At 70.5% G+C, this 56719-nt stretch carries 53 protein-coding genes, 1 pseudogene and 1 riboswitch (1 of these 55 cut by a window edge); of the genes and pseudogenes, 16 read left to right on the forward strand and 38 right to left on the reverse strand.

What is annotated here, in order from left to right:
* Nucleotides 1-193: 193 nt before the first annotated feature.
* The gene (locus HJC40_RS41440; protein WP_250009173.1) at nucleotides 194-1576 is read right to left on the reverse strand and encodes a DNA polymerase IV; all 1383 of its coding nucleotides are present in this window, start codon (nucleotides 1574-1576) and stop codon (nucleotides 194-196) included.
* Nucleotides 1577-1907: 331 nt separating this feature from the next.
* Between HJC40_RS41440 and HJC40_RS41445 the strand changes: the two genes are divergently transcribed.
* On the forward strand, nucleotides 1908-3185 hold the full coding sequence (locus HJC40_RS41445) for an MFS transporter (RefSeq protein WP_250009174.1): 1278 nt from the start codon (nucleotides 1908-1910) through the stop codon (nucleotides 3183-3185).
* Between the two features lie 72 nt (nucleotides 3186-3257).
* The gene (locus tag HJC40_RS41450; RefSeq protein ID WP_250009175.1) at nucleotides 3258-3932 is read left to right on the forward strand and encodes a hypothetical protein; all 675 of its coding nucleotides are present in this window, start codon (nucleotides 3258-3260) and stop codon (nucleotides 3930-3932) included.
* A gap of 88 nt (nucleotides 3933-4020) precedes the next feature.
* On the opposite strand, the gene HJC40_RS41455 is transcribed toward HJC40_RS41450, so the two are convergent.
* From HJC40_RS41455 to HJC40_RS41510, 13 genes and pseudogenes are all read right to left on the reverse strand, one after another.
* Entirely contained in the window at nucleotides 4021-5067 is a 1047-nt protein-coding gene (locus tag HJC40_RS41455) for an MSMEG_0565 family glycosyltransferase (protein ID WP_250009176.1), read from the reverse strand.
* A complete protein-coding gene (locus HJC40_RS41460) occupies nucleotides 5064-5888 on the reverse strand; it encodes a carbon-nitrogen hydrolase family protein (protein ID WP_250009178.1) in 825 nt (274 codons plus the stop codon). The genes HJC40_RS41455 and HJC40_RS41460 overlap by 4 nt, the downstream gene beginning before the upstream one ends.
* A 2-nt stretch (nucleotides 5889-5890) precedes the next feature.
* Nucleotides 5891-6712, reverse strand: a complete 822-nt coding sequence (locus HJC40_RS41465) for a carbon-nitrogen hydrolase family protein (RefSeq protein ID WP_250009179.1) — start codon at nucleotides 6710-6712, stop codon at nucleotides 5891-5893.
* Nucleotides 6709-8070 carry an MSMEG_0567/sll0787 family protein gene (locus HJC40_RS41470; protein ID WP_250009180.1) on the reverse strand — a complete coding sequence of 454 codons (1362 nt, stop codon included), beginning with the start codon at nucleotides 8068-8070 and terminating at the stop codon, nucleotides 6709-6711. The genes HJC40_RS41465 and HJC40_RS41470 overlap by 4 nt, the downstream gene beginning before the upstream one ends.
* Complete coding sequence (locus HJC40_RS41475; RefSeq protein WP_250009181.1) at nucleotides 8067-9119, reverse strand: MSMEG_0568 family radical SAM protein; 1053 nt, start codon at nucleotides 9117-9119, stop codon at nucleotides 8067-8069. The genes HJC40_RS41470 and HJC40_RS41475 overlap by 4 nt, the downstream gene beginning before the upstream one ends.
* A 4-nt stretch (nucleotides 9120-9123) precedes the next feature.
* Entirely contained in the window at nucleotides 9124-9636 is a 513-nt protein-coding gene (locus HJC40_RS41480; RefSeq protein ID WP_250009182.1) for an MSMEG_0572/Sll0783 family nitrogen starvation response protein, read from the reverse strand.
* A gap of 12 nt (nucleotides 9637-9648) precedes the next feature.
* The gene (locus tag HJC40_RS41485) at nucleotides 9649-10452 is read right to left on the reverse strand and encodes an amidohydrolase family protein (protein ID WP_250009183.1); all 804 of its coding nucleotides are present in this window, start codon (nucleotides 10450-10452) and stop codon (nucleotides 9649-9651) included.
* A gap of 13 nt (nucleotides 10453-10465) precedes the next feature.
* Nucleotides 10466-11764, reverse strand: a complete 1299-nt coding sequence (locus HJC40_RS41490; RefSeq protein WP_250009184.1) for an MSMEG_0569 family flavin-dependent oxidoreductase — start codon at nucleotides 11762-11764, stop codon at nucleotides 10466-10468.
* Nucleotides 11761-12039, reverse strand: coding sequence for an MSMEG_0570 family nitrogen starvation response protein (locus tag HJC40_RS41495; protein ID WP_250009185.1), 279 nt, complete (start codon nucleotides 12037-12039; stop codon nucleotides 11761-11763). Before HJC40_RS41495 ends, HJC40_RS41490 begins: the two co-directional genes overlap by 4 nt.
* 464 nt (nucleotides 12040-12503) lie before the next feature.
* Nucleotides 12504-13064, reverse strand: coding sequence for a hypothetical protein (locus tag HJC40_RS41500; RefSeq protein WP_250009186.1), 561 nt, complete (start codon nucleotides 13062-13064; stop codon nucleotides 12504-12506).
* Nucleotides 13065-13256: 192 nt separating this feature from the next.
* Nucleotides 13257-13931 carry a response regulator transcription factor gene (locus HJC40_RS41505; RefSeq protein WP_250009252.1) on the reverse strand — a complete coding sequence of 225 codons (675 nt, stop codon included), beginning with the start codon at nucleotides 13929-13931 and terminating at the stop codon, nucleotides 13257-13259.
* On the reverse strand, nucleotides 13928-14221 hold the full coding sequence (locus HJC40_RS46800; RefSeq protein ID WP_374273666.1) for a sensor histidine kinase: 294 nt from the start codon (nucleotides 14219-14221) through the stop codon (nucleotides 13928-13930). The genes HJC40_RS41505 and HJC40_RS46800 overlap by 4 nt, the downstream gene beginning before the upstream one ends.
* A gap of 160 nt (nucleotides 14222-14381) precedes the next feature.
* Nucleotides 14382-15032: pseudogene (locus HJC40_RS41510) on the reverse strand (histidine kinase); the annotation flags it as partial.
* A gap of 154 nt (nucleotides 15033-15186) precedes the next feature.
* Between HJC40_RS41510 and HJC40_RS41515 the strand changes: the two are divergent.
* On the forward strand, nucleotides 15187-15657 hold the full coding sequence (locus HJC40_RS41515; protein WP_250009187.1) for a DUF6223 family protein: 471 nt from the start codon (nucleotides 15187-15189) through the stop codon (nucleotides 15655-15657).
* Nucleotides 15658-15788: 131 nt separating this feature from the next.
* Here HJC40_RS41515 and HJC40_RS41520 read toward each other — a convergent pair whose 3' ends face one another.
* Nucleotides 15789-16496 (reverse strand): anti-sigma factor, encoded by a 708-nt coding sequence (locus HJC40_RS41520; RefSeq protein WP_250009188.1) that lies wholly within the window; start codon nucleotides 16494-16496, stop codon nucleotides 15789-15791.
* Nucleotides 16493-17458 (reverse strand): DUF1996 domain-containing protein, encoded by a 966-nt coding sequence (locus tag HJC40_RS41525; protein WP_250009189.1) that lies wholly within the window; start codon nucleotides 17456-17458, stop codon nucleotides 16493-16495. Before HJC40_RS41525 ends, HJC40_RS41520 begins: the two co-directional genes overlap by 4 nt.
* Before the next feature lie 1264 nt (nucleotides 17459-18722).
* On the opposite strand from HJC40_RS41525, the gene HJC40_RS41530 reads away from it, so the two are divergent.
* Nucleotides 18723-19574, forward strand: coding sequence for a tetratricopeptide repeat protein (locus tag HJC40_RS41530; RefSeq protein WP_250009190.1), 852 nt, complete (start codon nucleotides 18723-18725; stop codon nucleotides 19572-19574).
* A 414-nt stretch (nucleotides 19575-19988) separates the two neighbouring features.
* On the opposite strand, the gene HJC40_RS41535 is transcribed toward HJC40_RS41530, so the two are convergent.
* Complete coding sequence (locus HJC40_RS41535; RefSeq protein ID WP_250009191.1) at nucleotides 19989-20390, reverse strand: hypothetical protein; 402 nt, start codon at nucleotides 20388-20390, stop codon at nucleotides 19989-19991.
* Between the two features lie 942 nt (nucleotides 20391-21332).
* On the opposite strand from HJC40_RS41535, the gene HJC40_RS46480 reads away from it, so the two are divergent.
* Both HJC40_RS46480 and HJC40_RS41545 read left to right on the forward strand, forming a co-directional pair.
* A complete protein-coding gene (locus tag HJC40_RS46480; protein WP_374273665.1) occupies nucleotides 21333-21647 on the forward strand; it encodes a chemotaxis protein CheW in 315 nt (104 codons plus the stop codon).
* Nucleotides 21648-21883: 236 nt separating this feature from the next.
* Nucleotides 21884-22231: a hypothetical protein gene (locus HJC40_RS41545; RefSeq protein ID WP_250009192.1), complete on the forward strand. Its 348-nt coding sequence runs from the start codon at nucleotides 21884-21886 to the stop codon at nucleotides 22229-22231.
* Nucleotides 22232-22324: 93 nt separating this feature from the next.
* Here HJC40_RS41545 and HJC40_RS41550 read toward each other — a convergent pair whose 3' ends face one another.
* Together HJC40_RS41550 and HJC40_RS41555 are read right to left on the reverse strand one after the other, a co-directional pair.
* Entirely contained in the window at nucleotides 22325-22549 is a 225-nt protein-coding gene (locus HJC40_RS41550) for a hypothetical protein (protein ID WP_250009194.1), read from the reverse strand.
* Between the two features lie 26 nt (nucleotides 22550-22575).
* On the reverse strand, nucleotides 22576-22935 hold the full coding sequence (locus tag HJC40_RS41555; RefSeq protein WP_250009195.1) for a hypothetical protein: 360 nt from the start codon (nucleotides 22933-22935) through the stop codon (nucleotides 22576-22578).
* Here HJC40_RS41555 and HJC40_RS41560 point away from each other — a divergent pair.
* On the forward strand, nucleotides 22906-23871 hold the full coding sequence (locus tag HJC40_RS41560) for a tetratricopeptide repeat protein (RefSeq protein WP_250009196.1): 966 nt from the start codon (nucleotides 22906-22908) through the stop codon (nucleotides 23869-23871). The two genes, HJC40_RS41555 and HJC40_RS41560, sit on opposite strands and share 30 nt — an antisense overlap.
* Nucleotides 23872-24347: 476 nt before the next feature.
* Here the strand turns inward: HJC40_RS41560 and HJC40_RS41565 are convergent, their stop codons facing one another.
* From HJC40_RS41565 to HJC40_RS41600, 8 genes are all read right to left on the reverse strand, one after another.
* The gene (locus tag HJC40_RS41565; RefSeq protein ID WP_250009197.1) at nucleotides 24348-25424 is read right to left on the reverse strand and encodes a lysylphosphatidylglycerol synthase transmembrane domain-containing protein; all 1077 of its coding nucleotides are present in this window, start codon (nucleotides 25422-25424) and stop codon (nucleotides 24348-24350) included.
* Nucleotides 25425-25506: 82 nt separating this feature from the next.
* Entirely contained in the window at nucleotides 25507-26835 is a 1329-nt protein-coding gene (locus HJC40_RS41570) for an L-serine ammonia-lyase (protein ID WP_250009198.1), read from the reverse strand.
* 124 nt (nucleotides 26836-26959) lie between these two features.
* Nucleotides 26960-27053, reverse strand: a riboswitch (glycine riboswitch).
* Between the two features lie 98 nt (nucleotides 27054-27151).
* On the reverse strand, nucleotides 27152-28351 hold the full coding sequence (locus tag HJC40_RS41575; RefSeq protein WP_250009199.1) for a glycosyl hydrolase: 1200 nt from the start codon (nucleotides 28349-28351) through the stop codon (nucleotides 27152-27154).
* 40 nt (nucleotides 28352-28391) lie between these two features.
* The gene (locus HJC40_RS41580) at nucleotides 28392-29264 is read right to left on the reverse strand and encodes a carbohydrate ABC transporter permease (protein WP_250009201.1); all 873 of its coding nucleotides are present in this window, start codon (nucleotides 29262-29264) and stop codon (nucleotides 28392-28394) included.
* The gene (locus HJC40_RS41585; RefSeq protein WP_250009202.1) at nucleotides 29261-30151 is read right to left on the reverse strand and encodes a carbohydrate ABC transporter permease; all 891 of its coding nucleotides are present in this window, start codon (nucleotides 30149-30151) and stop codon (nucleotides 29261-29263) included. Before HJC40_RS41585 ends, HJC40_RS41580 begins: the two co-directional genes overlap by 4 nt.
* Nucleotides 30151-31521 (reverse strand): N-acetylglucosamine/diacetylchitobiose ABC transporter substrate-binding protein, encoded by a 1371-nt coding sequence (gene ngcE, locus HJC40_RS41590; RefSeq protein WP_250009203.1) that lies wholly within the window; start codon nucleotides 31519-31521, stop codon nucleotides 30151-30153. Before ngcE ends, HJC40_RS41585 begins: the two co-directional genes overlap by 1 nt.
* Nucleotides 31522-31580: 59 nt before the next feature.
* Nucleotides 31581-32333, reverse strand: a complete 753-nt coding sequence (locus tag HJC40_RS41595) for an SIS domain-containing protein (protein WP_250009204.1) — start codon at nucleotides 32331-32333, stop codon at nucleotides 31581-31583.
* Nucleotides 32330-33256, reverse strand: a complete 927-nt coding sequence (locus HJC40_RS41600; RefSeq protein WP_250009205.1) for a MurR/RpiR family transcriptional regulator — start codon at nucleotides 33254-33256, stop codon at nucleotides 32330-32332. The genes HJC40_RS41595 and HJC40_RS41600 overlap by 4 nt, the downstream gene beginning before the upstream one ends.
* Nucleotides 33257-33342: 86 nt before the next feature.
* Between HJC40_RS41600 and HJC40_RS41605 the strand changes: the two genes are divergently transcribed.
* Nucleotides 33343-34215, forward strand: coding sequence for an N-acetylglucosamine kinase (locus HJC40_RS41605; protein WP_250009206.1), 873 nt, complete (start codon nucleotides 33343-33345; stop codon nucleotides 34213-34215).
* Here the strand turns inward: HJC40_RS41605 and HJC40_RS41610 are convergent.
* Nucleotides 34126-36945 carry a tetratricopeptide repeat protein gene (locus HJC40_RS41610; RefSeq protein WP_250009208.1) on the reverse strand — a complete coding sequence of 940 codons (2820 nt, stop codon included), beginning with the start codon at nucleotides 36943-36945 and terminating at the stop codon, nucleotides 34126-34128. The genes HJC40_RS41605 and HJC40_RS41610 overlap by 90 nt on opposite strands.
* Nucleotides 36946-37125: 180 nt before the next feature.
* Nucleotides 37126-38160: a LacI family DNA-binding transcriptional regulator gene (locus HJC40_RS41615; RefSeq protein WP_250009209.1), complete on the reverse strand. Its 1035-nt coding sequence runs from the start codon at nucleotides 38158-38160 to the stop codon at nucleotides 37126-37128.
* Nucleotides 38161-38213: 53 nt separating this feature from the next.
* On the opposite strand from HJC40_RS41615, the gene HJC40_RS41620 reads away from it, so the two are divergent.
* Together HJC40_RS41620 and HJC40_RS41625 are read left to right on the forward strand one after the other, a co-directional pair.
* Nucleotides 38214-39044: a phytanoyl-CoA dioxygenase family protein gene (locus HJC40_RS41620; RefSeq protein ID WP_250009210.1), complete on the forward strand. Its 831-nt coding sequence runs from the start codon at nucleotides 38214-38216 to the stop codon at nucleotides 39042-39044.
* Nucleotides 39045-39062: 18 nt separating this feature from the next.
* Nucleotides 39063-39638, forward strand: a complete 576-nt coding sequence (locus HJC40_RS41625; protein ID WP_250009211.1) for a GNAT family N-acetyltransferase — start codon at nucleotides 39063-39065, stop codon at nucleotides 39636-39638.
* On the opposite strand, the gene HJC40_RS41630 is transcribed toward HJC40_RS41625, so the two are convergent.
* Both HJC40_RS41630 and HJC40_RS41635 read right to left on the reverse strand, forming a co-directional pair.
* Nucleotides 39587-42049 carry a M36 family metallopeptidase gene (locus HJC40_RS41630; protein ID WP_250009212.1) on the reverse strand — a complete coding sequence of 821 codons (2463 nt, stop codon included), beginning with the start codon at nucleotides 42047-42049 and terminating at the stop codon, nucleotides 39587-39589. The genes HJC40_RS41625 and HJC40_RS41630 overlap by 52 nt on opposite strands.
* Nucleotides 42050-42112: 63 nt before the next feature.
* Nucleotides 42113-42811: a hypothetical protein gene (locus tag HJC40_RS41635; RefSeq protein ID WP_250009213.1), complete on the reverse strand. Its 699-nt coding sequence runs from the start codon at nucleotides 42809-42811 to the stop codon at nucleotides 42113-42115.
* A 201-nt stretch (nucleotides 42812-43012) separates the two neighbouring features.
* On the opposite strand from HJC40_RS41635, the gene HJC40_RS41640 reads away from it, so the two are divergent.
* Nucleotides 43013-43249 carry a hypothetical protein gene (locus tag HJC40_RS41640; RefSeq protein WP_250009214.1) on the forward strand — a complete coding sequence of 79 codons (237 nt, stop codon included), beginning with the start codon at nucleotides 43013-43015 and terminating at the stop codon, nucleotides 43247-43249.
* Between the two features lie 7 nt (nucleotides 43250-43256).
* Here the strand turns inward: HJC40_RS41640 and HJC40_RS41645 are convergent, their stop codons facing one another.
* The gene (locus HJC40_RS41645) at nucleotides 43257-43817 is read right to left on the reverse strand and encodes a bacterial transcriptional activator domain-containing protein (protein ID WP_250009216.1); all 561 of its coding nucleotides are present in this window, start codon (nucleotides 43815-43817) and stop codon (nucleotides 43257-43259) included.
* Nucleotides 43818-44441: 624 nt separating this feature from the next.
* On the opposite strand from HJC40_RS41645, the gene HJC40_RS41650 reads away from it, so the two are divergent.
* A complete protein-coding gene (locus tag HJC40_RS41650; RefSeq protein WP_250009217.1) occupies nucleotides 44442-46220 on the forward strand; it encodes a carbohydrate-binding module family 20 domain-containing protein in 1779 nt (592 codons plus the stop codon).
* Nucleotides 46221-47056: 836 nt separating this feature from the next.
* Here HJC40_RS41650 and HJC40_RS41655 read toward each other — a convergent pair.
* Nucleotides 47057-47617, reverse strand: coding sequence for a hypothetical protein (locus HJC40_RS41655; protein ID WP_250009218.1), 561 nt, complete (start codon nucleotides 47615-47617; stop codon nucleotides 47057-47059).
* A gap of 317 nt (nucleotides 47618-47934) precedes the next feature.
* The gene (locus tag HJC40_RS41660) at nucleotides 47935-48882 is read right to left on the reverse strand and encodes a recombinase family protein (protein WP_250009219.1); all 948 of its coding nucleotides are present in this window, start codon (nucleotides 48880-48882) and stop codon (nucleotides 47935-47937) included.
* Between the two features lie 444 nt (nucleotides 48883-49326).
* On the opposite strand from HJC40_RS41660, the gene HJC40_RS41665 reads away from it, so the two are divergent.
* Entirely contained in the window at nucleotides 49327-49803 is a 477-nt protein-coding gene (locus HJC40_RS41665) for a hypothetical protein (protein ID WP_250009220.1), read from the forward strand.
* Nucleotides 49804-50315: 512 nt separating this feature from the next.
* Here HJC40_RS41665 and HJC40_RS41670 read toward each other — a convergent pair.
* Complete coding sequence (locus HJC40_RS41670; RefSeq protein ID WP_250009221.1) at nucleotides 50316-50480, reverse strand: hypothetical protein; 165 nt, start codon at nucleotides 50478-50480, stop codon at nucleotides 50316-50318.
* Nucleotides 50481-50727: 247 nt separating this feature from the next.
* The gene (locus tag HJC40_RS41675; RefSeq protein ID WP_250009222.1) at nucleotides 50728-51711 is read right to left on the reverse strand and encodes a GlxA family transcriptional regulator; all 984 of its coding nucleotides are present in this window, start codon (nucleotides 51709-51711) and stop codon (nucleotides 50728-50730) included.
* A gap of 318 nt (nucleotides 51712-52029) precedes the next feature.
* Here HJC40_RS41675 and HJC40_RS41680 point away from each other — a divergent pair, with 318 nt between their 5' ends.
* Complete coding sequence (locus HJC40_RS41680) at nucleotides 52030-52578, forward strand: hypothetical protein (RefSeq protein ID WP_250009224.1); 549 nt, start codon at nucleotides 52030-52032, stop codon at nucleotides 52576-52578.
* Between the two features lie 1093 nt (nucleotides 52579-53671).
* Here the strand turns inward: HJC40_RS41680 and HJC40_RS41685 are convergent.
* Complete coding sequence (locus HJC40_RS41685) at nucleotides 53672-54523, reverse strand: helix-turn-helix transcriptional regulator (RefSeq protein ID WP_250009225.1); 852 nt, start codon at nucleotides 54521-54523, stop codon at nucleotides 53672-53674.
* Between the two features lie 101 nt (nucleotides 54524-54624).
* On the opposite strand from HJC40_RS41685, the gene HJC40_RS41690 reads away from it, so the two are divergent.
* Nucleotides 54625-55398, forward strand: a complete 774-nt coding sequence (locus HJC40_RS41690) for an SDR family NAD(P)-dependent oxidoreductase (protein ID WP_250009226.1) — start codon at nucleotides 54625-54627, stop codon at nucleotides 55396-55398.
* An 84-nt stretch (nucleotides 55399-55482) separates the two neighbouring features.
* Here HJC40_RS41690 and HJC40_RS41695 read toward each other — a convergent pair whose 3' ends face one another.
* Nucleotides 55483-55920: a MarR family winged helix-turn-helix transcriptional regulator gene (locus HJC40_RS41695; protein WP_250009227.1), complete on the reverse strand. Its 438-nt coding sequence runs from the start codon at nucleotides 55918-55920 to the stop codon at nucleotides 55483-55485.
* 84 nt (nucleotides 55921-56004) lie between these two features.
* Here HJC40_RS41695 and HJC40_RS41700 point away from each other — a divergent pair, with 84 nt between their 5' ends.
* Nucleotides 56005-56719 carry the 5' portion of an SDR family oxidoreductase gene (locus HJC40_RS41700; protein WP_250009228.1) on the forward strand. It continues 89 nt past the right edge of the window, so the window shows 715 of its 804 coding nt (coding positions 1-715); it begins with the start codon at nucleotides 56005-56007; its stop codon lies off the right edge, out of view.

Genomic DNA, 56719 nt, shown 5'->3' on the forward strand with positions numbered 1-56719 from the left:
GTCAAACGCGCCATCAGCAAATACAACGCCCGCGGCCCGAACATCGACCGCGCCACCTACCAAGCCACGATAGAGATCAACATCCTGGCCTTGACACCAACCACCCAGCCCTAACTGAACGGCGTTGCTTCTAGAACAACGCCGATGGCGGGGACCCGGCCGGGCTCCCCGCCATCGCCGTCCGCCCCGCCGATCAGGCCGGGCCGGCGGATTCGGGCGCAATCGGGACCGCTGTCCAGTCGGGTGGGTCGGCCGGGTGGAGCCGGGCGTCGTCGACGGCGAAGGTGTGCACCCGCCCGGGCCCGGTGGTGGGCCCTTCGAATCGGACCGTGACCCGGCTCAGACCGCTGCCCCACACCCAGCCGGCCCCGTGCTCGTCATGGTGGACGTCCTGCCCGGGACGCCACAGGGCCGTGACCGGATCGGCCGCCGCGACCGGCGCCGGTTCCGGGCCCGCATCCTCCGGCACACCGCCTTCAGGCTCCGGCGGCGCGGCCGCGCTGAACAGGTCGTCCTGCGCGAAGTCGGTCAGCGTGGTGACGCCGACGCCCAGCAGGCGGATGCCGGAGGAGGTGTCGACGTCGGTGAGCAACCGGCGGGCCAGCTGAGCGATCGGCCGGGGATTGTCGGTGGGCTGGTCGCGGGTGGCCGAACGGGTGATCGTGGTGAAGTCGTGGTGGCGGATCTTGACCGTGACGGTGCGCCCGGAGAGGCCGGCGGTTCGCAGCCGGCCACCCACGCGGGCGGCAAGCAGGTCGATCTCCTGGTTCAGGCGGGTGCGGTCGGTCAGGTCGACGCTGAAGGTCTCCTCGGCCGACACCGATTTGGCTTCGCGTTCGGTCACGATGCCGCGGTCGTCGTCGGCGCGGGCCAACCGGTAGAGGCCGGCGCCGTGGGCCTGGCCGAACCACTCGAGCAGGTCGGGCAGCGGCACCTCGGCGAGCCGGCCGATGGTGTGGACCCCGGCCCGGCGCAGCCGTTCCTGGGTGGTCGGCCCCACCCCGGGGAGCCGGCCGACCGGCAGGGGGCCGAGGACCTCCCGTTCCGCACCGGCCGGCACGACGGTCAGCCCGTCGGGTTTGCGCAGGTCGGAGCCGATCTTGGCGACGAGTTTCGAGGTGGCCGCGCCGACCGAGCCGGTCACCCCGCCGGTGGCGGCCGCGATGTCGGCCTTGAGGCGGCGGGCGATCGCGGTGACGCCGGACGGGGACAGGTCGTGGTGACCGGGGGCGGCCAGGTCGACGTACGCCTCGTCGATGGAGACCTGCTCCACCGCCGGCGACAAGGTGGCCAGCACGGCCAGGAACACGCTGCTGGTCTTCTGATAGGCGGCGAAGCGGGGCGACAGGAACGCCGTCCCGGGCGGACACCGACGGCGGGCCTCAGCCGTCGGCATCGCGGAACGGGCACCGTACGCCCGGGCCTCGTACGACGCGGTCGCGACGACACCGCGGCCGGCCACCCCGCCGACGATGACCGGCCGTCCGCGCAGCGAGGGCTTGTCCCGCTGCTCCACCGCCGCGAACATCGCGTCCAGGTCCACATGCAGGATGCTCGGCTCGTGCCTCACCGCCACCGCACAACCCGCCGCTCCCCCACGGCTCCAGTATCGCCGACCGGCCGAGCTCAGCCGGGCACCCGGCCGCCGCGTCGGGCAGCGCTTCGTCTCCGGGCGTGATAAGAGTGAGGCTGTCGCGGAATCCCGTCCGCCGAGGGAGATGAGGGGCACTGATGTCGACAACGATGACCGGAGCTTCCGTCCGCCCCTTGGTGACCGCGGTCGCGAGCCGGTAACGCCGCGCCGGTAGCAGCGAAGTCAGCACACCTCCCGGTCGCCGGGGCGAGATGACAGACGTCGTCGGCCCGTGGCGCTGTCTGGCGCCTCCGTTCGTCCCGGGAGTTCCGCTGTGCCCGCTCGTCCCCTGCTTCATGTCCGTGCCCTGTTCGACCGAAAACCGCGCCGGTCAGGGCGGCCGCCGAACGCCGCTGATCAGACCGTCGACCGGAACGTCCGCCAGCTGAGCTGGTTCAACTTCTTCGGCGACTTCCGCCTGTACGGGCCGATCATGGTCATCTACTTCGCTCAGGTCACCGGCTCGTACACCGCCGCCGCCAGCCTCCTGGCGGTGAAGAAGCTGTCCTCGGCCGCCTTCGAGGTCCCCACCGGGGTGCTCTCCGACCGCCTGGGCCGGCGCGGCACGATGATCGCCGGCGCCGTCGTCATGGTGACCGCCCACGTCGGATACGCCGGCGCCCCGGGATACGGCCTCCTCCTGGCCGCCGTCGTCCTGGAGGGGCTGGCGACCGCCCTGTGGAGCGGCAACAACGAGTCCCTGCTGTACGACACGTTGCTCCAAGCCGGCCGGGAGGAGGAGTTCCCCCGGCACTCGGGCCGGGTCAACTCGATGTTCCAGATCGCGCTGGCCCTGGCCGCGGCCCTCGGCGGCGTGATCGCCGGCGTGTGGTCGCTGCGGACGGTGGTCGTGCTGTCGGTCGTGCCGCAGGTGCTGTGCGTGCTCGTCGCGTGGCGGGTCCGGGAGCCCCGGGTGCGCGGTCCGCTGGAGTCGAACGTGCTGGCCCATCTCGGGTCGGCCGTGCGCGCCATCCGCCGTAATCCGGTGCTCCGCCGGATGACTCTGGTGTCGGCCCTCCGGTACAGCAGCGAAAGCGCGGCCCAGCTGTCACCGGCGTTCGTGGCCGGGCTGTGGCCGCTCTGGGCGCTGGGACTGTGGCGCACCTTCGGCCACGGCGTAGCCTTCGTCGGCTTCCGCATCAGTGGCCGGGTCATCGGCCGGGTGGGCGCGGCCCGCACGCTGCTGTTCGGTGAGCTGTTCGACAACGTGGCCAATTTCGTGGCCCTGATCAGACCGACCGTCGTGTCGCCCGTGCTGCTCGGGTCACCGGCCTACGGCATGTCGACGATCGCCCAGCAGACTTTGCTGCAACGCGAGTTCACCGACCGGGAGCGCGCGACCATGGGTTCGCTCGCGGCCCTGCTCGGCAGCGTGCTCTACGGGCTCGTCGCCCTCGGAGCCGGCCTGGTGACCGATCGCTGGGGCATCGTCGCGGCGTTGTTCGCGATCCAGGGGGTGCTGCTGGTCGCCCTCCCGCTCGCCTGGTGGGTGCACACGCACGCTTCCCGGCCCACCGGCACCGCGACGGGCGGTGACCCCAAGGACACCTAGCCCACGTGGCTGGGAGCCGCCGCCCTCGGTGTGGGCGGCGGCCCGCCCGGCCGGCCCGCAGTGGAGCCGGCCATGACTGAAGGTGGAGACCCTGCGAATGGGCCCGACGACAGCGGCGGTCAAGACCCGCGAACGTTACTGATTCTGTCTGTCTCGACCGCGCTCGGCATGCTCGGCGTCATCGCCGACTTTCGCGGCGCCCTTCCGGAGAAATTGCTCACACCCTTCGCCTTCATCTGGGTCATATTCGGCGTCAGCGTCGGGTTGTTTCTGGTTTTCCGGGCCGACCGTGGTCAGCAGTGGGTGACGGCTGTCGCGGTGGTCGCGCTCGGCGCATCGCTGCTGCCGCCGGCGTACGAGTTCGGCACCCGGTTTCGCGCCCCCGCCGAAGCGACCGGCACCGACCGCTATGTCGCCATCGACTCCGATCTGGATGGGGCGCGCGTCGCCGGGTCGGTGAATCTGCGGGGCCGCTCCGGTGAGTTGCGGCCCGGCGAACGGGTATGGGTTCTCATCCAGCCGTCCGACAGCGATTTTCTCTACCCGCAAGGCTGGTGTGATCTGTCGAAGACACGATGGGTGTGCGATGGCACGAAGATCGGCGATGAAACCGACAGTTCTGAGCTCGAGTTCTCCGCGGTTGCCGTCATTGTCGATGCCGCCGGTTCACACACGTACGGCAGCTATGAGGAATGGATCGTCGAATGCCGTGTGCATCTTTCCCGGGCCCGATGTGCAGGCGCGTGATCAGGGTGGTCGGGGGCGGCGGATGCTCAGCCGGGGCGGCCTTCCGCCCGGACGAGGGCGACCCCATGCCGCGCCGCGACGGCATCGGTCACAGCGACTCGTAGAACTCAACGTGGCTGCGGGCCGCGGCCTCCCAGGTGTGGGCGGCGGCCAGGGCCCGGCCGGCCGCCCGGCGCGCCGGATCCGGCTCCTTGACCGCCTCGATCAGGGCGTCGGCCAGCGTGGCCGGGTCGGTGCCGTAGCCGACGGCCGCGCCGAAGACCTCGCGCAGGACCGGCAGATCGCGCACGACGACCGGGACACCGGCGGCCAGGGCCTCCATCGCGGCCAGGCCGAAGCCTTCCTTCGTGGACGGGAAGGCGAAGGCCGCCGCGCCCGCCATCAGCGACGGCAGGAAGGCGTGATCGACCGGTCCGAGGACCGTGGGGGCGACGTCCAGCGAGGCGGCCCGGGCGTCCCACTCGGCGCGATAGTCGCGGTAGTCGAACAGCGTCTCGCCGCCCGCGATCAGCAGGCGCAACGCGGGCAGCGACGAGCGTGTCGCGGCGTACGCGGCCAGCAGGTCCAGGGAACCCTTGCGCGGTTCGATGCCGCCGACCGAGAGCACGTACGGGTATCCGGCCAGGTGCGGCGCCGCCGAGGCGAAGCGGGCGTGGTCGACACCGTTGGGGATGACCGTCGCCGACAGGCCCCACCCCGCGCGGAGTTCGCCGGCGACCGCCGAGGAGACGCAGACATGGGCGTACGGGCGGATGATCGCCCGCTCGTGGCAGGCGATGAGTTCGGGGGTGGTGAACTGGTCGAGGTGGTGGACGGTCCGCACGCAACGGTCCACGGCGTTGGCGCTGATGCAGTCCTGGGCGTGCACCACGTCGTACGCGGAAGGGGTGAACGCCTCGCGCAGGAGCGTGATCGAGCGCCGGATGCGCTCGCCGACCGACTCGCCGTCGACGGCCGGGAACGGCACCACGGCCAGGCGCACCCGCGGGTCGACCGGGCGGAAGAAGCCACCGCCGCGGCCCAGCGTCCACACCGTCACGTCGTGCCCGAGGGCGGCCAGCGCCTCGGCCAGCGCGAGCGTGTGCACGACACCGCCGCGGGGACGGGTCGAATAGGTCAGCAACGCGATCTTCACCGGTAGGCCTCCGGGCGCAGTTCGGCGAGGTGGCTCAGCACGCGCCGGGCGTTGGCGATCTCGAGCGCGACGTCCAGTTCGGCCACCGCCAGACCGGCCTTGGCCCAGGTGCGCGCGAGGACGTTGCCGGCCGGGCCGACCACCTTGGCCTGGCCGAGGAACCGCATCCCGCCGGCCGCGCCGGTCTGGTTGGACGAGACGACGACGATCTGGTTCTCGGCGGCGCGGGCGCAGTCGTACAGGTCGAACAGGCGCGACTGCCGGTCCTGGGCCAGCTTGGGGGCGGCGTTGGTGATGCTGGCCGGCCACGCGGACAGGCAGGCCACGATCTCGGCCCCGTCGACGGCCAAGGTGCGCGCCGACTCGGGGAACGTCTTGTCGTAGTCGATGAGCATGCCGATCCGGCCGGCCGGGGTGTCGAAGGCCGCGAAGGAGTCCCCGGCGCAGTAGGCGACGCTCTCGGCCGCGGGCAGGTGGACCTTGCGGTGGCGGCCGAGCACGCCCGCGCCGGTCAGGCAGACCGCGGCGTTGTAGCGGTCGGGCCCGTCGGCCTCGCAGTAGCCGACGCAGACGACGAGGTCGCCGGCGGCCGCGGCGATCCGCTCGAACAGCGGGTCGTCCGGGGTGAGCGCGGGCGGGAAGGCCGACGGGTCGGGGTGGCGCAGGTCGGCCAGGTAGCCGCCGAGCGCGGCGTCGGGCAGCACGAGCAGGCCGGCGCCGGACGCGTGGGCGTCGGCGATCAGCTTCCCGATCCGGCCGAGGTCGTGCTCGAGGTTCCGGCCGAAGTGCGCCGCGGCCGCGGCGATCCTGGTCACCGTCATGGTCAAGCGAGGGCGTAGGTGCTCGGCCGGCGGTCCCGCAGGTGTCCCATGTGCCGGCGGGCGGCCGTCAGCGAGCCGGCGACGTCGACGGCCGCGACCGCCATCCCCGGGGCGCAGCCGGTGGTGGCCAGGACGTCCCCGCCCGGGTCGACGATCTTCGCGCTGCACACGAATCGCAACGAGCCGAAGTGCCCGGCCTGGTTGGCCGAGATCCACACGACCTGGTTCTCGAGCGCGCGGGCCCGGTCGAACAGGTCGAACCGCCGCGTCCACCGGTCGTCGGCCAGATCGGCCGGGGCGTTCGTCCGGCTGCCGGGCCAGGCCGAGACGCACACGATGATCTCGGCGCCGTCGAGCGCGAGCGACCGGGCCGACTCCGGGAAGGCCTTGTCGTAGCAGATCATCAGGCCGATCCGGCCCACCGGCGTGTCGAAGGCGGCGAACGAGTCGCCCGAGGAATAGCTGGCGTCCTCGCGCAACGGCTGGTGCACCTTGCGGTGGTTGCCGAGCACGCGCCCCTCGCCGACGCAGACCACGCTGTTGTAGCGGGTGCCGTCCCCGGCGTCCTCGCAGTAGCCGGCGCACACGACCATCTCGCCGGCCAGGTCGACCAGCCGCGCGATCTCGGGGCCGTCCAGGCGCAGCGCCGGGGGCAGGTCGGCCTGCCCGTCCAGGTCGGCCAGATATCCGCCCAGGCACGCCTCGGGCAGGGCCAGCAGGCGTACGCCGTCGGCCCGGGCCGCCTCGATCAGCTTGCCGGCCCGGCCGAAGTCGTCCTCGAGATCGCGGTCGAAGGCCTCCGCCACCGCGGCCACCTTGATCATGTCGCTGCTCCCATTCCCGTGACACCGCTGGTCACAGCGGTGGTGAGCTCCCCGTCGGGCCAGCGCAGGCGCACGCCCGCACCGGCCACCAACACGCCGCAGTCGGCCTGCGCCGCGGGCCCGGCCGAGGCCCGGCCGGGGTCGCCGGTCGTGAGCATCGCGAAGCCGGGGAAGCAGGTCAGCCAGTCCCCCATGCTCGCGCCGGACGGGCGCGGCACCGCCGCCACGTCCAGCACGGCGCCGCAGCCGCCGGCCTCGGCGAGCATGCCGAGCGTCCCGGCGATCCCGGCCATCGACACGTCCTTGGCCGCGGCCGGCCGCGCCGCCGCGACGTACCCCTGCATCTGCCGCAACTCGGCCGACGTCCGCCGGCTGGTCGAGTCCCATTGCCGCCCGTGATAGCCGGGCCGCCAGCCACCGCCGAGGTCGGCCGTGAGCCGTACGCGCTGACCGGGCCGGCCACCGCCGCCGGGCACCGGGTGTCCCGTCCGGCCCAGCGCCGTCGCCGACAGCGCCGCCGGCACGCCCAGCTGGGTGTGACCGCCGAGGATCGGGATCCCGTACGCCTCGGAGGCGCGCCGCAGGCCGGCCAGCACCCGGGCAACGAAGGCCGCGTCCCGCCCGCCGACCGCGTTGAGCAGGCCGACCGGGCTCGCGCCCATGGCCGCCAGGTCGTTGACGTTGACCAGCACCGCGCACCAGCCGGCCCAGTCCGGGTCGCGCTCCACCATGGACGGCAGGATGGCGTCGCAGGCCGCGATCAGATCCGACCCGGGCACCGGGGCTCCGTCGTCCCCGACGAAACCGGCGCCCCCGGGGTGCAGCCCGTCGAGCAGGGCGCCCAGCGGGTTCTTGGTCGCCGCGGCCAGGGCGGCGACCCGGCCGATGGGCCAGCGCATCAGGTGGTGCGGCCGGCCGGCCACGGTCACCGCCCGCACCGGCTGCCAGCCGAGCCGTTCGAACATGCGCCGGAACCGGGCCTGCACGGTGGCGTCGAAGCGCAACGCCCCGGCCTGCTCGGCGGCGGCGCACGCGGCCCGCACCAGGGCCGGCCCGATCCGCTGCGCCCCGCGCGCGGCCGGGTCGACGACCAGCCGCCCGCCCTGCCACCAGCCGAGGTCCGGGCCGTCCGTCGCGGGACCCAGGCGTACGCCGCCGAGCAACGCGCCACCGGCGTCTCGGGCCTCGAGCACGATCGTGCGCGAGTCGTCGTCCCGGTCGTCGCGGTCGCTGCCGTCGAACAGCCCCTGCTCGTCGACGAAGACCCGGGCGCGGAGCCGGTGGTAGTCCGCCCGTGACGACGCCGGCGAGATCAGGAAATGGGGCGCGCCCAGCAGCGCCGGGACGAGGTCGGTCATCCGCCGGCCGCCTGCAGCACTCCGCAGGCCCCGCAGGCCGCGCAGCCCGCGGCCTGGTCGGCGCCGAGCATCCCGGCCTCCCGCAGCAGCGCCGCCACCCGCTCCGACACGTCGCGGACGAGCGACGGCGACGGACCGGAAATGCCGTCGCGCCGGGCCAGCGTGCCCGCCATCGGCCGGAACGGCACGACGAACGGGTAGACCCCGCGGGCGATCAGCGCGCGGCAGCCCTCGACGAGCTCGTCGGGATCCTCGCCCAGCCCGATCAGCAGGTACGTCGAGACCTGGTTGCGGCCGAACACCTCGACCGCGTAGTCCCAGGCCGCCTCGTACTCGGCCATCGGCACCGAACCCTTGCCGGGCATCCACCGCAGCCGGAGGTCGTCGTCGAGGGCCTCCGCGTGGATGCCGATCGACACCGCGCCCGCGTCCCGCAGGTCACGGATGACGCCGAGGTCGCCCGGCGGTTCGATCTGCACCTGGATCGGCAGCCCGGGCACGGCCTCCAGCACGGCCCGCACCGAGCGCACCAGGTTGCGGGCGCCGCGGTCCGGGCCGGCGGTCGTGCCGGTGGTCATGACCATCTGCCGGACGCCGTCGAGCCGTACGGCCGCCTCGGCCACCTCGGCCAGCTGGGCCGGGGTCTTGGCCGCGACGGTGGCGCCGGCGCGGAGCGACTCCTCGATCGTGCAGAAACGGCAGCGCTGCTCCTCGGCGTACCGGATGCAGGTCTGCACCACGGTCGTGGCCAGCACGTCCTTGCCGTGCAGCCGCGCGATCTGCTCGTAGGCGACGCCGTCGGCGGTCCTCAGGTCGTAGAACCTGGGGCGGTGCACGACGGACAGGGACAGGCCGGTGTCCGACTCGCCGAGCCACAGGCGGTTGTCGCGTACCTCGTACGGGCTCGAGGGGTTGATCGGCAGGGCGGCGTTGCCACCGTCGATCACCAGGTGGCCGTCGTCGCTGGGACCGGCGCCCGCCGGCCGGCGCACGGGGGTGGGCACCCGCACGCCGCGCACGGCGAGGTCGGCTCGAACGTCGATGGACATCGGATCAGAGCTGGTACGTCGAGTTGATGATCGCGCCCTTGCGCGCGTAGTGGATCAGCGCGTCCTGGACGTCGAGCGGGTGCGTCGGGATGACGCCCTCGATGAGGTCCTCCTCGCGGGCGCCGTGCAGCGACAGCCCGAACCGGCAGCAGTACACCTTGCCGCCCTCGGCCATGAACGTCTTCAGCGAGTTGTTGATGTTGTGCTCGCCCGGGAACGCCGAGTTGCCGGTGGTCGGGAAGCCGCGGGTGGCCAGGCAGTTCAGCGAGCCTGGGCCGTAGAAGTAGATGGCCGCCTCGAAGCCCTTGCGCAGCGCCCGGGTGGCCTGCAGGACGGCGACGAAGCTGACCGACGACTCGTGCGCGATGCCGTGCACGAGGGTGAAGTAGCTCTGCCCCTCCTCGGCTTTGTAGTCGGGGAAGACCTTGGTGCCGCCGTAGATGCTGGAACCCTCGGCCAGGGCGGGGTGCGGGATCTCGTTGAGGCTCTTCTGCTCGAGGTCGGTCAGATCGGTCACGGTGATCTCCTTCTAGGCGTACAGCTTGTCGAAATTGGTCTTGAAGACGGCGTCGCCGAGCTCGCGCCCGGCCGCCGCGGCCTGGAGCCGGGCGAGCTCGCCGGCGTGGTCGCCCCACGGCTCGTCGCTGGCGAAGAGCACCCGGTCGGCGCCGAGGCCCCGATGGTCGATCTCGCGGGCCAGCCAGCGCGGAGCGAAGCCGATCGCCCAGGACAGGTCGGTGTAGACCTGCTTGCCGGCGGCGATCCAGTCGAAGAAGCGGCCGCCGATGAGCTTGATGTGGCCGCTCATCCCGCCGCCGAAGTGGACGAGATGGATCTTCACGTCGTCGCCGTGCCGATCCACGAGCTGCCCGACCTTGTCGATGTCGGACGCGGCGCCGGGCGAGGTGTGCACGTGGACCACGAGGTCGTGCTCGCGGGCGGCGGCGAAGATCGGCTCGAGACCGGGATCGTCGATGCCGCCGCCCAGCAGGAAGCTGATCTTGAGGGCACGGACGCCCGGCTCACCGGCCAGCTTCAGAGCCTCGGCCGTACGGGCGTGGTCGTCCGGCCGGGCGCTGACCCACAGCCCGCAGCGGATCCGGTCGTCGCGGTGGGCGGCCTCGACCACGAGCTGGTTGAACCCGAAGGCGACGTCGGGATCCGGCACGCCGTAATTGGGCAGGATCAGGGCGCGCTCGGTCTTCTCGCTGTCCAGATCCTTGATCAGCTCGTCGATCGTGGCCCGCGCGGTGACGTCCGGGCTGACCGGCGGCCCGCCGTAGAACGGGAAGGCCGGCAGCACCCCGAGGTGGCGATGGGCGTCGTTGGTCACGCTGAGCCTCGCATCATGCGGCCCACTCCAGGTCGGGATAGGTCTCGGTCGGGGTGCCGGCGAGCCAGCTGACGCCCTCGGTGACCTGGCGGCGGCGGGCCCGGCTGAGCTGGGCGGCCAGGTGCTCGGCGTCGCGGGCCACCCCGGCGAAGCGGCCCGAGCCCCAGGTGTGCTGCCACGGCAGGCCCAGGAAGTACAGACCGGGACAGCTCGTGACGCCGCGGTCGTGGGTCGGATAGCCACGGCCGTCGAAGACCGGCACCTCTATCCAACGGTGATCGCGGTGGAACCCGGTCGCCCAGACGACGGCGCTGATGTTCTCGATCGGCAGGCCGGTCGTCGGCACGCCGGGCGTCCACACCGGCTCGTACCGCTTCTCCGGCGGCGCCACGATCCCCGCGCGCTCGATGTAGGTGTCGATGGCGTTCTTGATGCCCTCGGCGACCGCGTCCGCGTTGTCGAGATTCCTCGCCAGGTCGTCACCGAACGTCGCGGTGACGCCGTCGACGTTGCGCAACCGGCCGTACAGCTGCATACCCTGCGTCGCGAACAGTCGCAGGTCGATGTCGCGCCCACCGCCCCGGCCGGTCATGTAGTGGTTGGCCCGCAGCCGCACCTCGTCCGCGTCGCCGAACTCGTGCACGCTCTTGTCGTAGTGGCCCATCTCCTCCAGCCACGCCAGCGTGTCGCGCCCCCGGTAGCGCCGGGCCGCCCGGGGCGCGCTGCCGACCGCGAGGTGCACCCGGCGGCCGGCCAGATGCAGGTCCTCGGCGATCTGACACCCGGACTGTCCCGTGCCGACCACCAGAACGTCACCGTCCGGCAGGCTCCCGGCGTTGCGATACTGCGAGGAATGCACCTGGACGACGCGCTGCGGGAACTTCTCGGCCAGCCGCGGCATCGCGGGCCGGTGGTAGCCGCCGGTCGCGATCACCACCTGATCGGCGGTCACCAGGCCATCGCCGGTGAGCAGTTCAAAAGCGTTCCCCGTACGCCGGAGCCGGCTCACCTCGACGCCCTCGCGCAGCGGCGGATCGAACCCGGCCGCGTACTTCTCCAGGAAGGTGACCACCTCGGCGCCGGCCATGAACCCGTCCGGGTCGTCGCCGGTGTAGGAGTACCCCGGCAACCGGCACTGCCAGTTCGGCGTGACCAGGCAGAACGAGTCCCACCGGCGATCGCGCCACTCGTGCCCGACGCGGTCCCGCTCGAACACCACATGGTCGGTGCCGCTGCGGCGCAGGTACCAGCTCATGCTCAGCCCGGCCTGCCCGCCACCGATGACGGCGACGCCGACGTGCTCCCGGCTCACGGCTCGATCCCTTCGACCAGGACGTCACCGGCGGGCTGGCGGGCGGCCCGGGCCTCCACCGAGGCGAGGCTGCGGGCGGCGTTGCCGCACGGGAACCCGTACGCCTTCCGCACCCGCTCGCTGGCCTCGGTCAGCGCCTCCCGGCTGGTCGCGACGAAGTCGCCGACCGCCATCCGCTGCCCGGCCGAGAAGAAGTCCTCGACCACGGTCGAGGGCGAATAGATCCGTTGCGCTTCGCCGTCCGGCCAGCGCACCAACACGTACCGTTCCGGCATGACGAAGACCCTCCACCGGCCCGTCCGCCCAGGTAGAGCGGCTGGTGATGGGTCTCAGTCAAGGAACCGCGCGTTTCCCCGGAGTTTCGTCCGGAACAATCCGCCGTTAGAAACACCTCACCTCGCGCGGCGATGACAGGCCTGTTACCGGCACGTTGTGCGGCTCTACGTTCCGGTTCGCCCGGACCGGCTCGGAAGCACCAGGCCGGCTCGGGAGGACCAGGCCGGCTCGGGAGGACCAGGCCGGCTCGGGAGGACCAGGCCGGCTCGGGAGGACCAGGCCGGCTCGGGAGGACCAGGCCGGACTCGTAGGCGAGGATGACGAGCTGAGCGAAGTTCCGGGCGTGTAGTTCGGTCCTGGCCCTATTGCCGAACAGCACCCGTAGACGGCGCAACGGGCGACGCCTGGGCGGGATCGGCCCGCAGCTCTTCGCACCGGGGCATCGTCAGTCCGGCCGGGAGGGTCAAGAACTCAAGGTGTCGGGGTCTATGACGTGACCTTTGGCGCGGCTCCAATGCGCCTGAGTCCGGCTGGAATGACGAGCCAGCCGAGCGTCGAGTGGGGAGCGTTCCGAGAGCGTCCCCGCGGCTCGTATCCCGGTCTCCAACTGGAGCCTGACCACGGGCACTGCCGCAACGATGATCGTCGAAAAGGTCATGGTCACGAGGCACGCTCCGGCGGCCAGTCCGGCCATGCCCCCGTCCGGAGTGTCGGCGAACAGAACCCAGGTGGCTGCTATCTCCCCGGTCGCGATCAGGACAAGGACGACGTACGCGGTGACGACAAGATTCCGTCGGAACATCTGCACATCACCGTCCACGAAGCTTTGCACCCACTGCTCGTACGCCTTCCAGTCAGGGCTGTCCTTCTCGATCGCCTTGAACTGCCAGGAGAAGGTGCGCCCGACACGCTGGCGCCGGCCGTCGAGCGGGTCACGCAGAAGGGCGCCGACCTCTACCGCGAAGGCAATGAGCAGGGCGGGCAGGACTTGAGCGGTCGTCGAGAAGAAGGCTTCTGGCGGCACAGCGCGATCATTGCATCGTAGCTGATCGATGGATAGCGGACCGGCGCGGTTTCGCAGCCGACCCCGCTTCGTCCGGCGGCTTGATCCGACCGGCTCCTTCCGTCCGAGTGGCGCCTGCAGCAGTCGTACGATCCCGCCCGGGAAACGCCGCGCCGTCGGCCGATGAGGTGGTCGGAGGGACGTGGCGCGGCTTCAGACCTCGGTCCGCCCGGACCGGCTCGGGAGCACCAGGCCGGACTCGTAGGCGAGGATGACGAGCTGAGCGCGGTCTCGGGCGTGCAGTTTGGTCATGGCCCGATTGAGGTGCGTCTTGGCGGTCACCGGGCTGATCACCATGTGCGCGGCGATCTCGTCGTTGGACAGGCCGCGCGCGGCCAGGGTGACGGCCTCCCGCTCGCGGTTCGTCAGCTCCCGCAGCGCCACCCCGGGCGGCCGGGGCGGCTCGGTGACGTACCGGTCGATCAGCTTGCGGGTGATCGACGGCGCCAGCAGGGCGTCGCCACGCGCCGCGACGCGCAGGGCGTGCAGGAAGTCCTCGGGCTCGATGTCCTTGACCAGGAAGCCGGCCGCACCGGCCCGCAGGGCGTGGAACACGTACTCGTCCAGGCCGTAGTTGGTCAGGATGACGACGTGCACACCGGCCAGCTCGGGGTCGGCGGCGATGCGGCGGGTCGCCTCGATGCCGTTGGTGACCGGCATCCGGATGTCCACGAGCGCGATGTCGGGCCGGTGCAGCCGGGCCAGCGTCACCCCCTGGTCGCCGTCGGCCGCCTCGGCGACCACCTCGATGCCCTCCTCGGCGTCGAGGATCGCGCGGAAGCCGCTGCGGATCAGCGGCTGATCGTCGACGAGCAGGACCCGGATCACGGCGTACGCTCCACCGGCAGCTCGGCCAGGACGGTGAACCCACCCTCCACGCGGGCCGCGGCGCTCAGCCGGCCGCCGAGCGCGGTCACCCGCTCCCGCATCCCGAGCAGCCCGATGCCGGGCACCGGCGACACGTCCGGGGTGGCCCGCCCGTCGTCGGCGACCTGGATGGTCACCGTTCCGGGCCGGTAGTCGATCCGGACCGACGCGGAAGCGGCCGCGGCGTGCCGGGTGACGTTGGTCAGCGATTCCTGGACGATGCGGTAACCGGTCCACCGCGGCGGGCAGATCGGGGCGGCGGCCCTCGACCGTCAGGGTCGCCTCGAGACCGGTCGTGCGGACCTGTCGCACCAGATCGGGCACCTGGTCGAGCCCGCGCGGCGGCGCGCTGTCGTCGTCACGCAGCGCCTCCAACGTCGCGCGCAGCTCGCGGGAGGCTTCCCGGCCGGCCTCGCGGATCGCCAGCAGCGCCTCGGGCACCGGCTCACCCCGGCGCCGGGTCAGGTGGACCGCGGCCTCGGCCTGCACCTTGATGACCGAGATCTGGTGGGTGAGCGAGTCGTGCAGTTCCCGCGCGAGGTGCAGGCGCTCCTCACCGGCCCGGCGCAGGGCGATCTCCTCCCGGGTGCGCTCGGCCTCGTCCGCGCGCCGCTCGGCCTGCCGCAACGCCTCCCCCGCGGCCGCCGCCGCGATCAGCCAGGCCAGCTCGAGGACGCCCCGCGCCTGGTTCAGGGCGTCACCGGCGTCCCGCGTGCCCGAGACGAAAGCCGCGCCGGGCAGGGCGAGCAGCACCGCCACGCTGACCACCGCGGTGGCGAGGCGATGCCCGGCCCGGACGGTCGAGTAGACGGCGACCAGATAGGCGACCGCGAAGACCTCGAAGCCGGCCGCCCGATAGCCCAGCGCGCACAACCCGGTGAAGACCAGGACGGCCACCGGGAAGTCGCGGCGCACGAGCAGGGCCAGCCCGCCGGCCACCAGCAGCACCGAGCCGACCGCGGTGAGGCCCGGCCGTGGCCCGGAGAGCCCGTCGACCAGCAGGAGCGCCGACACAGCAACGGCTACGACAACGTCCGTCGGTTGGATGCGTGCCCGGCCCATGCCGGAACCATAACCGCACCGGAGGCCGCGGCGATGCGTCCGAGCGGAGCAGCCCGGCTACCACGTTCGCAGTAGCGCGGGCCTGCGCTCACGTCATCCCGAGTGTCCACAGCGGCACGACGCGCAACACCCGGTCCACGCCGAGGATCGAGTCATGCATGTTGACTTGATCCTCGCTGCGTCCACTGTTGACGCCTTGACTGTCGCCGTCTCCACTGTTGACGCCTTCAATGTTGACGTCTCCAATGTTGACGCCCTCAATGTTGACGCCTCCACCGTTGACGCCCTCAATGTTGACGCTTCCACCGTTGACGCCTCCACCCTGACCGGGAGTCGTCTCCTCGCCACCGCGGCGTCGCTGGTCGCGCTGGCCGGCGCGCTGCTCGGCGGGGCGGCGCTGGCCCGGCCCGGCCGCCGCCGCCTGCCCACCGCCGCCATGGCCGCCGGAACGGTCGGCCTGTTGACCGGCGCCTTCGTCGTGGCCGTCGCCGACGGCGGTCCGGGCAACGGCAGCGGCGTGGTCGGCGGCTGGGCGGCCCTGGCCTTCGGGCTGATCGGCGTCGGCCTGGGCGCTCTGGCCCTCACCCGCCACCGCCGCAGCCGAAATCGCGCGTCGTTGAGCTGATCGTCCCGGGCCGCGACCGGTACCTCGGCATCAACCTGAACCGCCAGCCACCCACAACATGACACGTCCAGCCGGGCTCGCACTCAACTCGGACGGTCAGTTATCCACAGTCCGCCCACGCCCGGCGTTGGTCAGACGTCGACGCTGGCGAACTGTTTGCCGGACGTGTTGACGACGCGGACCGAACGCACGTCCTCGGGGGCGATCAGCGCGCTCCCGTTGAGGCTGGTGCCGCCGACCTCACCGGCCGCGGAGACCAGCCAACTGCCGGCCTGGGCTACATAGCCGTCCTTGGCGACCACTTCGAGCACGCAACGTTCGCCCGCGGGGATGCCGGAGACCGCGGCGTTCACCCGGACCCAGCCGGCTGCGGGGGCCACCGCCACGGTCATCCGGGTGCCGGTGGCCGGGTCGACGGTGGTGGCCGTGCGCGTGCCGGGCACGGTCGTCGGCTCGACGGACGCGGTGGGAGTGGGCTGGGCGAGCGGCGTCTCCGGGGCGGTGGTGCGGCCGGCCAGGATGCCACCGCCGATCGCCGCGGCCACGAGCACCGCGGCGGCGGCCGAGACCAGGCCCGTACGCCGGTGTCGTTGAGAAGACGACTCGGTGCGGACCTGGCGGAGTGTGCGCTGCAGCAGCAGGTCACCGCCGTCGGGCGGGCCCTCGAGCAGCATGGGCTCGGGCACCGCCTGCAGCTTCGCGCTCCACTCGCGCAGGGACTCGACCTCCGTACGGCACTCGGCGCAGCCGGCCAGGTGGTCTTCTGTCTCGCGACGCTGCTCGGGTGTCAGCGTGTCGAGCAGGTAGCCGGCGATGTCGGCGTGGTCCGACGGCGTCATGGGGCGGACCGTCCCGGGGCGGTGTCGTCGCACTTCTGGCCCTTGTTCAGGCAGGTCACGACGCGGGCCATGCGCGCCTCGGGCATGAGGTTGACGAGGAACCCGTGGTCGGTCGCGGGGTCGTTGTCCTGGTCGGCAAAGGCGTCGATCTGGTAGCGGGCGCCGCGCGGGACGGCGTACGTCATGGTGATCTGGAGGCGGGGAACCGCGAAGGTGCCGACCGGGCAGCCACCGCTGGCGCCCGGGAAGACGACGTGCTGCCGGTGGCCGGTGCTGTCCAGTTGCCGGCCGTCCCAGCAGCTCGGGAAGTCGAAGATCCGCACGACGGTGGCGCCGTCGTCGCAGATCGGATACTTCATGGTCTGCCTCTCGAGCGCGTTGGAGCAGGTCCAGCGGGCGCGGGCCTGAGCGCCGCCGTTGGTGTGGGCGTAGGCATCGCCGACGGCCGCCACCAGCAGCGGCGGCATCGGCAGCACCGGGCCGCGCGGGTTGCCGTAGTAGGTCAAGGTCAGCGACACCGGCACCTGAACCGGTCCGCCATGCTCATTCTGCTCCTCGTCCGCAAGTCGCAGCACAGCCCAGAAGTACGTCGAGGCGTCGCCGTTCGAGCAGGTCGTCGGCTTTCCCGCCAAATCGGCCACGGTCGAGTCGTCCCGGACCCCGAGGTTGCCGACGTAATCGTGCAGGTGGTGGGCCGGGCCCGGCCGCCTCGGCGTGACCACGATGTTGGCGCTGTTGCGGTGCCCGCGCTCGTTGCGGCCACAATTCCAGGTGTACGACCCGGTGGAAGCGCCGGCCACCGGCGCGACCGCCGCCGGCACGACCTCGGCATCGGCCATCCGCGTGTAGTAGGGCCCCCACGAGTCCCGGGCGATGTGGACCGTGACCACGGTGGCCAGCACAGCCGCGGTCAGCAACGCTTCGAGAGCGACCACGAACCGCCCAGCCGAGGCCATCGACATACCTCGACGATACCCAGTGCCGGCCCTTTCCGGGGACGACGAGTTCCGCCCCCACGCTTCCCGAGCCGCTCCGCTGCAGCACAGCCTGTGGATAGGCGATGAGACGTGTCCGATTGTGGATAACGCCGATGGAGCGATCAAGACCCCCGGCCGACCGCAACGCCTCCATCGAGAGGTCGAGCCGGAGCGCCGCCGTGATGTATCCCGGGCGGTGTCCTTGACCGCGGGCGAGCCATGTCGCTGCAAATCGCGAAACCTGACCGACCCCCACCGACTGGACGCCCCCGACGGCACCATGACGCCGGCACATCAGCCGGGGCGGCACGGCTGTGTGATTCGTTCAGCCCCTGTGAGGATCCGGCCGCCCGCGACCCACGCGGTCTGCCGTTCAGGACATGAAGCACGCCACGAACAGGGCGTATCTGTCACTCGATCGGTGGATAACCCGCCTCGACGGTCCGCCCACCTAACCAACGCGGTTGGCCCTGCGCCGGCGAGGACTCGCTCGCGGACCTGCGGAAGTCCCCGTCGACGGGCCTATCCACGCGGCGATCCGCTGGTCACGTGCCGGGCGCCGGGCTGCGGGCGCGGCGGCTATAAAGCCAGGACGTACGCGCCCGCCCCTCCCGAGGAGGTTGCCGTCATGGGAGCGCCCGAATCCGCCCCGGTCACCGAGCCGTCCACCGCTCCGCTCCCCGGTCTGCCGTCCCCCCGCACGGGCGACGACCCGCCGAGCGCCACCGCGCCCGGTCAGCCGTCGAACGACCAACCGTCTTCCGGCCGGCCGCCGAACGATCGCCCCTCAATTGGCCTGCCGTCGAACGATGGGCCCCCGAACGATCGCCCCTCAAACGATCACGCCTCGAACGGCCTGTCGTCTATCGACCGTTCCTCGAACGGCCTGCCCTCGAACGACCAGCCCTCGAACGACCAGCCCCCGAACGGCCTGCCGTCGAATGAGCAGCCATCGAACGGTCTGTCGTCTATCGACCGTTCCTTCAAGCCCCAGCCCTCGAACAACCAGCCCTCGAACGACCAGCCCTCGAACGGCCTGCCGTCGATCGGCCTGCCGTCGAATGAGCAGCCATCGAACGGCCTGACCTCGAACGACCTGTCGCCGACAGAGCACCTTTCGAACGATCCGCTCCCGCACGACCAGCCCTCGAACGACCGGCTCTCGGACGGTCCGCCGCCGGACGGTCCGTCGCCCGGCGTGGTCGCGTCGCTCGGCGCCCGGCTCCGCAGTCACCTCGTAGGCGGGCGGGTGACCTCGATCGATCCGCCTCGACCCGAGGTGCCGAGACAGCGCAAGCCCACGGCCGTGCCCGGCGATCTCCCTGCCGCCCTCGAGGCGCTGGGCGACCGGAATCCGGCCGCCGCTCAGTTGCTCTGCCTCTGCTCGGTGCTGCACCGGGCGCCGGTGCCGGTCGACGTGTTCACCCGGTCGCTCGACCGGATGCCACTCCCGCTCGGCGGCGTTGCCCAGCTCCAGTTCAACGGTCTGGTCGCGGCTCTCGTCCAGTCCGGCCTGGCTCAGCGGGCCGCCGGCGGACTGCGGGTTCCCGAACCGGTGCGCGAGGCCGTCCGCGACGACCTGGGCGACGAAGCGGCCGGGATCTGCCGAACGTACGCAGGGGTTTTGATCGCCGCGGCCGCGCCCGACGACGTAGCCGAGCCGTCCGGATGGCCCCGGTGGGCCGCACTGGCCCCGCACCTGATCGCCGCCGACGCCGCGCACAGCACAGACCCGGCACTGCGGGCAGCGGCGTGCCGCCTGGTGGTGAGCCTCCTGCACCGCGGCAAGGCCCGCCCGGCCCGGACGATCGCCGCCGAGCTGCACACCGGCTGGCGTGGGCTGCTGGGCCCCGACCACCCCGACACGCTGCGCTGCGCCCACGAACTGGCCCGCTCACTGGTCGCCGCCGGCGCCCTGCTCCCCGCCCGCAAACTGCTTGACGACACGGTGGACCGCCTGGTCGCAGCCCTGGGCCAGAGCCATCCCCAGACCCGCATCGCCGCCGAAACCCGCCGCGGCGTCCTGCTACGGATGGGCGGCATGCCCCGCCCCGACGGCTCCCGCCCCAAGGCAGCACACCGCCGCCGAAAACAGCCCTGACGCCATCAGCCCGAGCCCAGCACACCGCTCGACACCATCGCCCATGCCGACGCGGCCGGCCGGCGTCCGACCAAACGACCAACCGCTCCAGCAAGATCCTGGACCGACTCACCGTGCCCATCGGTGCACCCGATTGCCTACTCAGGGCGCATGACCGATATCCCCTTCTGCCGAAGAGAGCGCGCTGACAAGGCCAGCGCCTGGTTAGGGCAATTGCGCTCTTGAGACAGTCAACGGTCTGGCGTAGTCAAAATCTGCCATCTCGCCATACGCTAAGAACGCCATGGCCGACGAAATCAGCTGACCATGGTCGCTTCAGGAGACAGAGCCACGTCGGCCTGATTGTCGAATTCTTAGCGGCCTGGGCGTTTGCCCCCGGGACGGTCTGGTCGAATGCCGTCCCGGGGCGAGCGATCAAAACGCCATCAAGCCGGTGTATCGTGCGTCGTTGTAGAACTTGAAGTAGAAGTGCACGCCGTCGCGGACATTGGTGGCCACTCTGACCCATTGCCCTGACCGGGCGTAAGTGGTGCCCGCCTGGCAGCCGGGGCCGCTGGGGAAACACACCTTAACAAAGGTGTTCTGATCGGACCGCATGTTGATATCTGCGCATGCTGAGGTGGTGATGAAGCGGATTCCAACGGGATGCTGATAGCCGCCCTCGGGCTTGGTGAAAGACGAGCCGCTGCCGTAACAGCTGACGGCGGCGGCGGATACCTCCTTCGTCGTTCCGGCTTCGGCCGGTCCGGTAGCGCCGAACGTGAGCGCCGCGCCGATCACCGATGCCCCCACAGCTTTGACCATTCGCTTGACCATGAAGATCCTCCTTGGACGGACGTTTTCGAGGAGTATCCCAAGAGAGATATATTCCTGATACAACGCCTGCTGAGCGTGGACAGGACATACATGGCGGCCTCTTCGCCGACGGGACTTCATGGGCGTGCCGATCAGCGCCTGGTGTGCTACTGCTGTGACTTGATAAGAGCGTCTGCCCGTCTGTTGAGCGATGTGCACTCTTTTGCCGCCGAGCGTGCGCGCGGGACTGCGGAATCGGTCACGCGGCGTAGCGTCGACGCAAGTTGCGTTCCTGGCCGGGCAGCGGTCGTGCCACCAGCACATAAGTAGCCGCGATCCGCGCGACTACAATTTAACCATCACGCTTTCGGGGCTGCAGGAGGCGTGCGTGCCAGCCTTCCGATGCGGGACCTTGGACCGTTACAGCCACCACCTGCGCCTGCGCAAAACATATCCATGCCGGTCAGGCGGCATCGTCGTACCCGTAGAGCACACGTCGAGGGGGAAAGCGTTTCGGATGTCGAGACGCCCCAGCCCGTCCGGGTCGACGGCCTGCGCAGGTATCGGATTCAACGGCGAGTGTTCGTGACGCCCTGATGCGGGAGGTGGAGCCGCCGGCGCTGACGTCCCGTGCCGGCGACCACGAACGCCGTGAGCGCCACGACTCAGTCACGTCGAAGAGACCGGAGCAGGGACGCGATTCTTCTTCGACTGCAGCCTTGACGTAACGAAAGTCGCGTCCGATCCACGATTTCCTTGAGTGGAAGGGGTGAGGAACCGAATACAGCAGCTGGTACGCCCCGGCGAAGCCTGGCGGCCAGCAGACCCCTGGAGATCACTCATGACCAGCCGTCAGTTCGTGACCTTCGACGTGGCGAACGAGTTCTTCGGAGTCCCGGTGGAAATCGTGCAGGAAGTCCTTCTCAACGAGAAGTACACGCCGATGCCGCTCGCCCCGGACGGGTGGGGGGTCTGTTCAACCTGCGCGGTGAGGTCGTCGGGACGGTGGATCTGCAGGTCCGGTTCGGGCGGCCGCCCAGGTCGATGTCAGGTCCGGTCGTCAACGTGGTCGTGCTGGTCGGCGGTGAGCCGGTGAGCCTGCTGGTGGACCGGATCGGGCTGGTCGCCGATCTCGACGATGCGGCGTTCGAGTTGCCACCGGACACACTGACCGGGCCGACCCGGGCGATGATTGTCGGTTCGTACAAGACGGAGGATCGGCTGCTGCTGGTGCTCGATGTCGCCGAATGCGTCAACATCGTTCGCGCCGCAATGTAGGCGGGCCGGCGGAACCGCCCGTACTTCAACCCCGGCGAGCAGAACTATGGGGATGGAGTCGACGTCGAGTGTCCGCTTCTGCCGCGATCCGCGCTCGGCCCGGGGCCACCGCCATCACGTCCGGTGGACGACCGCGATTGGCCGGCGCCTTGTCGTGCCGAGGAGCGGATGTTGGCGTCGATTGACGCAACCCCTCAGCACGTGCCTTGAGGCGTCTGTTGATTAAGGTCCGTGGCATGCACATCACCCTCACGGAGCACGCTCGGTGCCGATACGGTGACGAGTATCAGCCGCCAGTCTTGCGATGTTCCGAGGACCATGACGACCGGCACTTCATCGAGAAGCTGACCTTCGCCGATGCCGACGAAATCCTGAGGATGCTGCATGCGCTGTGCCCGCACCTCGTCGACGGCCTTCTCCCTGTGTGGGTGCGTAACCTCGCCTACCGACTGGTACTCCTACAGCGGCCCGACGATCCCGCATTGATGCGAGAGGCGGCGCAAAACCTGGGGCTGCACGGGCCGGACTGGGATGACAGCGCGGCAGACCTGGAACGCCGAGCCGCAGCTCTGGAAGGGGCTTGAGCAGTCGGCAGCTGCCCCAGCAGCGTGCACTGATCTGCCGCGATCCGCGCGCTTAGATAGCCGAGAGTCAACGTCCCATGGGTGCCGCCGTGCTCACGGGAACAGGCGCGTCGTCGGCGGCGTGCCGGACCCGCCGCTCAGGCCGGGCTGAACTGGATGAGGACCGATGCGGTCGGCAGCTCGTCCGGGGCGGGTGGCGCCTCGGTGCGCCAGGCCCAGCCGTACGCTCCATCGCCAGCCCGGCGGAAGGCGGTAGGCGTCGGCGATGCCGCCGGCCGTGCCGCTGGAGAAGCCGAGAATGCCCGACTCGAAGGCCACCTCGAGGACCCGGCGCCGGGTTCGGGCTACTTGCCGCGAACGCTCAAGTCCAGGCGGTGCGGGCCGATCGAAGGGAAATGACCGACGACGTCGTGGTGCGGCAGGCTCACCTGCTCTGAGACGTCAACCGCTTCGCCGAGGCCTCCGCCCTGGCCGCCCGGCTGATCGCGGCCGAGCCCGGGAAGGTGGCCGGTTGGCTGGTGCTCGCCCGGGCCCGCCTGCTCGCCGGGGACCCGGCCGCCGCCTTCGACGCGGCAGTCGCCGCGGGCCGCCTCGCTCCTAATCTCCCCGATTGTCACGCGCTGGCCGGCGCTGCGCTCGCCGGTATGGGTCGCCATGGCGAGGCTGCCCGGGCCATGCGCGAGGTCGTCGCCCTCGAGCCGCACCACTTCCGTGGCTACGAGATGCTCGCCGACGTGCTCAACGACAGCGGTGAAGACCCGGTCGAGGCGCTCACCGTGGCCGGCGTCGCCGTGCGGCTGGCCCCTGAACGGGCCGCAGCCCACGTCACTCTCGGCACTGCCCTCGCCGTCGCCGGCCGGGGCCGCGAGGCGCGGGAAGCGTTCCACACGGCCCTGCGACTCGATCCGGACCACGCGCCCGCTCACAACGAGTTGGCCCGCCTGAACGCCCAGGGCCGGAACCCGTTGGCGGCGGGGCAGCTGGCCGCCGCGGCATCCGGGTTCGCCGCGGCGCTGCGGATCGAACCCCGGCAACAGGCCGGCCGCGACAATCTCGACCGGGTGTTACGCGTATTCCTGGTGCGTGTCTCCTATGCGCTGATGGTCCTCGGCTACGTCGCGGCCCGTGTCGCGGACGACCATCCCGCTGCGGCCCGGCTGCTGGCGCTGGTCGCAGTGGCCGGGCCTGCGGCGTACGCCTGGCGCTTCCTGCGTCGGCTCGGGCTCGGCCTCCGCGCGTACCTGAGGGACGTCCTGTCCACCACCCGGATGAGGATCGTCCTGGCGTGTACCGGCACGGCCGTCGCCTTGTCGATCAGCGCGACCGTGCTACCTGACGAGATGACGTGGCCGTGCACCGTCGCCGCATCAGTCACAGCCATTGCGGCCCGCGTAACGTTGCACTTCGAGACGAAAGACCATCTCTACGGCCGCGGCGAACGCACGCCGTATCACCTGAGCACCTTCACGCTCGTCTTGATCGCACTGCTGAGCGGCGTCACCACGCTCTTCCTGGCGGCGGTCACCATCTCCACCGGCAATATCGGCGGCGTCTTCCTCGGTGTGGCACTCGGTGTATTGCCCTTCCTCTGCGTCCGGTCCCTCGCGCGACGGGCCAGACGTCTTGATCAGGTCAGGTAATCGCTCGGTGTGACCGGGAATCATGCAAGCGACCGGCTCGGCCGGCGAAGTGTTCCGGCCGCGCGAAGCTGCCGATGAGTCAACGTTGCGGCTGCCGTGTACAGCTGGCCGGATCCCTGGTTGGTATGAATTTCTGTCAGCGTTACCTGCTCACTTCTTCGGCGTCCTATTCGAGATCTGACTTGTCGTCAGGGCGTTGCGGGACGAACGGCTTTACTACTTTGCTGGGGTCCGGCGGGTCCGGGATCGGCCTCTGTGGTTCGTCTTTTTCCCGCCGGTATTCGCGTTCCCGTGGTGTATCACCATCGGGTATCTCTTTGTGGGCCATTCCTCACTGTCACCCACTCGGCGCCGCACCGGTCCAACTTCCCGTTGGACGGGACGCATGCATGCCCGGCTCACAAAGGCGCCGTCACCCTGCTCGCCGGGCTCGGGGTAGTCGTTCACCGCAGTGCTGCCCCTACCGCCTCACCAGCTCAGCCGGGCGCGACGGTCCGGCTCGGAGCGGGGCTGACGTCGCGGCGGAGGTAGAGGGCGGCGACCCCGCCCGCCGGCAGGAGCAGCCAGCACGAGATGAGGCGGTAGATGACCACGGCGGCGGCGGCGGTGACGGCGGTGGAACCGGCCGCGGTCAGGCCGGCCACCAGGGCGGTGTCGATGACGCCCACGCCGCCCGGGGTCAGCGGCACCTGGCGGACGATCTGCACTCCCAGGTAGATGCCGGCCAGGCTGGTGATGCCGATCGGGAGGCCGACGGCCCGGCACGTCGCGACCAGGCAGAGCAGGTCGGTGAGCCAGTTGACGGTGTAGTACAGCGTGCCGACCACCCACTCGCGGGCGCGGAGCGCGGCGCCGGCCCGCCACGCCTCGCGGGCCGACGTGAGGGTGCGGCGGACGAAGGCGGCCACGCGGTTGTCCGGCTCGGGGCGCGCCGGTCCCTGGCCGGCCGGGCGGCGCAGCAGCCGCCGGCCGCCGAGCACGACGGCTGTGGTCAGCGCGGCCAGCCCGGCGATCACGGCGAGCGGCTGCGGGCCGGCCAGCAGGTGCGGGTCGCGGGTGAGCACGGCCGCGCCGCCGCCGACGTAGAGCAGGGCCAGGCCGCCGATCGAGGCGAGGCCTGACACGATCATGGAGGCTGCCGCGATCTCCTTCGAGGCGCCGGCCCTCAGGTACTGCTTGCCCGCGTAGCCGGCCGAGACCGCGGAGCCCGCCGGCATCGAGATCGAGATCGCCGTGCGGGCCAGGGTCACCGCCAGGGTGAAGCGCAGCCCGAGGCGTACGCCGAAGGCCCGCAGGATCTGCCGTTGCTGCCAGGCGAAGGCAGCGAGCGACACCGCTTGCAGCGCCACCGCCAGCGTCACCCACCAGTAGTCGGCGCCGGTCAGCGCGCGCAGGAACTCGCGCGGGTCGGGAAAGCGGCCGTGCAACCCGAACGCCGCCAGGGCCAGCCCGGCGAGCACGACAGCCGGCAACCGCAGCCGCGCCCACCACACCGCGCCGCCGGCCGGGCGTCGCCGGCGTACGGGCAGCAGGTCAGGCCGGGGAGCGGGCACGCGGTGATCCTGGCAAACCGCTTCAACCCCCGGCCACCCGCTGTGATGTTCCTGTCACTAATTCTGGGCGAAATGTGCTCCCTCAGCACTCGATGACGTTGACGGCCAGGCCGCCGCGAGCCGTCTCCTTGTATTTGACCTTCATGTCGGCGCCGGTCTCCTTCATGGTCTTGATGACCTTGTCCAGGGAGACGTGGTGGCGGCCGTCGCCGCGCAGGGCCATCCGGGCCGCGGTCACCGCCTTCACCGCGCCCATGCCGTTGCGCTCGATGCACGGGATCTGCACCAGACCGCCGACCGGGTCGCAGGTCAGCCCCAGGTTGTGCTCCATGCCGATCTCGGCGGCGTTCTCGACCTGCTCGGGTGTGCCGCCCAGCACCTCGGCCAGCCCGGCCGCGGCCATCGCGCAGGCCGAGCCCACCTCGCCCTGACAGCCCACCTCGGCGCCGGAGATGGAGGCGTTCTCCTTGAAGAGCAGGCCGATCGCGCCGGCCGCGAGCAGGAACCGCACCACGCCCTCGTCGTCCGCCCCGGGCACGAACCGCGTGTAGTAATGCAGGACGGCGGGGATGATGCCGGCCGCGCCGTTGGTGGGCGCGGTGACGACCCGGCCGCCGGCCGCGTTCTCCTCGTTCACGGCCATCGCGTACGCCGTGATCCACTCCATCGAGTGCTCCGACGGGTTTCCGGCCGCCCGCAGTTGCCGGGCCGTGGCCGCCGCGCGCCGCCGCACCTTGAGGCCTCCGGGGAGCACCCCTTCGGCGTCGAGCCCCGCGGCCACGCACTCCTGCATGACGCGCCAGATGTCGAGCAGGCCGGCCCGTACGGAATCGGCGGGACGCCAGGCGGTCTCGTTCTCCAGCATCAGGCGCGAGATCGACAGCCCGGTCGCCGAGGTCAGCGCCAGCAGTTCGCCGCCGCTCGTGAAGGGGTGGGTCTGCTCGACGGCGACCGGACGCGGGACGCCGCCGTCGGAGATCACGAAGCCGCCGCCCACCGAGAAGTACGTCTTGCGGCGCAGTTCCTCGCCGGACGCGGAGCAGGCCGTGAACGTCATGCCGTTGGGATGCCCCGGCAACGTCCGCCGGCGGTGCAGCACCACGTCGACCTCGACGTCCGTCCCGCCGGGCAGGGTGAGCGGGCCCCGGCTGTGGATGGCGGCGGCGCGGGCGTCGGCCGTGGCCACGTCGACCGTCTCGGGGTCGGATCCCTCGAGCCCGAGCAGCACCGCCTTGGGCGTTCCGTGCCCGTGCCCGGTCGCGCCGAGCGAGCCGAACAGCTCGGCCCGCACCAGCGCGGTCCGCCCGTCGAGGCCCGCGGAGAACATCCGGGCCGCGCGCATCGGCCCGACGGTGTGCGAGCTGGACGGGCCGATGCCCACGGAGAACAGGTCGAAGACGGACACAGCCATCAGGAAGCTCCTTCGAGAGGTGGCTCCCCCGCTCTGTCATGGGGCCTGAGAGCTTCACCGCCGCGAACGAACGGTTTGCACCTTGGGCGCGGGCCCCGCTGAGCGCCCGGCTTTCCAGAGTTGCCTGACCATCGCGGTACGGGTGCCTGAGAGATTCTGAGGGAGAAGTTGCTCCTTCGGCGCCCCGCGCTGAACGGGGACTCTCCCGCGGCGGTCAAGTGGCTGTGCAGTTGTGGACGCAACGTAACGACACCCGGGTGACCGGGTCAAGATGTGCGGAAGCGGGGCCCGCGGACCCCGCTTCCACCAGCCTAACTCAGCAGCGACCGAGGTCCTGCCACTGCTCGGTCCAGCCCGGTTCCGAGCCCTGGGTCCAGTACCGGGCGCGCCACAGGTGCACGCCGTCGCCGGACTTGGGCCCGTTCGGGTCGCCGGACCTGCTCTTCTCGTGCTTCACCAGGTTGCCGCCGGTGTAGACCGAGCCGAAGGCCCAGTTCGGCGCGTCGCTGCAGCCGGTGCCGGGCGGCGTGGTGGGCGGCGTCGTCGGTGGGGTGGTCGGCGGCGTCGTCGGAGGGGTCGTCGGTGGCGTCGTGGGCGGGGTCGTGCAGCCGCCGGTCGAGGCCACCGTGTCGACGAACGCGCTGCCCGCCGACCGGTATCCGCCGGTCTGCGACGTCACCTGGGCCGGCGAGAGCACCTGGTTCTTGGCGAACAGCACCCAGTCGACCTGTTCGATGTACGTCGACAGACCGCCCGTGTGCGTGGCGGTGTCGATGAACCACAGGTTCCAGTTGATCGTCATCGTCTGGCGCGGGAAGAACTTGCCGCCGTGGTCACCGACCTGCACGCCGTCGATGTAGTAGACGACGTGCCCGTTGGCGACCTGAGCGACCAGGTCGTGCCAGCCGTCCAGCGAGCTCCGCTGCTCGGAGTGCAGGTTGTCGGCGTACCACGGCTCGTTGCGGTAGGTGTACCAGGTCGTCTGGTAGTTGATCGGGCCCTGTTCGCCCCATCCGCCGTTCGGCAGGTACTCGGAGATGTCGAGTTCGCTGTAGGTCGGGTCGAGGTCCCCGTTGAGCGGGCTGATCGTGAAGAAGGTCTGGTTGATGTGGTCGCCGTCGTTCCCGCTGACCGGCGTGTCGGTGAAGCGGACCCGGCTGGCGTACGTGCCTTCCAGGTAGCGCTTCTGGGTCGAGTAGAGCTCGGCGTGCTTGGTCCCGGCGGCGGTGCCGTCGGTCGAGGCGGTCAGCTGCATGACCTTCTGGCCGCCGCTGGTGGGGAAGGTGATGCTCGACGGCGACCAGTTGGCGCCGGGCACGCCCGGGCCGCCCTGGTAGCTGCGCGGGGTCCAGCCGTTGGCGGTCAGCGCGGGGTCGGACGACGAGCTGTAGCTGAAGTCGTCGAAGAGGTAGCCGCAGTCGGCGGCGGCGGCCGATTCCGAGGAGAGGGCAACGGCGCCCACTCCGGTGAGGGCGGCCACCAGGACCGCCGCACATTGACGTCTGTCGATCTTCACGAGCAGACTCCTCCCAGCGAGGAAAGGGGATGAAGGAGAGTTACTTGACCGCGCCGGCGGTCATTCCGGCGCGGATGTGCCGTTGGAACGCGACGTAGGCGACGAGCACCGGCAGCATGGCAATGGTCAAGCCGGCGAACAGGCCGCTCCAGTCGCTGCGGTACCCCTGGCTGACCGACAGGGCGGCCAGACCCTGCGCCAGGACGTACCGGTCCGGGTCGGGATTGAGAACCAGAGGCAGCAGGTACTGGTTCCAGAGCCCGAGGAAATTGAAGATGCCGACCGCCACCAGTCCCGGGCGGGCCATCGGCAGCATCACGCGGAAGAACACCGCGCCGTGCGAGCAACCGTCGAGAAAGGCCGCTTCGGCGATCTCGCTCGGCAGCGTCCGGAAGAACGAATGCAGGAAGAAGACCGTGAAAGGCACGGCGTACGCGGCGTAGACCAGGATCAGTCCGGGATAGGTGCCGAGCAGCCCCAGTTGCTGCACCACGAAGAACAGCGGCACCAGCGCCAGGAACACCGGGAAGAACATCGCCGCGACGAACGTGTAATAGATCGCCCGGTTGCCCCGGAACTCGTACCGGGCCAGGGCGTACGCCACGAGCGAGCCGAGCAGCATGGTGAGCAGCAGGGCCCCGCCGACCACGATCAGGCTGTTGAGGAAGTACCGTCCGATGCTCGCCGTCGTCCACGCCCGGGCCCAGTTGTCCAGCTGTGGCGAGGCGGGCAGCGACCACGGCGAGTTGAGGATCTCGTCGTCGGTCTTGAACGAGCTGACGACCGCCCACAGCAGCGGCAGCGCCGTCACGACGGCCCAGCAGAACATCGCCAGCGACGGCAGCGGATTCACCCGTTGCCGGGCCGGCGGCGCCGCCACCGAAGCGGACGGCCGGGTCTGCAGAAGTGTCATGCCAGCTCCAGCCTTTCCTTGCGGCCCGACCGCAGGGCGAGCACGGCGAGGGTCAGCGTGGCGAAGAACAGCGCCACCCCCATGGCCGAGGCGTAACCGAACTTCCCGTACGTGAAGGCGGTCCGATACAGCGACAGCCCGATCACCTCGGTGGCGCCGTCCGGGCCGCCCGGCCCCACGGTCATGACCTGCACGACCGCGAAGGCGTCGAGCGCCGCGATGCCCAGATAGACGAAGGCGACCTGGACCGACTCGCGCACCAGCGGCAGCGTGACCCGCGAGAACGTCGCCCACTTGCCAGCCCCGTCGAGCAACGCCGCTTCGAACAGGTCCCGCGGGATGCCCTCGATGGCCGCGCTGAACAGCACCACGTAGAAACCGACCGACGACCAGATCAGCACCGCCATCACGGCCGGAAGGGCGAACGCCGGCTCGGCCAGCCACGACTGGGCCAGCCCGCCGAGCCCGGCCGCCCGCAGTCCCGAGTTCAGCAGCCCGGTGTTCGGGTTGTAGACGAAACTCCACAACACCGCCACCACGACCAGCGACAGCAGCTGCGGAAAGAAGTACACGATCCGATAGCCCTGGCCGAGCCGCGACGACGACGTCCGCAACATCGAGGCCAGGAACAGCCCCAGCGCGATCGTCACCAGCGGCACCACCAGCAGAAGCAGGGCGTTGTTGCGGACGGCGTCGAGAAAGAGCGAGTCGCCGCCGAGGCGGACGTAGTTGTCCGCCCCGACGAATCGCGCCTCGCCGGCCACCCCGGTCCAGTCGGTCAGCGACACCCAGAACGCCTGCGCGTACGGCGACAGCACGAAGACGACGTGCAGCACCAGGGCCGGCACCAGCGCGCCGATCAGGAACCGCCGGCGGCCGTGGCGCATCAGCGGGTGAACTTCGTGACAGAGGAGTCCTTGGCCAGCGCGTCGGCAGCCTTCTGGATGCGGGCCGACCAGTCGGCCGGGCTGATCCGCTTGTTCACCAGCTCACCCGTGGCGTCGTCGACGGCCTTGGCCAGGGGCGCGTACCACGTACGGAATCGGTAGGTGAAGGTGTCGCTGCCGGCCGCCGTGACCGCGTCGCGCACCGAGCCCAGGCCCGAGGTGAGGGTGAGCCCGTCGGTGGCCCCGGCCACCGCCGGCAGCGTGTTGTTGGCCTTGGCGAACGCCGTCGCCGACGCCTTGGAGAACAGCATGCGCAGGTATTCCTGGCCGCCGGCCGGGTTCTTGGCCTTGGCCGGCACCAGGAACGACTCGCTGCTGGCGGCCTGCACCGCGGTCACCGGCAGCTTGTCCGAGCCGGACCGGGCCGGGACCGCGCCCAGCACCATGTCGAAGCCGGCCGGGGCGACGCCTTTCTGCTCGCTCTCGAGCCACGAGCCGCAGGGGATGAACGCCGCCTTCTTCTGGCACCAGGCGGCCTGCGCCTCGGTGTGCGACAGCGCCTCGGAGCCGCTCATCAGGAAATTCTGCCCGGCCAGCTCGGCGAACGCCGTCGCCGCCTGGACGAGGCCGTCCTGCTTCCACGCCCCCGGCTGCAGGTTGTCGACGGCCTTGACCAGGTCGGCGCCGCCGGTCTTGGCCGCCATGGACAGCAGCGGGTCGTTGATGTACTCCGGGTACTTGCCCTGGTAGGTCCAGGGCGCCACGCCCGTCTTCTTGATCTCGCCGCACAGGGCGACCATCTCGTCCCAGGTCTTCGGGTAGGTCCAGCCCCGCTCGGCGAAGAGCGACTTCGAATACCAGAGACCCCAGACCGTGTACGTGAAATTGAGCGCGACGGTCCGCCCGGCGAACGTGCCGTCGTCGACCACGCCCGGCAGCAGCGTGTCGCGCACCTTGCGGCCGGGCTGGTCGAGACTGGGCGCGTCCAGCAGGCCGGACAGGTCGGTCACCTGCGAGGCGCCGACCAGCGTGGCGATGTCGAGCCGCCCGGCGCCGGTGTTGTCGACGACGTCGGGCGGGTTCCCGGCGACGAACCGGGGCTGCATCGCCTCGCCGACCTTCTGCAGGCCCTTGTGATCGATCTCGGCCTGCGGATACTTCTGCTTGTAGGTGGCTTCCGCCTGGACGGCGTAGTCGTCGCCGTACCCGCCCTTGAAGACGACCACCTCGAGCGGGGCGTCGGCCTTGACCCCCAGGGGGTTCTCGGTGGTCTTGTCGGCGCCACTCTCGGCGACCTTGTCGGAGGAGCTCCCGGAGGTGACACAGCCGCCCAGGGCGGGCACGCTGAGGACAGCGGCCGTCTTCAGCACGGTCCTTCGGGTGGGGTACGGTCTGAGCTGGGATTCAGGGTTCATCACGGGCTCTCTTCCTATGCGGTGCGCCGGATGCGCCCGGCGTACCGCGCCTCGATCTCTGCGTTGTGTTCCTTGCCGCCGGGCACGTTGTCCGACAGGTAGACGGGCGGGGTGATCCCCGCCGCGAGCAGACGGGCGACCACCTCGGTGACCAGTTGCTGGGCCAGCAGCGCCGCGGTGATCGACGAGACGGCGCCGATCGCGCCCCCGCCGGGCAGCGGGATCGTCGCGTCGCCGTAGGGCGCCCCGTTGTCCAGCACCACGTCGGCGATGTCGCCCAGCTTGCGGCCGCTCGGGTGCCGCGACGCGACGCCGGCCGAGTGCTCGGCCGAGGTGATGGCGACGAGCTTGTGCCCGCGCTCCTTGACCAGCAGCGCCATCTCGACGACGGCGCCGTTGATGCCGGAGTTCGAGGCGATGACGAAGACGTCGTCGGGTTTGATCGGCGCCAGGTCGTAGAGCCGCCGCGCGATTTCGGGCCGGCGTTCGACCCCGGGGTCGGCCAGCACCTCGAGGGGCTCGCCGCCGTAGAGGACGATGTCGCGCAGCGCGATCCGGTTGGTCGGGACCAGTCCCCCGGCCCGCCCGGCGATCTCCATGGCCAGCGCCTCGGAGTGCCCGCAGCCGAAGGCCTGGATCACTCCCCCGTTGCCGACGGCCTCGGCCAGCAGGTCGGCGGCCCGCTGCTTCTCCTCGTCCTGACCGGTGCCGACCCGGTCGACCACGGCCTGGAGCTGTCTCAGGTAGTCCTTGCTGGTGGGGCTCACGGCTGTCCTTTCGGGCGCCCGCGTCTGCGGGACGGGATCTTCTCGGGCAGTCGGTGGGCGTCGACCGCGCGCACGGTGAGTTCCAGCGCCTCGGCGGTCCGCTCGTAGGTGCGCTGCGCGACCGCGACGTAGATCAGGTCGAGGACCAGCAGCTGCGAGTGCAGCGCGGACAGCGCGGCCAGCCGGAACGTCGTCTCCTGCACCGCGGTGGTGAACACGACGTCGGCCACCTCGGCCAGCGGCGACCGGCTGAAGCTGGTGACGGCCACGGTCAGCGCGCCGTGATCGGCCGCCTCGGCCAGGGTCTCGATGACTTCCCGCGTACGCCCGGAGTGGCTCAGGCCGATGGCGACGTCACCGGGCAGCAGCAGGGCGGCGTTGGTCAGCGCGGTGTGCGAATCGGTGCGGTGCCAGACGGGCACCCGGATGCGCTCGAGCCGGAACGCCATCTCCCGGGCGGCCGTGCCGCTGGAGCCCAGCCCGAAGATCTCCACCCGCCCGGCCCCGGCGATCGTCGCGGCGACCTGCTCGACCGCGGCCACGTCGAGCCCGGCCGCGGTGTCCTGGATGGCCCGGGTGTCGGCGGCGGTGACCACCCCGAGCACGTCGGTGAGCGGGTCGTCCGGCGCGATGTCGCCGCTGATGTCGGTCTCCCACCGGGCCTGCTCGGCCCGGCCGGTCTCGGTGGCGATGGCGACCCGCAGGTTGGCGTAGCCCTTGAAGCCCAGCGTGCGGCTGAACCGGGTCACCGTCGCGGTCGAGGTGCCGGAGCGCTCGGCCAGGTCGACGATGCTGGCGTGGGCCGCGGTCTCCGGGTCGGCCAGGATCGTCTCGGCGATGCGCGCCAGCGCCTCGGGCATCTGCGGCCCCTCGATGCGCAGGCGGCCGAGCAGGCCTCCGCTCTCACCGGTCACGTCGGACATCCTTTTCATCGATGGCTGTTGCCGATGAAAATTACGACCGTCGACGCCTCTAGTCAATAACTGTTTCCTATGTTTCGATCCCTGGCATGGACCTGGTGGTGGGTGTGGACGCCGGCGGCACCGCGACGCGGGCCGTGGTGACGACGTTGTCCGGCGAGGTGCTGGGCCGCGGATCAGCCGGCGTCGGCAACCCGCTGACCGTCGGCTTCCGGGCCGCCGCGGACGCGATGGAGGGTGCCCTCCGCGCCGCCCTCGGGACCCTCCCGCCGGCCGACGTGGTGCAAGGCGTACTGGGCATCGCCGGGACGAGCTGCCTCACCGGCGGGGCCGGGCTCCGGGCGTACGAGAAGGTCTGGGAGGGCCTCGGCCTGGCCGCCCCGATGGACGTCGTCGGCGACGTCGTGACCGCCTTCGCGTCCGGCAGCGCCGAGCCGTCCGGCATCGTGCTGATCGCCGGCACCGGCGCGATCGCCGCCCAGGTGGAGGGCCTCACCGTCGTTCACACAGTGGACGGCCACGGCTGGTTGCTCGGCGACGCCGGGTCGGGCCGCTGGATCGGCCTGGCCGCGCTGCGCTCCGCCGTGCGCCAGTGGTCCTCACCCTTCGCCGCCTCGATAGCGACCCGGGTGGGGGCAGTCTCGCCCGAGGCGCTGGTGGCATGGGCGCAACACCTGCCGTTCACCGAGATCGACGCGCTCGCGCCTTTGGTTTGTGAGCTGGCCCGCAACGCCGACCCGCAGGCCCGCGCGATCACGTCGTCCGCCGCCACCGAGCTGATCCGTTCCCTCGACGACCTGGCCGCGCCCGGTCCGGTCGTCCTCGCCGGCAGCTTGCTGACCCAGGACACACCCGTACGCGAGGAGGTGCGCTCAATCCTGCGAGCCCGCGACGTCGGCACTTCGACCGGCGCCGACCCCACCCTCGGCGCCGCCCGGCTGGCCGCCGGAAAGCTGTGCTGAGCCCAGATCCGGTTGTGACAAGCGGCATTCCGCTACATGATGACGGGCCTGTGCGTCGTCACCAAGGGCACGATAGGCCTCACCGAGACCGGCATGAGCGCGGGTCACCTCGTATCGGGCGCCGATCTCCGCGGCGATCCGGCAGGAGGCATGGTGGTGCTCGATGGCGTCGCGGGAGCGTCCGGCGGCCAGGGCGGCTTCGCCCAGACCGTTCAACGATTCGGCCTGGCCCAGCCGGTAACCGGTGCCACGAGCGATGGCCAAGGCTCGCTGGTGATGGTTCGCGCTCTCTTCCAGCCGCCCGAGGCGCGTGTACAGATTGCCCATGCTCATCAGAACGTCACCTTCGGCGTCGCGCACACCGAGCTGCTGGAACACCGTCAAGGCCCGGCCCAGGAGATCGCCTGCCGCGTCGTAACGACCGGCTCGCATCTCGGCGTCGCCCAGGCATTGCCAGGCGCATGCCTCACCGAATGGGTCACCGACTCGGTGAAACAATCCCACCGACTGACGCAGGATCTCGGTAGCCTCGGAGAGATACCCCATTCGCAGCCGCAGAATGCCCAGACCGCACAGCGCCCCGGCTTCGCCGGCCTCGTCACCGGCAAGCCGATACAGCACCAAGGACCGCTGGTAACAATCGTTGGCGACGACATGCTGACCGGTGAGTTCCAGAACGAAGCCGCGGCAGCCCAGGGCACGCGCCTCGCCGGCCTGATCACCGACACGCCGGAACAGGTCCTGCGCGCGACGGAAGCTGTCCACCGCCTCGCCGTATCGGCACAGGTTCCGGTACGCGACACCCAGATCCGTCAGCGCGTAGCCTCGCCCGGCTTCATCGCCGACGCGCGAGGCGGCACGGTAGGCATGTTGTTGCACCGCTACTGCGTCGATCGGATAGCCACCACTGAGGACGAGATACAGCACGCACGCCAGAGCGACGGTATGACGTGGCGAATCCTGCGCGGCGACCGACACGAGGGTGGGTCGTTCGGCGTCAAGCCAGCCAAGGGCAGCACCCGGCTCGCTCAAGTCGGGAGTGGGGGAGGCGGCCGGTGGAATCGGCGATCTGAGCTGCACAGCGACAGAGTGCAGCGTGGTGACAGCCGTCGCCGCGGTGGTCAGATAGTGGTCGAAAAGCCGATCGAGAGTGGCGCGCCGAAGTGCCGGCCGGTCCTCATCCCGGGCTCGATTGACGGCGTATGCCCGGACCAGGTCGTGAAAGGCATAGCGACCGGGGGCGGTCTGCTGCAGCAGATGATCGGCCCGTAGCCGAAGGAGGCGGGCCTGCGCGGTGCGCAAGTCGGTGTCGTTCAGCGCCGCGGCGGCGTAGGCGTCGAAGTCCTGTCCCGGATGCAGTGCGAGCTGCCGTATCAGCTGACGGAGGCTGTCTGGAAGACGACCGTATGACAGATCGAGGGCGGCTTCGACCCCGCTCTCCAGGCGCCGTTCGGCATGTCGTTCGTCGAGCCGATCCGCGTGGTCGGTCAACGTCCACCCCGGAGTGCGTCGGATCTGACCAGCGACCAGACTCAGGGCCAACGGGAGATGCCCGCAGCGCCGAGCGATCCGGGCCGCCGCCGCCTCGTCCTCCCCGACGGGCGCCGCCTGCTCCAGGAAGGCCACCGCCTCCGGCGGCGTCAACACATTCACGGAGACGCGCCTGGCCGCGCGCAGCCCGGCGAGGCGGTGGCGGCTGGTGATCAGCGTGAGGCACCCCGGCGTGGCGGGCAGGAGCGGCCGGACCTGGTCGGCTGCGGCCGCGTTGTCGAGCACCACCAACGCGCGCTTGCCGGCGAGCCGGGAACGGTAGAGCGCGACGAGCCGGTCGAGCTCGTGCGGGATCCGTTGCCCCGGCACGCCGAGCAGTCGCACGAACCCGTCGAGCACCGCGGCGGGGTCGGCCGGAGGCTGCTCGGGGTCGAAGCCGCGCAGATTGACGAACAGAGTCTGCTCGAACGGCTCCGACCGGTTCCATCGGTGCCCGGCGTGAATGGCCAGTTGTGTCTTGCCGATGCCGGCCATGCCCTCGATCGCCGAGATCACCACCGCGCCACCATGCGACGCGGCCCGGCGCAGTTGATCGAGCTCGGCGTCCCGGCCGGTGAAGTCGGCGAGATCGGGCGGCAGATCGGCGCGCACTCGCACCTGTGACGCGGCCTCGCTGTTCCCGGCGATCGCGCGCAGGGCCTGGCGCCATTGAACGACGTAACCGGCGTCGGGGTGCAAGGCTTCGACGACCGCCACGACGAGGTCGTCGTTGAGCCGCCGGCGCCCCGGACGGAAACAGTCGGCGACTGTCGACCGGCGGGCCAGCTCCCCGCCCGGACGCCCGGCCGCGCTCCACGCCGCGTTGACCCGGCTGGTGATGACCTCGTACGAGGGACCGCCCGCCCACGCCTTGAGCAGGCGAAGCTCGTCGACGACGTCATCGAGGCCGGTCGCCCGGGCCGGATCAGGTGGATCAGCCATGAAGCCGAGGCTAAGCACGGCGGTGTCCCGGCGGTGTCTTTCAGCGGACTCTTGGCACCATGTGTCTTCCTCCGGGATCATCCGGGCTTCCCCCGCTGCCGGCGCCGAGCCGCCGACACTCGGACCATGGAATGGCACGCGGACGTCGAAGTCGTCGCCGAACTGGAACCGTGGCAGGTCGGTGGCATTCTGGCCGACGTCGAGGAGGACGTCGTCGCCTGTTACGAGCCTGAGCGAGAAGTGCTCAGACTCCGGCACCGGCTACGAGCGCCTCACTACGGCGCGGCTCTGGTGGAGACCGGCAACTGGGTCACCGGCGAGGCGTTGCCCGCCATACGCCGGCAGACGCGCGCGGGTCCGGTGCTGCGGCTCGTCGTGGCGGCCGCGCCTGGGTGCATGCCTGCGCACCGCGGGCCGCAGACGGCCCGGCCGACCAGCTCACTGCGTTCGATGGCGGGACGACGATGGGGTCCGCTCAGCCCGGACTGAACTCGACCGGAGCTCGAGGCGATGCGGCACGACGATGCGGCGCGGCGGGTCGTCGCGGTCGGCCAGCCGCTGCGCCAGGCAGGTCAGCGCGGCCTCGGCGATGGCCGGCTTGTCCGGGGCGACGGTGGTGAGGGCCGGGTTGGCGTAGCGGCCGTCCTCGATGTCGTCGAAGCCGGCCACCGCCAGGTCACCGGGCACGCTCAGACCCCGTGACAGGGCCACGTGCATCGCCCCCAGGGCAAGCTGATCGCTGAAGCAGAACACGGCGTCGACGTCCGGGTCGGCGCCGAGCAGGCGGGTCATGGCGGCGGCGCCGTCCTCGCGGTGCAGGCGCTCGACCGTGATCTCGTGCCGCGGCAGGCCGGCCTCGGCCAGGGCCCGGCGGTAGCCCTGCGCCCGGCGGGCGGCCGTGCCGTTGACCAGGTGGGGCTGGAGGCCGACGGCCGCGATGCGCCGGCGACCGGTTTCGATCAGGTGGCGGGTCAGGTCGGCCGCCGCCGACACGTTGTCGATGGCCACGTGGTCGAGCAGTCCGCCGGCGTCCTGTTCGCCCAGCAGCACCAGCGGGGCGCTGTCGGGGCGGCGGGTCAGGTCGCCGGGCGACAGGCCCCACGGGCTCATGATCAGGCCGTCGACCGTCTGGGCCCGGACACCGTCGAGCAGTTCCCGCTCCCGCTCGGCGTCGCCGCCGGTCTGCTGCACGAGCAGGGTCCACGCGTACGCCTCGGCGCGGTCGGCCAGATGACCGGCCAGCTCGCCGAAGTAGGGCGACGCGATCTCGGGCAGCACGAGCGCGACCAGGCCGGAGCGGCCGCCGCGCAGGTGCCGGGCGGCGGCGTTGGGCCGGTAGCCCAGCTCGTCGATCACCCGCTGCACGCGCTCGCGCGTCTGGGGCGCGACCAGCGCGAAGCCGGACACCACGTTGGACACCGTGCGCACGGAGACGCCGGCCCGCTCGGCGACCTGTCTGAGGTTGGCACTCACAGAGGCCATCCTAGGGGTTGCAACGTTGCATGCCACGTTGCAACATGCTTGGTATGACGACTTTCATCAATGACGCCGAGGTCGGTGCGAAGGCCCGCGACGCCATCTACACCGATGGCATCACGGCGCTCAAGGGCGCGTTCAGCGCCGAGTGGGCCGACGCCATGCGCGAGGACATCGAGACCGCCTTCGCCGAGGCGATCAACCGGGAGGGCGGCGCGGTGGGCCGGGGCCCCAAGCGCTACTACGTCGAGATCCACCCCGAGCAGCTGCGCGGCTTCGTCGACCTGGTCACCCACCCCTGGGTGGTCGCCGTCTGCACCGCCGTGCTCGGCCCGCGCTACGAGATCGTCGAGCTCGGCTTCGACATCCCCTTCGCCGGCGCGGTCAACCAGCCGTGGCACCGTGACTTCCCGATGCCCGAGGTCACCCGCACCGACCGGCGGCTCAACTCGCTGGCGTTCAACCTGACCGGCGTCGACACCACCGACGACATGGGCCCGTTCGAGATCGCCCCCGGCACCCAGTTCGACGACAGCCCCGAGTTCGGCCACGACATGTTCCCGCCCAAGCCGCACTACGGCCGCTACAACGAGCTGGCCGTGCGCAAATACCCGCAGCGCGGCGACATCTCGGCCCGCTCGGCGCTGACCATCCACCGCGGCACCGCCAACAAGTCGGAGAAGTCACGCCCGGTGCTGGTGCTCGGTGTCGACGCCCCCGACGCCACCAACGGCGACAAGCACGCCATGGCCGTGACCCGCGACTACTGGGCCTCGCTCCCCCAGCTCGTCAAGGACCACCTGCACTGCCCGGTGGTCGACACCCTCACCCCGATCACCCAGAAGCACACCATCGAGGGCCTCGTCATGGGTGAAGCCTGACCGTGCTTGGCTGGAGCGATGCCGTGGGAAACCTCGAAACCTCCTCGCCCTCCGTCGCACCCGGTCGCCCTCGAGCCGCTCGAGCGCGGCGACCGGGCCGTGCTCGACCACCTCGGACAGCTCTACCGCTACGACCTCTCCGAGTCGTACGGTCTGCTGCCCAACGACGACGGCAGCTTCAACTTCCGTGAGCTGGACCGGTTCCGCCTCGCTGGCGACCCGCGGCGCCGGGCCTGGCTGATCACCGCGGCCGGCCGGACAGCGGGCTTCGTCCTGACCGGCCCGGCCGACGCGGACGGCCACGCGATCACCGCCTTCTTCGTGGTGCGGGCGCTGCGCCGGACAGGGGTGGGCCGGGAGGCCGCGGTCCGCGTCATCGGGCTTCTCCCGGGCCGATGGGTCATCGGTTTCCAGCGCTACAACCCGGGCGTCGAGGCCTTCTGGTCCCGGGTCGCCACCGAGGTCGCCGGCGACCGCTGGGAGATCGCCGACGGTCCCGTGCCGGAGAACCGGCCACCCGACACGTTCATCAGCCTCACCACTCAGGGCACCACCCGCAGCGACGGGCCGGACTCCACCCCGAGCACCTCGTAGGGCGCCACGATGACGCCGCCCAGCAGCTGATACCGGCCCGGTGGCGGCGCTGCGAACTCCAGCGTCGCCTCCCCGCCCGCGCGGCCCGGCGACAGCGACCCCAGCGTCGTGGCCACCACCCGGGTGTCGAGGCCGTCCGGCGAGGTCGCGACCACGTGGGCGATGTAGTCGGCCGGATGGCCGGTGGCGCCGGTGAGCGCGAACGTGATGGTGGCGGTCAGTCGGTCCGGGCCACCGGCTCCACCGGGACCGGCCGGCGTGACGCTCAGGTCCAGGATCTCCAGTCCGAGGTCGACCGGCGCCGGTCCGGCCGCCGCGACGGCCCGCGTGGTCTCCACGAAGTACCGCACCCGGCGGCCCCCGTCGTCCTGGGCCGGCTCGCCCGGCAGGCCGGTGGCCCGCTCGCCGCCGGCCCGGACGACCTGCCGTTCCCGCACCTCCCCGTCCGCGTCGAGCAGCACGGTGACCAGGTAGATCGGCGCGTCGCCGGCCTCGGCCGCGGCCACTTCCTCCGTCGTCGTCAAGTCGGGCGTCGTGAAATCGGGTTCGATGCCTTCCAGCCGGGCGCCGGCCGAGCGCGCGGCCGGGCCCATGCCGAACCGGGCGAACGCGCCCCACACCGCCGTCCGCGCCTCGGCCGTCCGGGTGGCGGACAGCCGGCCGGCCGACAGCAGGTCGGTCAGCGCGGTGAGGATCGCGTCGCGCATGTCCAGGAACCCCGGGTTGGCCCGGGACAGCTTCAGCGCGTCCATCACGAGGCCCAGCGCCAGCTGCTCCGAGCCGAGCCGCCGGGTCATCTCCAGCAGCGTGGCGCACCAGACCTCGCCGACCTCGTGCACCTCGCGGTACTCCCGGCCAAGCCGGCCGAAGTGACCCGGGTGGCGGTCGTCGTAGCGGTGACCGCGGATGCCGACCGCCTGGTCCACGACCCAGGCCCCCACGACGTCGGCGCCGGTGTGGACGCAGGCGAAGAAGTCGCCCCAGCCCTCGCCCATCCCGGCGCTCTGCGGCTCGTCCAGCGCGTGCGTGTCCAGGCCGCCGCCGACCAGCCGGTTGGTCACCCCGTGGGCGAACTCGTGGAAGACGACCGAAGCGTCCAGCGCCGTGTGCCGCCCGGTCCGGCTGACCAGGCCCAGCCGCAGCACCGGGCTCCGGCCGTCGACCGGCGTGGCCATCGACGCCGTGCCGGGCACGGCCCCGGCGTACACGCGGGTGTCGACCGGGTCGGCGCCCACCCCGCCCCGGCCCAGCGGGTCCCGCTGGAAGTTGCCCTCGGCCTCGGTGAAGCCGAGCAGATAGAAGAAGTCGTGGGCCGACGAGGCCAGCGCGAACGCGTTCACCACCTGCTGGTCGGCACTGCCGGGGTCGGGAGCGAAGGTCACCCGGCCGTCCACCTGACGGCCCCGGGCCGGCGCGCCCGAGTCGCCCGGGTGCGCGACCACGCTGTTGCCCGCGGTGTCGTCGCGGGACAGCCACGGGTCGGGGAACCCGTCCGGGAGACCGGCCGGCGAGTCGAGCCGGTAGTCGCTCAGGGCGCGGGGGAACGTGATCCGCTCCCGGTCGCGGCCGCCGTCGACCAGGTAGACGTCGCCGACCCCCGCCGCCGAGAGCACGGTCTGATGGGCGAAGAGCACCGTCCGATCGCGGGCGTCCACCACCACGACGAACCGCTGGACCTGCTCCGGCATGGTCATCGTGACCCGCCAGCCGAGCCGGGTGTCGCCCGGGCTCAGCGGGAACCACACCAGGGCGGCGGTGATCGGCTCGGCGAACGGGCCGGAGGCCAGGACGGTGGCGCGGTCCTGGGCGCCCTCGAGGACCGTGGTCACCCGCGGCTCGAAGTCGTCCACGTCGACCGCGGGCGGGTCGAACGGCTGCTGGAACTGGTCGTACCGGCCGAGCTCGTCCGGGCCGGGCCGGGCGACGTGGCCGGCGGCGGTCAGCACGGCGTCCTCCACCCGTACGGAGGGCACGGCGTCGAGCGGCTCCTCGATCGTCACCGTGCTCCCGGCGGTCGACGCGAGCGCCCCGGCCGGGTCGAAGACCACCGCCTGGGCGGCCTGGAAGACCGGGATCCCCTGGTGCTGCTGACGCAGGTGGACGGTGTGCGCGCCGGCCCCGGTGGTCCGCACGGCCGGGTCGGGCACGAACTCGGCCGGCCGGCTCGCCGTCAGCCCGAGCAACGGGCCCACCGACCGCAGATGGGCCAGCGCGCGGGCGGCGTAGTCGCCCGGCGCCGCCCGGCCACCGGCCAGTTCCACCCGGGCCGCGTTGCCGGTCAGCCGGTCCAGTCCGGCCACCCGGGCGGTCTGCTCGCCGGGCAGCCCGTCGGAGACCTCACGGGCGAGCGTCCGCAGGCGTTGTTCGTCCGGCTCGGCCACCGGACGGCGTAGATCGACTTCCCGGCTCATGGATCTCCTCTCTCGCAGCCGCCCGGCGCCGATCAGCGTCGGCGCCGGGCGACCGGGCGGCGTCTACTCCGGGTAGACGAGGTACCGCAGCGGGATGTTCTCCTGGATCCGTCCCGAGTCGGCGTCGATGACGGTGCTGGCGAAGGCCGCGTACGGCTGGCCGACGTTGAGGATGTCGGCCGACAGGTTGGCCTCGAACAGCAGCGGCTTGCGGCCCGGAACGGGTGTCTGGAACCAGAACTCGAGCACCGTGAAGGCCGGCGCCGGGGAGTCGAACCGGTCCTGCCGGAAGTCGTCCGGGCCGTCCGTCACGTCGGTGAGGTTGATCTGTTCCATGCCGACCCGGTAGCGACGACCGCCCAGCTGCACCGTCGGCGGCACGGCGAACCCGTTCGGGATGTCGATCGTCGGGTTGACGAACAGCACGGCGTAGATGACCGCCCACTGCCCGCCTGCGATGATCTTGCTGGGCTGGTACGGCGGCGGTCCGCCGAACTCGATCGGCGTGAACGCGTACAGGTCGAACGCCACGTACGGGCCCACGGTGGGCTGACCCAGCTGGGCCTCGGCCCGCATACCGTTGGTCCCGGCCCGCATGGCCGCCTGCCGCTCGTCGAGGTGGCCCTGCATGCTGCTCCGGAACCGGTCGACCAGGTCGTCCCGGGTCTTCCTGGCCCGCTCCCGTACGTCGTCGGGCGGAGCAACCGGTGCGGCCGTGCCGGCGCTTACGGTGATCTCGTCCCTGGTGGTGGTAGTGGTCATGAGGGAGCCTCCTCCGGCCTTGCTGATGCACTGACCGGCCGACTCTCGCAGTGGGCGCTTAAGCGGCCTGGTCCGGCGACTTAGCCCCGGGGCCGGTTGCCGTTAAGCGGGCCCGGCGCAGCCGTGGTTTAGGCGGTTGTCCGGCGGGAACGCCGTCTCGCCCGGGCCTGGAGGGCTGCCCCAAGTGACCAGGAGACGACAGTGGGTCCACACGAGATGATCGCGGTCGGGTCGAGCGAGGCCGGTACGGAGGAGTGGAGCTGTCCCCGCTGCGGGCGGCGGCTCCTGCTGCGCTGGCCGCCGCACTTCTCCCGGACCGTCCTGCACCCGGGCGACGATCGGGTGCTGCACGTGGGCGGCCGGAGCGAGACGCCGCGCGTCACGCTGAGCGAGGCGGAAAGGCTCTGGCTGGACGAGCACGGCATCGCCTGGAGCTGACCGCCGCTCAGACCTGCTCGTGCCGGCGGATCCGCTCGTAGAGGCTCCGGGTCTGCGGGCCGGGCTCCACACCGAGATCACGCCACAGGGCGGCGGCGCACGCCCGGTGCTGCAGCAGGGCCAGATGCGGCTGCCCCAGCCGGCTGTGGCAGCGCATGAGCCGGCGGTGGGTGGCCTCCCGGCACGGATCGTCCTCGAGGACCCGCGCACACAGGCTCGCGGCCGCGGCGTACCGGCCGGCGTCGAAGGACAGGTCGCCGAGGTGGTCGAGGGCGTCGACATGGGCCAGGCGCAACTGGTCACGCGGCAGGACCGGCCAGTCCTCGTACGGGTTCTCGGCCAGCAGATCGCCCCGGTAGAGCCCGTCCGCCATCTCGTACTCCCGGATCGCGGGCTCGCACTGCCCGGCCAGGTGCAGCCGGCGGGCCAGGCGCAGGTGCCGGTCGAACTCGTCGACGTCGAGCCACAGCTGGACGCCCGGGTCGAGGCCGTAGCGGTTGCCCCGGAACACGACGATCGGCCGGTCGGTGACCGTGCGCAGGGCGCGGCGCACCCCGTGCAGGGCCACGTTGAGGCTGTTGCGCGCGGCCTCCTGGGTGGATCCGGGCCACGTGCATCAGCGTCTCCCGGGACGGCCAGGGGTGACGGTGGGTGAGCAGGTACGCGAACAGCGACGCCTTGCGCCCGCCGTGCCACAGCCCGGCCGTGACGCCGTCGAGCGTGGTGACGAGCGGGCCGAGCACGTGCACCGCCAGGAGCGGATGCGCCGACCAGGGCATCGGTTCGGTGAGCAGAGTGGACCGGAAGCGATCATCCATTGCGGCCACCTCCAGGGGCTGCCACGACACACGCTACGAGCTGTCCCGGCCGGCGTCCCGGTCAGATCTGGGACACCACCCACCGAGCGATCTCCCGCACCTGCCGGATAACTCCTTGCAAACTCTTCCACCGCCTGCAAGTGCTTGCTATGGTCCGTTCCCATGTGAACACGGGATTACATCCATGTCACCGGATCCGCCCCTGGTGGCTGAGGTTTCCCCGCCCCCGGTTCAGCGAAGCTCGTCGTTGCAAGACACTCGCCCCCGGCATCCGCCGGCCGACCCGTGCACGAACACAGCCGACACCGGCCGCCCGGCACCCTCCCCCGGCCAGGTCGGGCCGACCGCCCGTACCTGAAGTAAGGAGCACCGAGATGAGAAAGCTCGCCCCCGTCCTCACGGCCCTGATGGCCGCGATGATCGCCGTGGTGGTGGTGACCGGGCGCCCCGAGCAGGCCGACGCCCGGCCGGACGCCAACCCCGGCGCGCGCGACACGATCGTGCACCTCTTCGAATGGCCGTGGGCGTCGATCGCGTCGGAATGCACCACCGTGCTCGGACCGAAAGGCTTCGGCGGCGTCCAGGTGTCGCCGCCCCAGGAACACGTCGTGCTCCCCGGCGCCGGATACCCGTGGTGGCAGGACTACCAGCCGGTCAGCTACCAGCTCGTGACCCGCCGCGGCGACCGCGCCGCCTTCGCGAACATGGTCAGCACCTGCCACGCGGCCGGCGTGAAGATCTACGTCGACGCGGTCCTCAACCACATGGCGGGCGGGGCGTCCACCGGCACCGGCACCGCCGGCTCGTCGTACAGCCACTACGCGTACCCCGCGGTGCCGTTCGGCACGAACGACTTCCACCACTGCGGGCGCAACGGCAACGACGACATCGCCAACTGGGGTGACCGCTGGGAAATTCAGAACTGTGAACTGGTCGACCTCTCCGACCTGAAGACCGAAGCGTCCTACGTGCGCGGCAAACTCGTCGCCTACCTCAACGACCTGATCTCGCTCGGCGTCGACGGTTTCCGGGTGGACGCGGCCAAACACGTCCCCGTCGCCGACCTGCAGGCGATCTACGGTCAGCTGAACGGCACCCCGTACATCTTCCAGGAGACCATCGAGGGCGGCGCCGGCGAGCCCAGTCCGACCGAGTACACCGGCATCGGCGACGTGACCGAGTTCCGCTACGGCGACGTGGTCGGCAACGCGTTCCGCGACGGCAACCTGGCCACCCTGCAGAACCTGCCGTCCCAGATGCTGCTGTCCAGCGGCGACGCCGTGGCCTTCATCGACAACCACGACACGCAGCGCAACGACCGGGCGAAGTTGACCTACAAGAACGGCGGCACCTACGCCCTGGCCGAGGCCTTCATGCTGGCCTACCCCTACGGCACCCCGTCGGTGATGTCGTCGTTCACCTTCAGCAACCCGGAAGCCGGCCCGCCCGCCACCGCGAACGGCACCACCACCGCGGTGAACTGCTCGTCCGGCTGGGCCTGCGAGCACCGATGGCGCACGACGGCCAACCTGGTCGCCTTCCACAACGCCGCGGCCGGCACCGGCCTGACGAACTGGTGGTCCAACGGCGGCAACCAGATCGCCTTCGGCCGAGGCTCGAACGCCTACGCCGTCTTCAACCGCGGCGGCGCCCTGAACCGCACCTTCACCACGTCCCTGCCCGCCGGCACCTACTGCGACGTGGCCAACGGCGACTTCACCAACGGCACCTGCACCGGTACGGCCTACACCGTCAACGCCGCAGGCCAGTTCACCGCCACGGTCCCGGCCGGCGGCCTGCTGGCCCTGCACGTCAACGCCCGCACCACGGGGGGCACGACCCCGCCACCCACGGGCTGCACCAGCGTGGCGGTGACGTTCGCGGCCAACGCCACCACAGCCTGGGGCGAGAACGTCTTCCTGCTGGGCAACCGCGCCGAACTGAGCAACTGGAACGCCGGCGCGGGCGTCGCCCTGTCCTCCACTGCGTACCCGGTCTGGCGCGGCACGGTGAACCTGCCCGCGAACACCACGGTCGAATACAAGTACGTCAAGAAGAACGGTTCGGCAGTGACCTGGGAGTCCGGTAGCAACCGAACCCTGAACACCGGGACGGCGTGCGCTCTGACCGTGAACGACAGCTGGCGCTCCTGACAGTCCTTGCTCCCCCGGGTGGTCGCGCGGCCGCCCGGGGCGGGGAGTGCGGGCGAGCTCGGCCTGGTGGGCTGGACTTTCTTGCGGTTGACGGTCGGGGCCGAGGGTGACCAAGCTCTGACGGTAAGGCATCTATGTCTGAGCTTGGTCACCCTCGGCCCCGACCTTGGGGGCGAGCCGGTCGCGGCGTCGCGGTGGTCACCGGGCGGCGGCTGCCTGGTCGAGCCGGGCGGTCACCTGGCGGCTCGGTGGTCCGGCTGCCGCGTTGTGGTCACCGGACCGGGAGTCGGCTTGGGCGGGCGGGCCTGGGTGGTGGGTCAAGGGAGCAGGACCCTGCCGCTTACGGTCAGCACCTCACGGCTGGGCGATGGGTCACTCCGGCCGGCCGCGGCGGAGCTCACCTCGCCCCCGCCTGTCGCCTTGCCGGCGCGTCGCTCACGCAGGGTGGTATCGCCGAAGGTCGGGCACGCCTTGTCGGCGGCAGATGCGGATAACTTCCGGTTCACCGTCACTACCTGCGCCTGCAACCCCAGCTGGTACTACGAGGACTGGCTGATACTCATCGCGAACAGCGAGATGAAGACCGACGGGTTCGTCTCAGGCGAGCCCGACCATCACGTCGACCACCGCGTCCACCTTTACGGCGGAGCGGGACGGGCAAGCCGCCGACGCGACAAGTAATTATGGGGCTGGGCCGACGCGCACGATCGGCGGCAAATCAGTGTGTACAGCTATGTCGATTACTTGAGCAGCATGAATACTCGATCATTGCGAATGAGGCGGCAAGCTCGGTCAGAGCCGCCCCCCGGGCGCGTAGCGCCTGCTGTACTACCGGTTCATGTACTGGTTCCAGAGCCGGCCCTGACACGGGGCTTCGGGTCGTTGACCAATATCTCCAGTGCGGCGGGGTCGTCGGTGCGCTCGGCCAGGTATTCGCGTACCTGCCCGACTGGGTCTTGCACGAGCAGCGTGACGGCCTCGGTCGGCAGGCGCGGCTGTTGAGCCAGGATGAGCCGGACGTCGCGGTGCGGCGAGGCACACAACGCCTTCAACACACACAGGTCGGCGACGGCGACGGGGTTTGTCAGAGCGGCGTAGCGGACCGCGAAGTTGTCGTCGCCCCCAAGCTTGCTCAGGACCTCGGTTGGCGTGCTGACGTTGGCGGCCAGTGCTTTGCGGGTGGCGGCGTCCGGGTCCGCGACGAGGAGACGAAGCGAATCTGGTGGGGTGCGGGCCCGTCCAGCGACGATTCGGCGGACCTTCGGTGAGGTATCGGCGGCCATAGCCGCCAGCAACTCGGCCGGTGTGTCCGTGTGGGCCGCAGCGGCCACCCTGGCACGGACGATCTTGTGTCTCGCCAGAACCTGGAGATCTTCGGAGTCGTCGCCCACCGCCACGACGAGCATGGTGCGCGCGAGTTACCGAACGTTGCAAGGGCCTGGAGGGCGATGCGTCCCATCGGAGTACCGGAACGATCATCCATCCGGCTTGCACCGCAGCGCGGGGCGGTCCGCGGATCACGGGCGACGATCACTCCGCGGCCGGACGGCGAGTGGCACCTGCTGGGACAGCGGTCGGCACGTTGTCCTTCTGGATGTTCGTGCGCGGGCGTTCGCAACGGCGCAACAATCCGTAGCCGCTCTTCGTGAGCCCCGCGCGCGGTCTGCGGCATGAGAGGGAGCCCGCGAGTCTTTCAAGGGCCGTTGCTTCCCGGTCAGAGCGGTAGGTACTCGCGGATCCTGCCGCGAACGTGTGGGCGGGCCTGGTCCAGGCATAGGCCGAGCGTAGGAAACTGCTCGGCGAGTTGGACTTCGGTCAGCGGCTCGGTGAGCGGCGCGGCGGCGTATCCGCGGTGATCTTCGTGCCAGTGGCCGTCGGGTTCGACGGCGCGGACGCGGGTGACGACGCCGTTGACGACGTAGACGAATCCTTTGACCCTGGTCCGGCGGGTCGGTGCGATGGGGTACCACTTGCTGTCGGCCTCGTACTGGACCTTTTCGTCCTGGCCCGTCTCGTCGTAGCGGCGGTTGGTGTCCGGGCCGATCTTGCCGGTTCGGGTGTTGCGGTAGATGACCATGACGCAGTCGCGGTCGGCTGTGTGGGCGGCGAGGTGTTTGAACAAAGTGGAGCGGGCGACACCGAACACCGCTGCGATCTCTTCGACGGTGTACTGGTCGGTGTCGTACATGTGCCGGGCATAGGCGAGCTCTTCCTGGGTGAGTTTGGCCGGGCGTCCGCCGACCCGGCCTCGGGCGCGGACGCGGGCGTCGGCGACGTCGCGTCTGGCCTCGACGAGGACCGCCCGTTCGAACCCGGCGAGGGCGGCCATCGTCCGGAAGAACTGCTTGCCGAGCGGGATGGACGTGTCGATGCCTTCCTCCAGGAGGACGAGGTCGACGCCGTCCATCTCGAACCAGGCGGCCAGATCGAGGAGGTGCTTGTGGTCGTGGCCGAGGCGTCGCAGCCGGGTGACGACGACCTGGTCCTTGGGCTGCAGTGTCTGCAGCAGCAGCGCGTCGAGCTTGGGGCAGGCGGCCGTCTTCCCGCTGATCTTCTCAATGACGATGTTCTCCGGCTCGACGCCGGCCTCGACGAGCGCGTCGTACTGCGACGCGGGGTCCTGGTCCCGGGTGGAGACGCGAGCGTAGCCATAGCGGGTCATCCTGTGTTCAGCGCTCCTCGCAGGGGTGTGGAACCCACATGTGCGTCGCTGGGCGATCGGGTGTCAGTCCAATAAAAGCGACCGCGGTGTTGACGGACTTTGAAATCCGGACTGGGTTTATGGACTGACCATAGCGGGACGTCCCGTAGAGGTCAACATGGGTCCGGTATCCTCAATTTATGGACTGATGTTGATCGGGTTCGCTCACGCTCGGCGGCAGACGAGGGCGCCGGTTCCCGTGTCGGCAACCGGCCCGAGCTTGCCAGGAGACGGCCGGCAGGGCGGCGGAGTCTGCTCCGCGGCGATGAACGGGAAGACGTTCACGGGGTCTTCTTTGCGAGCAAAGCCGTCGGGGTATCTCACGAGAGCGCCCTTCCACGTGTCCTGACGGTGCCGCCCTGAACAATGGGCGGCGGCCCCGCCGTACAAGGAAAGGTCTTGACCATGGGTTGGAACACCTCGGTGCTTTTCCGTCAGGACGTGACGGCGGACGAGGCTGTGGGCGACCTCGCCATCACAGATTTCAGCGGCGAACTGGTCGCAGCCGACCAGGCCACAAGCGCCCTCAAGCCCGACGCCCTCTATGCCGCCGAGTCGGATGGCTGGGTTCAGGTCTGGAACCCGATGATGGATGTGGTCATGAGCTGGGAGCCGACCGACCCGGGCGACGCTTTGGTGGTCTTCTTCAGCAGCGTTTCGAGCACCTACGGCTTCACGCTGTTCACGAATGGGGAACGCACCCGGCATTACGTCTACGCCGACGGTGTGGCTGTCGAGGACGAAGGAACGCCACTGCCGGTCGAGGCCGATATTTCCCTGCCGTCCTGGGGCCCGGACGAGGACTTCCTCTGGTCGATCATCACGGCAGTCACTGGTCTCCGGTATGACGAAAAGCTGCAGTACCGCGTCTACCCGGTGTGACGGCGTATGCGGCGGGCTACCGAGCCGGGGTCGATTGTTGCGAGCCCTGCCCTGCGGCGCCTCAACCATGATCACCGCAGCGCCGCGAGCTGACGGGTGCCGACGGCGTGCTGGAGCACTGGTTACGCACCGTGCTGGCCAACGACGGCAGTGCCCGCTGGCATCGGTTCAAGCCGTGCCTCCAGCCGGCCGAAGCGTTTGCGACCGAGCGGATCACGGCAGTGCCCGCGTATCAAAGCGGATGAGGGTGCATCGTCGAGTTGCCAGGGCATCGAACGCGTAAAGCTGTGCCGTCTGCCCAGCCGCCCCAGCCCGTCCAGGGAGCCAACGCCGCTACGGTGGTCGGCATAGAAGGCGGGGACGATGCCAGCGCCAGCTTGAGTCCGGCTCGCGGGGAAACGCGTATGCCGGGCGAGCCAGTCGTGCACGAGGGCGGTTCTGTGGGTGGCCAGGTTGTCACAGGCGACGTGGACGTCCAGTTCGGCGGCGGGGACAGCCTTTGTCGATCGCGGTCAGGAATTCGCGGTATTCCACCGCCCGGTGTTGCGGTGCCACTCGCCGATCACGGTGCCGTCGGCGATGTTGAACGCAGCGAACAGGCTGGTGGTGCCGGGCCTGGCGTGGTTGCGCCGTTCGGGCTTCGTCCGCATCGCCTGCAGCCAATCATGGTCAGTCACCTCCCACCGGCGGCACTTCCACTGGTACCGCTCACTTCCTCGTCCATAGCCGACGGAATTCCGCTGCTGGCGCGGTAGGGCTCACCTTCTACGGCCCATAGCCGAGAGTATTGAGCCCTTGGTAACACCGCCGCGCCCGCGGCGTTGGAAGACGCCCGCCGCAGCGGAACTGCTCCGCGTCTATTTCGGTACCGGCACGCGCATGGCCGCGAGCGCGTGGGGGTCGCCATGGTTGTCCTCGCGACCGTCACAGCAGGCTCTGACGAGCCGCACGGAAGGTTTGTCGATAGTCCCGTGGTGGCACGCCTCGACGCTGGATGAACTGGTCGCGCAGGGCGGCGGCGTTGGTGTAGCCGACGCGGTGGGCGATGTGCTCGATGGATAGCTCGGTGGTCTCGAGAAGCTCTTCGGCTTGGTGCAGGCGCTGAGTGGTCAGCCAAGCATGCGGTGACGCCCCGGTTGCCCGTCGGAATCGGCGCAGGAACGTGCGGCGGCTGGTCATTGCCTGGGCGGCGAGCTGGTCCACCGAGGGGCGCTGGTGAAGGTTCTGTCGAGCCCAGCTGAGCACCTCGTCGATCCGGTCGTCCCCGCTGCTGGAGGCTGCTGGGGTGTCAAGATACTGCGCCTGCCCACCGGCTCGATGCGGCGGTGTGACCAAATTTCGGGCGATGCGGTTGGCGACCGTTGCGCCGTGATGTGTCCGCAGCAGGTGCAGGGTCAGGTCGAACCCAGCGGTGGCGCCAGCCCCGGTGGAGACCTGACCATGGTCTATATACAGGGCGTCGCGGCGCACTGTGACGTCGGGATAGGTGGCGGCCATCTCGTCGGCGTACTGCCAGTGAGTGGTTGCCTCTAAACCGTCGAGGAGGCCGGCGGCGGCCAGCAGAAACGACCCGACACAGTGGCCGGCCACGATCGCCCCGCGCCGGTGGGCGGCCCGTAGCGCGTTCAGTAGGTCGTCGTCCTGGTCCTGGCGGAAACCAGTGCCCGGCAGCACCATGATCAGCTCGGCGTCGGCAAATGCGTCCAAGCCGCACTCGATCTGCAGGGGCACGCCGCTGTCGGTGCGCAGGATGCCGGAGCGGCGGGCGCAGATCGTCAGATCGAAGACCGGAAGACCGGGACGGAGGTCGAAGACTCCGTTTGCGGCAAAGACTCCGGTTACCACGCCGAGGCCCAGGCCGGTCACGCCGGGTGGGGCGTAGGCGACAACACGGCTGAAAACATTCACCGCCGTATATTGGCACGAAACCCGCGATGGATGGCGTTCGGGCCACTTTCTTGTTGATCACGTGTGCGCCAGGCTCGGTATCGCCCTTGCCGATGGCATGGGATCCGCGACGATCGCTTGGGGGTGGATCGATGCTCACACGTGGGCGCCGCCTCGGCGCGCCGAGGCGGCCCTGATGCTTGCTGATCACCAACCAGGGATCGTCCCAGGAGAAGTCAGGGGCGTAGACACCGCAGATCGTCGTTTTCGACACAGCACGGTGTAGTAGGTGGACCGGTGGCATGGATGGTGCTCGACCGATATAAGTCTGGAGTTGGCATGAGGATCAAGGCGTCGTCCGCCGCGGCGGCGGTCATCATCACTGCCACCCTTGGGCTGAGTGTAATGACCGCGAGCCCTGCCGCGGCGGCCGAAACCGTGCGCGGTAATTGGCCTACTGCCGGCGAGGCCGACCCGATGGGGTTCGGCAAGAGCGCTGCTGCCGACCCGGAAGTCGGCACGTGGCGATCCTATGCCACCAACCCGATCAACGCCGGTAGCAGCACGTGGCGATGTGGAGACGCCAAGGGCATCGGTACGGATATCAGCGGCCGACCCTGCATCATCAGAACGGCCGACCGCGAGTCCGTCCAGGGGGCGGTGGTCATTCTCAACAACCGGAGCTCGATCGTCCCGGTTGAAGCCGCGGTAGTTGTACGCGCTGCGGCGTACGAACCCTTCGAGCTGGGAGAGTGGCACTGCAGCCGCTCGGGGGTCGGCGCGAGATCGTGGTCGGTGTGCTTCGGTGAAACATTCTCCTTCTCCGATAAGGCCGACACCCAGGGCGGAGCCAACGGAAAAGACCTCCTCTATTCACCTGCTCACTAATGTCCTGAGTCTATGAATCGTCTTGCAGTACGCGGCGAGGCTGTTCATGATCTCGTCGAATATCTTGGCCCAGACGTAGGGGCCGGCTTCTCGTTTAAACACGAACGGCGCACGGGCGAGCACGATTATACGTGCTACATAATGGACGATGCGCCAACCGTGGCATGACACGGATGCAGCACTTAAATAAATCAAGGGAGTAGAATTCTGTGAAGCGTAGAACCAGTTGGGCCTCGGCCTTAGCGCTCCTGGTCGGCGCAATCTTGGCCGGAGCTGCGCCGGCATCAGCTGCCGAACTCGACGACCCCCCTGAACCGATCGTTCGGGTCTCCGTTGTAGCAGCGGGACAGTCAGGATCGGGGAGGGCGGAGTGCTTTGGGTATACGGGAACTTTCCTCTCCGGCTCGACGGTCACCTCAGTGGATTGGAATCGGGACGGCAACTGGGACGAATGTTTCGGAATCGCCCCCGCTCGCACGATCTGGCACGCGTGGCCCAATTCCGGGAGGTGGAAGGAGATGCCGAACAACGGCCGGGCGGATGATACGCACTTATTCTTGATCAGCCGCACCCCGGAGCGATACCGCATTGCTGTCGTCTGGGTAAACGGGTCCGGAACATGGTGTTCTTACCAAATGCCAACTGGGTGGCGACCATGGCAGCGTACTTGCTTGTGATCTTCAGATGTCAGTAGCTGAAGTCAGCAGCCCTTTGGGTTCGGCGCATACGCTGGCCGCAAGGCCTAGATTTCTTTAAAATCGTTGCACAGCCGGGGATCACCTGAGAACGCCTTCCGAGAAGTTTTCTCCGGGAGGCGTTCTTGTGTTCAGGTCGCACAAGACTCTGCTTTTGAATCACCTATACCATCCGCGCACCGGCGTCGCTGATGATTGCTTGCACGCACGGTGAGCAGGCTTGAGAGGGACCGCCGGCACCACCAAGCGGCCAAGATGATGGCTGCGCCCCACACCCCCAGCGCGGTTTCCCACCGCACTCGACCAGAAGGTCGTGATGACCTCCCGGCGGCGGCCGGAGCGATGGGCACCGCGCCGGATCGCCGACGGTTCCCAGCCCGTCGGACCGGGACCGCGCCTCAGCTCGACACCCCCCGCGGCACTCCCGCCCAGCTGGCCAGCATCGGCAGAACCCGTGCCGTCGCCGAATCCGGCTCGACGGTGTAGACGACCAACCTCTGCTCCGGATCGTGTGGTCCGACCACCGACTCGATGCCGAAGCTGAGCGGGCCGGCCGTCGGGTGGGCGAGGTGCTTGGTGACCGAGGTGCGGAACGTGACCCGCTGGTCGTCCCACCACCGCGCGACGTCCGCGTCGTCCCGGCGCAGCTCCTCCACCAGCTCCATGAGGCGGCGATCGTCCGGGTGACGGCCGACTTCGTAGCGCAGGGCCCCCACCGCCGCCGCGGCGAACTCCGACCAGTTCACGATCCGCGCCCGCGCGTCCGGGTCGAGGAACATCCACCGCGCGAACGACGAGCCCGGCTCGAGCGCGGCCCCCAGCACCGCGCTCAGCAACCCGTTGCGGGCCAGCACCTGCGAGCGCCGCCCCAGCAGCAGCACCGGGACGTGATCCAATACGTCCATTAGGCGCAGCATGCCCGGGTCGGGGCGCTGGGCGACTTCGGGCCCCGACCACCGCCGGCGTGAAGCGGGGGCGGCCAGGTCACGCAGGTGGGCGCGTTCGATGTCGTCGAGCTGCAACGCCCGGGACAAAGCTTGCACCACCTCGTCGGTGATCGTCTGCTGGCGTCCCTGTTCCAGGCGGCTGTAGTGGTCGGGGCTCAGGCCGGCGAGCACGGCGAGCTCTTCCTTGCGCAGGCCCGGCACCCGGCGCGGGCCGGGGAAGGCGGTGATGCCGGCTTGGGCAGGGGTCAGGCGGTCGCGCCGGGACCGCAGGAACGCCCCCAGCGCCGCACGGTCGGCGGGCATGCACCGAGTGTAGGAGGCGGCCCGGGCGCCTACCTGGTCATGCCGTGACCAGGCAACACGCGCTCTGGTGCGGCGGCCGGCCGGGCGGTGAGGTGGTGACCATGACCTCCACCGCAACACCTGCCGAGCAGACCCGTACCGTCCTGATCACCGGCTCCACCAGCGGCATCGGAGCCGCCACGGCCCGCACCCTGGCCGCGCAGGGCTGGCGCGTCGTCGTCACCGGTCGCGACCGGGCCCGCGGCGACGCCGTCGTCGCCGGGATCGAGGGCAGCGGCGGACAGGCCGTCTTCGTACCCTCCGATCTGACCAGCCCGCCCGGAGCGCTGCGGGACTTCGCGCGGGCCGCCACCGAGGCCGCCGGCGGCCGCCTGGACGCCGTGGTCCACAACGCCGCCCTGTGCCCGGCTGTCGACACGATCGGGCTGACCGACGCCGACCTGGAGGCCACCCTGGCCGTGAACGTCCGGGCCCCGCACGTGCTGACCGCCGCGCTGGCCCCGGCGATGGCCGACCGGGGCCGGGGCGCGATCGTGGTCATCGGTTCCTGGATGGCTCACGTCGGGCACGCCTTCGTCGGGTTGTACTCGGCGACCAAGGCGGCCGAGATCCAGCTCGCCCGCAGCTGGGCCGCCGAGTTCGGCCCTCGCGGCGTACGGGTCAACACCGTCTCCCCCGGCGCGACGCGCACCCCGATCAACGCCGCCGACGGCGACGTCATCGCCCACATGACCGCCGGCACCCCGGCCGGGCGTCCCGGGGCCCCCGAGGAGATCGCCGACGCGGTGGCCTGGCTCCTCTCGGACCGGGCCGGCTACGTCCACGGCGCCGAAATCCCGGTCGACGGAGGCATCACCGCGACGCGTTCCGTCTGAGCCCGGCGGCGGCCGTCCCCGTCGATCAGGAAAGCAGGCGACGCGCCTGTTCGTCGGCCGCGCCCGGCGGGGTGTGGGGCATGGTCAGGCCCGGTCGGACGCCGGGCCGGGCTCGAGGGCGGCATTCAGGAGGGCGGTCAGTTGGCGCTGCTGCACGGCGGTCAGGGCGGCCGGTGGGGAGCCTTCCATCGCCGCCCGCACCACCTCGTCGCGGACGCGGCGGCCCTTGGCGGTCAGGGTCAGGACGCGGGAGCGGCGGTCGTTCGGGTCCACGGCCCGTTCGAGCAGTCCGCGATCGATCAGCTGGTTGGCCACGAAGGTGAGGTTCGGGGCGTTGCAGTGCAGGCGCTCGGCCATGGCCTTCATCGAGGGCGGCGGCTCCTCCGGGTCGATCAGCCACAGGGCCTGGAACGTGGCGGTCGTCAGGCCGTACTCGGCCATGGCCGGTCCGGCGGCGTCGACGGTCCGCATCCAGACGTGGTAGGTCGCGGCGATCGCCGCGGCGAGCTCGGGTGCGGCCATGTTCCTGATCATACTGCTGTTTCGAGTCTCGAAGGATGATGCTACGGTCAGGTCCTTCGAGACTCGAAGCGATAGGAGAACGTCATGTTCGATGGCAAGACGGCGCTGGTCACCGGCGCCTCTCGGGGACTGGGCCGGGAGTTCGCCCTCGAGCTGGCCCGCCGGGGTGCGCGGCCGGTCCTGCTGGCCCGCTCGGCCGGCCCGCTGCGGGAGCTGGCCGACGAGATCCGCGAACGGCACGGCGGGCCGGCCCCCGAGGTGCTGGTGGCCGATCTGACCGCGCCGGACGGTCCGGAGCAGGTTCTGCGGCAGCTCCACGACCGGGGGCTCGCCGTCGATCTGCTCGTCAACAACGCCGCGATCGGCGCCCAGGGCCCGTTCCTCTCCCGTTCGCTGGGGCCACAGCTGCAGTCGGTCGGGCTCAACGTCACCAGCCTGCTCACGCTGACCCACACGATCGCGGCCGACATGGTCGCCCGCGGCTCCGGCGGCATCATCGTCGTCACCTCGGGCGCCGCCTTCACCCCGATGGGCTACCTGGCCAGCTATGGCGCGACCAAGGCGTTCCAGCTCTACTTCACCGAGGCGCTGGCCCAGGAACTGCAGGGCACCGGCGTACGAGTCATGGGCGCCCACCCGGGCGACATGGAGACCAGCTTCGGCGAGGGCGTCACGGCGCCGATCGACCCGAACGCCGACAAGCCGGCCGTCGTCGCCGCTCAGATCCTCGACGACTATGCGCGCAACCGCGCCGCGTCGTACCCGGGCAAGACCCTCAACCGCGTTCTCACCTGGCCCG

This window comes from Actinoplanes sp. M2I2, from assembly GCF_023544445.1.
Classification (GTDB): domain Bacteria; phylum Actinomycetota; class Actinomycetes; order Mycobacteriales; family Micromonosporaceae; genus Actinoplanes.

Excerpts from the sequence above, each read along its gene's own strand:
- HJC40_RS41450 (WP_250009175.1), top strand. The coding sequence starts at position 3,258 with ATGACTGAAGGTGGAGACCCTGCGAATGGGCCCGACGACAGCGGCGGT.
- HJC40_RS41460 (WP_250009178.1), bottom strand. The coding sequence starts at position 5,888 with ATGACGGTGACCAGGATCGCCGCGGCCGCGGCGCACTTCGGCCGGAAC.
- HJC40_RS41465 (WP_250009179.1), bottom strand. The coding sequence starts at position 6,712 with ATGATCAAGGTGGCCGCGGTGGCGGAGGCCTTCGACCGCGATCTCGAG.
- HJC40_RS41470 (WP_250009180.1), bottom strand. The coding sequence starts at position 8,070 with ATGACCGACCTCGTCCCGGCGCTGCTGGGCGCGCCCCATTTCCTGATC.
- HJC40_RS41475 (WP_250009181.1), bottom strand. The coding sequence starts at position 9,119 with ATGTCCATCGACGTTCGAGCCGACCTCGCCGTGCGCGGCGTGCGGGTG.
- HJC40_RS41495 (WP_250009185.1), bottom strand. The coding sequence starts at position 12,039 with ATGCCGGAACGGTACGTGTTGGTGCGCTGGCCGGACGGCGAAGCGCAA.
- HJC40_RS41515 (WP_250009187.1), top strand. The coding sequence starts at position 15,187 with ATGCATGTTGACTTGATCCTCGCTGCGTCCACTGTTGACGCCTTGACT.
- HJC40_RS41520 (WP_250009188.1), bottom strand. The coding sequence starts at position 16,496 with ATGACGCCGTCGGACCACGCCGACATCGCCGGCTACCTGCTCGACACG.
- HJC40_RS41525 (WP_250009189.1), bottom strand. The coding sequence starts at position 17,458 with ATGTCGATGGCCTCGGCTGGGCGGTTCGTGGTCGCTCTCGAAGCGTTG.
- HJC40_RS41535 (WP_250009191.1), bottom strand. The coding sequence starts at position 20,390 with ATGGTCAAGCGAATGGTCAAAGCTGTGGGGGCATCGGTGATCGGCGCG.
- HJC40_RS41545 (WP_250009192.1), top strand. The coding sequence starts at position 21,884 with ATGCACATCACCCTCACGGAGCACGCTCGGTGCCGATACGGTGACGAG.
- HJC40_RS41560 (WP_250009196.1), top strand. The coding sequence starts at position 22,906 with ATGCGCGAGGTCGTCGCCCTCGAGCCGCACCACTTCCGTGGCTACGAG.
- HJC40_RS41570 (WP_250009198.1), bottom strand. The coding sequence starts at position 26,835 with ATGGCTGTGTCCGTCTTCGACCTGTTCTCCGTGGGCATCGGCCCGTCC.
- HJC40_RS41580 (WP_250009201.1), bottom strand. The coding sequence starts at position 29,264 with ATGACACTTCTGCAGACCCGGCCGTCCGCTTCGGTGGCGGCGCCGCCG.
- HJC40_RS41585 (WP_250009202.1), bottom strand. The coding sequence starts at position 30,151 with ATGCGCCACGGCCGCCGGCGGTTCCTGATCGGCGCGCTGGTGCCGGCC.
- HJC40_RS41600 (WP_250009205.1), bottom strand. The coding sequence starts at position 33,256 with ATGTCCGACGTGACCGGTGAGAGCGGAGGCCTGCTCGGCCGCCTGCGC.
- HJC40_RS41605 (WP_250009206.1), top strand. The coding sequence starts at position 33,343 with ATGGACCTGGTGGTGGGTGTGGACGCCGGCGGCACCGCGACGCGGGCC.
- HJC40_RS41620 (WP_250009210.1), top strand. The coding sequence starts at position 38,214 with ATGACGACTTTCATCAATGACGCCGAGGTCGGTGCGAAGGCCCGCGAC.
- HJC40_RS41625 (WP_250009211.1), top strand. The coding sequence starts at position 39,063 with ATGCCGTGGGAAACCTCGAAACCTCCTCGCCCTCCGTCGCACCCGGTC.
- HJC40_RS41630 (WP_250009212.1), bottom strand. The coding sequence starts at position 42,049 with ATGAGCCGGGAAGTCGATCTACGCCGTCCGGTGGCCGAGCCGGACGAA.
- HJC40_RS41635 (WP_250009213.1), bottom strand. The coding sequence starts at position 42,811 with ATGACCACTACCACCACCAGGGACGAGATCACCGTAAGCGCCGGCACG.
- HJC40_RS41650 (WP_250009217.1), top strand. The coding sequence starts at position 44,442 with ATGAGAAAGCTCGCCCCCGTCCTCACGGCCCTGATGGCCGCGATGATC.
- HJC40_RS41660 (WP_250009219.1), bottom strand. The coding sequence starts at position 48,882 with ATGACCCGCTATGGCTACGCTCGCGTCTCCACCCGGGACCAGGACCCC.
- HJC40_RS41665 (WP_250009220.1), top strand. The coding sequence starts at position 49,327 with ATGGGTTGGAACACCTCGGTGCTTTTCCGTCAGGACGTGACGGCGGAC.
- HJC40_RS41680 (WP_250009224.1), top strand. The coding sequence starts at position 52,030 with ATGAGGATCAAGGCGTCGTCCGCCGCGGCGGCGGTCATCATCACTGCC.
- HJC40_RS41685 (WP_250009225.1), bottom strand. The coding sequence starts at position 54,523 with ATGCCCGCCGACCGTGCGGCGCTGGGGGCGTTCCTGCGGTCCCGGCGC.
- HJC40_RS41690 (WP_250009226.1), top strand. The coding sequence starts at position 54,625 with ATGACCTCCACCGCAACACCTGCCGAGCAGACCCGTACCGTCCTGATC.
- HJC40_RS41695 (WP_250009227.1), bottom strand. The coding sequence starts at position 55,920 with ATGGCCGCACCCGAGCTCGCCGCGGCGATCGCCGCGACCTACCACGTC.